The 57,671-nt window shown below is 34.8% G+C and carries 48 protein-coding genes and 1 tRNA gene (2 of these 49 cut by a window edge); 20 read left to right on the forward strand and 29 right to left on the reverse strand.

Annotated features, from left to right (window positions below; genetic code table 11):
* Positions 1 to 254, forward strand: the 3' end of a protein-coding gene (locus GXM16_RS01010) for a porin family protein (protein ID WP_163391857.1). Its footprint begins 448 nt before the window's first position; 254 of the gene's 702 nt are visible here — the last part of the coding sequence; its start codon lies off the left edge, out of view; the stop codon is at positions 252 to 254.
* Here the strand turns inward: GXM16_RS01010 and GXM16_RS01015 are convergent.
* Complete coding sequence (locus tag GXM16_RS01015) at positions 249 to 854, reverse strand: hypothetical protein (protein ID WP_229684172.1); 606 nt, start codon at positions 852 to 854, stop codon at positions 249 to 251. The two genes, GXM16_RS01010 and GXM16_RS01015, sit on opposite strands and share 6 nt — an antisense overlap.
* Positions 855 to 986: 132 nt before the next feature.
* On the opposite strand from GXM16_RS01015, the gene GXM16_RS01020 reads away from it, so the two are divergent.
* The 3 genes from GXM16_RS01020 (at position 987) to GXM16_RS01030 (ending at position 5,068) form a co-directional block, all read left to right on the forward strand.
* Positions 987 to 3,455 carry a bifunctional UDP-N-acetylmuramoyl-tripeptide:D-alanyl-D-alanine ligase/alanine racemase gene (locus GXM16_RS01020; protein ID WP_163391859.1) on the forward strand — a complete coding sequence of 823 codons (2,469 nt, stop codon included), beginning with the start codon at positions 987 to 989 and terminating at the stop codon, positions 3,453 to 3,455.
* A 66-nt stretch (positions 3,456 to 3,521) separates the two neighbouring features.
* Positions 3,522 to 3,905: a large-conductance mechanosensitive channel protein MscL gene (gene mscL / locus GXM16_RS01025; RefSeq protein WP_163391861.1), complete on the forward strand. Its 384-nt coding sequence runs from the start codon at positions 3,522 to 3,524 to the stop codon at positions 3,903 to 3,905.
* Between the two features lie 173 nt (positions 3,906 to 4,078).
* Complete coding sequence (locus tag GXM16_RS01030; RefSeq protein WP_163391863.1) at positions 4,079 to 5,068, forward strand: aspartate-semialdehyde dehydrogenase; 990 nt, start codon at positions 4,079 to 4,081, stop codon at positions 5,066 to 5,068.
* A gap of 116 nt (positions 5,069 to 5,184) precedes the next feature.
* Here the strand turns inward: GXM16_RS01030 and GXM16_RS01035 are convergent, their stop codons facing one another.
* The 7 genes from GXM16_RS01035 to GXM16_RS01065 all read right to left on the reverse strand — a co-directional run bounded on the left by GXM16_RS01035 (position 5,185) and on the right by GXM16_RS01065 (position 12,547).
* The gene (locus GXM16_RS01035) at positions 5,185 to 5,502 is read right to left on the reverse strand and encodes a 2Fe-2S iron-sulfur cluster-binding family protein (protein WP_007805184.1); all 318 of its coding nucleotides are present in this window, start codon (positions 5,500 to 5,502) and stop codon (positions 5,185 to 5,187) included.
* Between the two features lie 64 nt (positions 5,503 to 5,566).
* Positions 5,567 to 6,049 (reverse strand): hypothetical protein, encoded by a 483-nt coding sequence (locus GXM16_RS01040; RefSeq protein WP_163391866.1) that lies wholly within the window; start codon positions 6,047 to 6,049, stop codon positions 5,567 to 5,569.
* Positions 6,050 to 6,251: 202 nt separating this feature from the next.
* Positions 6,252 to 6,491 carry a NifU family protein gene (locus GXM16_RS01045; RefSeq protein ID WP_017494691.1) on the reverse strand — a complete coding sequence of 80 codons (240 nt, stop codon included), beginning with the start codon at positions 6,489 to 6,491 and terminating at the stop codon, positions 6,252 to 6,254.
* 74 nt (positions 6,492 to 6,565) lie between these two features.
* On the reverse strand, positions 6,566 to 7,696 hold the full coding sequence (locus GXM16_RS01050) for an Mrp/NBP35 family ATP-binding protein (RefSeq protein WP_163391868.1): 1,131 nt from the start codon (positions 7,694 to 7,696) through the stop codon (positions 6,566 to 6,568).
* Between the two features lie 260 nt (positions 7,697 to 7,956).
* A complete protein-coding gene (locus GXM16_RS01055) occupies positions 7,957 to 10,386 on the reverse strand; it encodes an ABC transporter permease (RefSeq protein WP_163391870.1) in 2,430 nt (809 codons plus the stop codon).
* A 125-nt stretch (positions 10,387 to 10,511) separates the two neighbouring features.
* Positions 10,512 to 11,219, reverse strand: coding sequence for an ABC transporter ATP-binding protein (locus tag GXM16_RS01060; protein ID WP_163391872.1), 708 nt, complete (start codon positions 11,217 to 11,219; stop codon positions 10,512 to 10,514).
* Positions 11,220 to 11,302: 83 nt separating this feature from the next.
* Entirely contained in the window at positions 11,303 to 12,547 is a 1,245-nt protein-coding gene (locus tag GXM16_RS01065) for an efflux RND transporter periplasmic adaptor subunit (RefSeq protein WP_163391874.1), read from the reverse strand.
* A 154-nt stretch (positions 12,548 to 12,701) separates the two neighbouring features.
* On the opposite strand from GXM16_RS01065, the gene GXM16_RS01070 reads away from it, so the two are divergent.
* The 3 genes from GXM16_RS01070 (at position 12,702) to GXM16_RS01080 (ending at position 16,964) form a co-directional block, all read left to right on the forward strand.
* Positions 12,702 to 14,045: a sigma-54-dependent transcriptional regulator gene (locus GXM16_RS01070; RefSeq protein WP_163391876.1), complete on the forward strand. Its 1,344-nt coding sequence runs from the start codon at positions 12,702 to 12,704 to the stop codon at positions 14,043 to 14,045.
* A 136-nt stretch (positions 14,046 to 14,181) separates the two neighbouring features.
* Positions 14,182 to 15,507, forward strand: coding sequence for a sensor histidine kinase (locus GXM16_RS01075; RefSeq protein WP_163391878.1), 1,326 nt, complete (start codon positions 14,182 to 14,184; stop codon positions 15,505 to 15,507).
* A gap of 245 nt (positions 15,508 to 15,752) precedes the next feature.
* Complete coding sequence (locus GXM16_RS01080) at positions 15,753 to 16,964, forward strand: L,D-transpeptidase family protein (RefSeq protein WP_163391880.1); 1,212 nt, start codon at positions 15,753 to 15,755, stop codon at positions 16,962 to 16,964.
* Here the strand turns inward: GXM16_RS01080 and GXM16_RS01085 are convergent, their stop codons facing one another.
* The 5 genes from GXM16_RS01085 to GXM16_RS01105 form a co-directional block, all read right to left on the reverse strand.
* Positions 16,965 to 17,291, reverse strand: coding sequence for an MGMT family protein (locus tag GXM16_RS01085; protein ID WP_163391882.1), 327 nt, complete (start codon positions 17,289 to 17,291; stop codon positions 16,965 to 16,967). It abuts the gene before it with no gap.
* A gap of 119 nt (positions 17,292 to 17,410) precedes the next feature.
* Positions 17,411 to 18,049, reverse strand: a complete 639-nt coding sequence (locus GXM16_RS01090) for a LysE family transporter (protein ID WP_163391884.1) — start codon at positions 18,047 to 18,049, stop codon at positions 17,411 to 17,413.
* A 40-nt stretch (positions 18,050 to 18,089) separates the two neighbouring features.
* Positions 18,090 to 18,767 (reverse strand): tRNA (guanosine(46)-N7)-methyltransferase TrmB, encoded by a 678-nt coding sequence (trmB, locus tag GXM16_RS01095; protein ID WP_163391886.1) that lies wholly within the window; start codon positions 18,765 to 18,767, stop codon positions 18,090 to 18,092.
* A gap of 180 nt (positions 18,768 to 18,947) precedes the next feature.
* Positions 18,948 to 20,333 (reverse strand): ammonium transporter, encoded by a 1,386-nt coding sequence (locus GXM16_RS01100; protein ID WP_163391888.1) that lies wholly within the window; start codon positions 20,331 to 20,333, stop codon positions 18,948 to 18,950.
* Positions 20,334 to 20,594: 261 nt separating this feature from the next.
* A complete protein-coding gene (locus tag GXM16_RS01105; RefSeq protein WP_163391891.1) occupies positions 20,595 to 21,086 on the reverse strand; it encodes a nuclear transport factor 2 family protein in 492 nt (163 codons plus the stop codon).
* Positions 21,087 to 21,501: 415 nt separating this feature from the next.
* Here GXM16_RS01105 and GXM16_RS01110 point away from each other — a divergent pair, with 415 nt between their 5' ends.
* Positions 21,502 to 22,185, forward strand: a complete 684-nt coding sequence (locus tag GXM16_RS01110; RefSeq protein WP_163391893.1) for a hypothetical protein — start codon at positions 21,502 to 21,504, stop codon at positions 22,183 to 22,185.
* Between the two features lie 119 nt (positions 22,186 to 22,304).
* Here the strand turns inward: GXM16_RS01110 and GXM16_RS01115 are convergent, their stop codons facing one another.
* From GXM16_RS01115 to GXM16_RS01130, 4 genes are all read right to left on the reverse strand, one after another.
* Positions 22,305 to 22,619 (reverse strand): HPF/RaiA family ribosome-associated protein, encoded by a 315-nt coding sequence (locus tag GXM16_RS01115; protein ID WP_163391895.1) that lies wholly within the window; start codon positions 22,617 to 22,619, stop codon positions 22,305 to 22,307.
* Between the two features lie 103 nt (positions 22,620 to 22,722).
* Complete coding sequence (locus GXM16_RS01120) at positions 22,723 to 25,863, reverse strand: DEAD/DEAH box helicase (protein WP_163391897.1); 3,141 nt, start codon at positions 25,861 to 25,863, stop codon at positions 22,723 to 22,725.
* On the reverse strand, positions 25,860 to 26,255 hold the full coding sequence (locus GXM16_RS01125; RefSeq protein ID WP_229684168.1) for an NUDIX domain-containing protein: 396 nt from the start codon (positions 26,253 to 26,255) through the stop codon (positions 25,860 to 25,862). Before GXM16_RS01125 ends, GXM16_RS01120 begins: the two co-directional genes overlap by 4 nt.
* An 83-nt stretch (positions 26,256 to 26,338) precedes the next feature.
* Positions 26,339 to 26,806, reverse strand: coding sequence for a hypothetical protein (locus GXM16_RS01130; protein WP_163391899.1), 468 nt, complete (start codon positions 26,804 to 26,806; stop codon positions 26,339 to 26,341).
* Positions 26,807 to 27,055: 249 nt separating this feature from the next.
* Here GXM16_RS01130 and GXM16_RS22965 point away from each other — a divergent pair, with 249 nt between their 5' ends.
* The gene (locus tag GXM16_RS22965) at positions 27,056 to 27,178 is read left to right on the forward strand and encodes a hypothetical protein (protein WP_262892342.1); all 123 of its coding nucleotides are present in this window, start codon (positions 27,056 to 27,058) and stop codon (positions 27,176 to 27,178) included.
* On the opposite strand, the gene GXM16_RS01135 is transcribed toward GXM16_RS22965, so the two are convergent.
* A complete protein-coding gene (locus tag GXM16_RS01135) occupies positions 27,147 to 29,606 on the reverse strand; it encodes an AsmA family protein (RefSeq protein ID WP_163391901.1) in 2,460 nt (819 codons plus the stop codon). The genes GXM16_RS22965 and GXM16_RS01135 overlap by 32 nt on opposite strands.
* A gap of 256 nt (positions 29,607 to 29,862) precedes the next feature.
* Here GXM16_RS01135 and trxA point away from each other — a divergent pair, with 256 nt between their 5' ends.
* Entirely contained in the window at positions 29,863 to 30,180 is a 318-nt protein-coding gene (gene trxA / locus GXM16_RS01140) for a thioredoxin (protein ID WP_007805142.1), read from the forward strand.
* Positions 30,181 to 30,512: 332 nt separating this feature from the next.
* On the opposite strand, the gene GXM16_RS01145 is transcribed toward trxA, so the two are convergent.
* Both GXM16_RS01145 and GXM16_RS01150 read right to left on the reverse strand, forming a co-directional pair.
* On the reverse strand, positions 30,513 to 32,594 hold the full coding sequence (locus GXM16_RS01145) for a tetratricopeptide repeat-containing sensor histidine kinase (protein ID WP_163391903.1): 2,082 nt from the start codon (positions 32,592 to 32,594) through the stop codon (positions 30,513 to 30,515).
* The gene (locus GXM16_RS01150; RefSeq protein WP_229684166.1) at positions 32,595 to 33,296 is read right to left on the reverse strand and encodes a LytR/AlgR family response regulator transcription factor; all 702 of its coding nucleotides are present in this window, start codon (positions 33,294 to 33,296) and stop codon (positions 32,595 to 32,597) included.
* A 208-nt stretch (positions 33,297 to 33,504) separates the two neighbouring features.
* On the opposite strand from GXM16_RS01150, the gene GXM16_RS01155 reads away from it, so the two are divergent.
* The 3 genes from GXM16_RS01155 (at position 33,505) to GXM16_RS01165 (ending at position 35,553) form a co-directional block, all read left to right on the forward strand.
* Positions 33,505 to 34,032: a hypothetical protein gene (locus GXM16_RS01155; RefSeq protein WP_163391905.1), complete on the forward strand. Its 528-nt coding sequence runs from the start codon at positions 33,505 to 33,507 to the stop codon at positions 34,030 to 34,032.
* A gap of 28 nt (positions 34,033 to 34,060) precedes the next feature.
* Complete coding sequence (locus tag GXM16_RS01160) at positions 34,061 to 34,636, forward strand: DUF4082 domain-containing protein (RefSeq protein ID WP_163391907.1); 576 nt, start codon at positions 34,061 to 34,063, stop codon at positions 34,634 to 34,636.
* 122 nt (positions 34,637 to 34,758) lie between these two features.
* Positions 34,759 to 35,553 carry a hypothetical protein gene (locus tag GXM16_RS01165; RefSeq protein ID WP_163391909.1) on the forward strand — a complete coding sequence of 265 codons (795 nt, stop codon included), beginning with the start codon at positions 34,759 to 34,761 and terminating at the stop codon, positions 35,551 to 35,553.
* Positions 35,554 to 35,619: 66 nt separating this feature from the next.
* Here GXM16_RS01165 and GXM16_RS01170 read toward each other — a convergent pair whose 3' ends face one another.
* The 5 genes from GXM16_RS01170 to GXM16_RS01190 form a co-directional block, all read right to left on the reverse strand.
* Positions 35,620 to 36,840: a hypothetical protein gene (locus GXM16_RS01170; protein ID WP_163391911.1), complete on the reverse strand. Its 1,221-nt coding sequence runs from the start codon at positions 36,838 to 36,840 to the stop codon at positions 35,620 to 35,622.
* Positions 36,841 to 36,890: 50 nt separating this feature from the next.
* Complete coding sequence (locus tag GXM16_RS01175) at positions 36,891 to 39,098, reverse strand: TonB-dependent receptor (protein ID WP_229684163.1); 2,208 nt, start codon at positions 39,096 to 39,098, stop codon at positions 36,891 to 36,893.
* A 10-nt stretch (positions 39,099 to 39,108) separates the two neighbouring features.
* Positions 39,109 to 39,579 carry a DUF4625 domain-containing protein gene (locus GXM16_RS01180; protein ID WP_163391914.1) on the reverse strand — a complete coding sequence of 157 codons (471 nt, stop codon included), beginning with the start codon at positions 39,577 to 39,579 and terminating at the stop codon, positions 39,109 to 39,111.
* A 14-nt stretch (positions 39,580 to 39,593) separates the two neighbouring features.
* Positions 39,594 to 40,520, reverse strand: coding sequence for a DUF4625 domain-containing protein (locus GXM16_RS01185; protein ID WP_163391916.1), 927 nt, complete (start codon positions 40,518 to 40,520; stop codon positions 39,594 to 39,596).
* A gap of 370 nt (positions 40,521 to 40,890) precedes the next feature.
* Entirely contained in the window at positions 40,891 to 41,241 is a 351-nt protein-coding gene (locus tag GXM16_RS01190; RefSeq protein ID WP_163391918.1) for a hypothetical protein, read from the reverse strand.
* A gap of 159 nt (positions 41,242 to 41,400) precedes the next feature.
* Between GXM16_RS01190 and GXM16_RS01195 the strand changes: the two genes are divergently transcribed.
* The 5 genes from GXM16_RS01195 (at position 41,401) to GXM16_RS01215 (ending at position 47,226) form a co-directional block, all read left to right on the forward strand.
* Positions 41,401 to 43,968, forward strand: a complete 2,568-nt coding sequence (locus tag GXM16_RS01195) for a M1 family metallopeptidase (RefSeq protein WP_163391920.1) — start codon at positions 41,401 to 41,403, stop codon at positions 43,966 to 43,968.
* Positions 43,965 to 44,891 (forward strand): DUF58 domain-containing protein, encoded by a 927-nt coding sequence (locus GXM16_RS01200; protein ID WP_163391922.1) that lies wholly within the window; start codon positions 43,965 to 43,967, stop codon positions 44,889 to 44,891. Before GXM16_RS01195 ends, GXM16_RS01200 begins: the two co-directional genes overlap by 4 nt.
* Before the next feature lie 86 nt (positions 44,892 to 44,977).
* Positions 44,978 to 45,051, forward strand: a tRNA-Asp gene (locus tag GXM16_RS01205).
* A gap of 442 nt (positions 45,052 to 45,493) precedes the next feature.
* Entirely contained in the window at positions 45,494 to 46,990 is a 1,497-nt protein-coding gene (locus tag GXM16_RS01210; protein WP_163391924.1) for an MFS transporter, read from the forward strand.
* Between the two features lie 11 nt (positions 46,991 to 47,001).
* Positions 47,002 to 47,226 (forward strand): DUF6814 family protein, encoded by a 225-nt coding sequence (locus tag GXM16_RS01215; protein ID WP_025572750.1) that lies wholly within the window; start codon positions 47,002 to 47,004, stop codon positions 47,224 to 47,226.
* A 76-nt stretch (positions 47,227 to 47,302) separates the two neighbouring features.
* Here the strand turns inward: GXM16_RS01215 and GXM16_RS01220 are convergent, their stop codons facing one another.
* The 4 genes from GXM16_RS01220 to GXM16_RS01235 all read right to left on the reverse strand — a co-directional run bounded on the left by GXM16_RS01220 (position 47,303) and on the right by GXM16_RS01235 (position 55,977).
* Positions 47,303 to 50,176, reverse strand: a complete 2,874-nt coding sequence (locus tag GXM16_RS01220) for an alpha-amylase family glycosyl hydrolase (RefSeq protein WP_163391927.1) — start codon at positions 50,174 to 50,176, stop codon at positions 47,303 to 47,305.
* Positions 50,177 to 50,242: 66 nt separating this feature from the next.
* On the reverse strand, positions 50,243 to 51,340 hold the full coding sequence (locus GXM16_RS01225) for a SusE domain-containing protein (RefSeq protein ID WP_163391929.1): 1,098 nt from the start codon (positions 51,338 to 51,340) through the stop codon (positions 50,243 to 50,245).
* 9 nt (positions 51,341 to 51,349) lie between these two features.
* On the reverse strand, positions 51,350 to 52,966 hold the full coding sequence (locus tag GXM16_RS01230) for a RagB/SusD family nutrient uptake outer membrane protein (RefSeq protein WP_163391931.1): 1,617 nt from the start codon (positions 52,964 to 52,966) through the stop codon (positions 51,350 to 51,352).
* A 35-nt stretch (positions 52,967 to 53,001) separates the two neighbouring features.
* Positions 53,002 to 55,977, reverse strand: a complete 2,976-nt coding sequence (locus GXM16_RS01235) for a SusC/RagA family TonB-linked outer membrane protein (protein WP_163391934.1) — start codon at positions 55,975 to 55,977, stop codon at positions 53,002 to 53,004.
* 238 nt (positions 55,978 to 56,215) lie between these two features.
* On the opposite strand from GXM16_RS01235, the gene GXM16_RS01240 reads away from it, so the two are divergent.
* Together GXM16_RS01240 and GXM16_RS01245 are read left to right on the forward strand one after the other, a co-directional pair.
* Positions 56,216 to 57,241, forward strand: a complete 1,026-nt coding sequence (locus tag GXM16_RS01240) for a LacI family DNA-binding transcriptional regulator (protein ID WP_163391936.1) — start codon at positions 56,216 to 56,218, stop codon at positions 57,239 to 57,241.
* 278 nt (positions 57,242 to 57,519) lie between these two features.
* Positions 57,520 to 57,671, forward strand: partial view of an MFS transporter gene (locus tag GXM16_RS01245; protein WP_163391938.1) — the start only. The gene runs 1,204 nt beyond the window's last position; only the first 152 of its 1,356 coding nucleotides appear in the window; the start codon lies at positions 57,520 to 57,522; its stop codon lies off the right edge, out of view.

Here is a 57,671-nt window from a genome sequence, read left to right on the forward strand (position 1 = left end):
ATGCTGGTCTTAAATTTAGCTATGTTTTAGCCAGTAAATCTGTTGTAGATGACGGCGATAATACCTATATAGTACGCAATAATCCTGATATCAACAGGTTTCAGTATGGTGCTACTATTTCTGCAGGGTACAACACTTGGAATGCTTATTTTTATTATGGTCTGAATCCTTTGTTTAAAAATGTCTCAGATGTTTCGGGACAGGATATCAAAATGAGGACGATGAGTGTCGGTCTCATCTTTTATATTTTATAACCACAGATACAAAAACAAAAGCTGAGGAATAATTCCGACGAAAAGTCCTATTGTCAGTTCTTTAAAGGTATGAGCATTCATTTCCAGGCGTGATGATGCAACAATTCCGGTCAGTAAAATCAAAAAAGCAGGCCAATATGCATTATATAGCTGTAAATGCATGTTCAGTCCAATTACAAAAACGGCAAAACCACTGATTGCCATCATGTGCAGACTCGCTTTTACCTTAAAAATCGAATAAATTAAAGCAAAAATGGTACTGAATAATCCGCCCAGAAAGAAGAAATGCAATTCAGGATAACGGCTTATTACAATACTCCTTTTTACAAGCAGGATTAGTAAAAAACATAGTAATGTGAGCGGAACGATACGCTGAGATGTATCAGGTATCATTACCGATTTTACATTTCCGGTTGATTTTAGCAAGAAAAAAAACAGTATTGGAACAATAAAAGTAATTATCAGGATTTGGAATAAAACGAAATATTTTTCGTTAATACTAAAGACATCTCCCTTATAGTAAAGATAAAATAAGGCAGCATACATTGGTATAAAAATCGGATGTAAAACATAGGAGAATATCGGAAGTATTTTTTTCAAAACGCACAGATTTAAGGTCTTCAACAAATATAATTGAAATATAAATAGGTTTTTTTAAAGCCTTTATTTTTTAAGAAAATCACAACTCTTTTCGTGGTTTAATGTTTAAATTTGAAAAAAGAAACTTTCTAAATGAACGTAAATTTAAAAAGCCTTGTTCAGGTTCTTCATGCCGACTGGATTGGTACGGATGGACCTGTTTTAATTGAGCAGATTTCGATAGACAGCCGCTCTCTGCAAAATGGCCCACAGACTTTGTTTTTTGCATTATCAGGTGTAAACAATGATGCGCATACCTATATTTCAGAGTTGATAGAAAAAGGAGTGCGAAACTTTGTGGTGGAGTATATTCCTGAAAAGTACCATGGGAAAGCCAATTTTTTACTCGTACAATCTGCTTTGGATGCTTTACAGAAGTTTGCTGCCCATCACAGAAATCTATTTAATTTTCCTGTTGTTGGACTGACTGGCAGCAACGGAAAAACAATTGTAAAAGAATGGCTGAATTTTTTGCTGAGCCCTGATTATAATATTATCCGAAGCCCTAAAAGTTATAACTCACAGGTTGGGGTACCGTTATCTGTTGTGGCAATTAACGAAAAGCATAATCTGGGTATTTTTGAAGCCGGAATTTCGACAGTTAATGAAATGGAGAAACTCGAACAAATCATTAAACCAACCATAGGAATACTTACTAATATTGGGACAGCACACGATGAAGGGTTTTTAAATCTGGTACAAAAGATTGATGAAAAACTGCTGTTGTTTAAAGATTGTCCGGTAATTATTTACCAGAAAAATGAAATTGTCGACTCATGCCTGTCACAATTTGCAGCTGAATATATGCTGCACCCCCGAAAACTTTTTTCATGGAGTTATACTGATCCTACGGCTGATGTTTTTATTTTGAAAAGAGAAATTAAGGACGAAGTGACCTTAATTCAATACCAGTTTAAAAAAGAAAATCACGATTTAGAAATCCCCTTTAGCGATTCGGCTTCTGTAGAAAATGCAGTTTCCTGCTTACTAACGCTGCTTTATCTTGAATACGACGCTGAAACAATTCAAAACAGAATGCAGGGATTGTATCCGGTGGAAATGCGCCTGGAAGTCAAAAATGGGATTCATAACTGCAGTATTATTGATGATAGTTACAGTTCCGATTTTCAGTCCCTTAAAATAGCACTGGATTTTCTGGAAAGTCAAAAAAAGAACGCTTCCAAAACGGTTATTTTATCCGATATTTTTCAAAGCGGATTTTCAAATGAAGAATTATATTTTAAAGTAGCACAGTTAATCGCTGATAATAAAGTTAACCGTGTTATTGGGATTGGTTCAACGATTTCGTCATTCAAAAACAAGTTTTCGAATTGTCTAACCTATCAAAATACTGCCGGATTTATCAATGATTTTGAGAATCTGAATTTTGCCAACGAAACCATTTTAATAAAAGGAGCAAGGTCGTTTCAGTTTGAAGAGATCGTGTTTCTTCTGGAAGAGAAAACCCATGAAACCATTCTCGAAATCAATCTGAATTCCATTAGTCATAACTTAAATTTCTTTAAATCTAAATTAGCCAATAATGTTAAGATTATGGTGATGGTAAAAGCATTTGGATATGGAAACGGAGGATTGGAAATCGCCAAATTGCTCGAACATCATAAGGTAGATTATTTAGGTGTGGCTTTCGCTGATGAAGGAATTTCGCTGAAAAACGGGGGAATAAAATTACCCATCATGGTTTTAAACCCGGAATCGACCAGTTTTGCATCGATTATTCAGTATCAGTTAGAACCTGAAATTTATAGTTTAAAAGGGTTAAATGCTTTTCTGAAAATTGCTCGTGAAAAGAATTTAAAAGACTTTCCTATTCATATAAAACTCGATACCGGAATGCACCGTCTGGGTTTTGAAGAAAATACAATTGATGAATTGATTGAAACTTTAAAAGGAAATTCAACCGTTCGTATTCAGAGTATTTTATCACACATGGCGACCAGCGACGATATGAAACATTATGATTTTGCAATGTCTCAGATTCGATTGTTCGAAAAACTGTCTTCAAAACTAATGAATGAATTAAGTGTAAATCCAATTCGTCATATCCTGAATACTTCCGGAATCAGTAATTTTCCGGGTGCACAATATAATATGGTGCGTTTAGGAATTGGCCTTTACGGAGTTTCTAATGATGCTTCAGAACAAAAATATCTGGAAAATGTAGGAACTTTAAAATCTATTATTTCGCAGGTTCGAACGATCCCGGCCGGAGACAGCGTTGGTTATGGAAGAAGATTTATGGCTGTTAAGGAAACTAAAATTGCGACTATTCCCATTGGTTATGCTGACGGAATTTCGAGATTGTGGGGTAATGGCGTGGGTTATATTAGGATTAAAAATCAAAAAGCATCTATTGTTGGTAGTGTCTGTATGGATATGCTGATGGTTGATGTTAGCGGAATTGACTGCAAAGAAGGAGATTCTGTAATTATTTTTGGAGAAAGCCCTACTGTAACTGAGATCGCTGATGCTTTAAAAACCATTCCTTATGAAATTCTGACTAGTATTTCGCAACGTGTCAAAAGGGTATTTTTTAGGTAGTTTAAAGAAACTTTCAGGAAAATTACGTAATTTAGATACCTATTAATTACATAAAAAGAAACAATTATGGGATTCATTTCAGAATTTAAGGAATTTGCCATGAAAGGCAACGTAGTCGATTTGGCTGTCGGTGTTATTATTGGAGCTGCTTTTGGAAAAATTGTAAGCTCACTAATTGAAGATGTAATTACACCGTTAATATTGAAACCTGCTTTAGACGCGGCAAATTTATCAACCATAGAACAGTTAGTTGCTTTTGGTGGAGTAAAATACGGAATGTTTCTTTCTGCAGTAATTAACTTTATAATTGTCGCTTTCGTTTTGTTCTTAATCATTAAAGGGATAAACAATTTGAAAAAGAAGGAGGAGCCAACACCATCTTCTCCCGCTGGTCCAACTCAGGAAGAATTGCTTACCCAGATTAGAGATCTTTTGAAAAATAAACAATAATACAATATACCGCTACACTAAAGTCTAACTTAACCGCTTCTTGATTGAGGCGGTTTTTTTTGTTTTGTTTAATTTGTAACAATTTGTTATTTTTTGTGAATCGAATTGTATTAGTATTTATTATCCTTACTTTTGCAATCTAAATTAGAACATCCATAATAAAAAATATAAAAATGAGAATAGCGGTTGTAGGCGCCACCGGTATGGTAGGCGAGATAATGTTGAAAGTATTAGCAGAAAGAAATTTTCCGGTTACAGAATTAATTCCTGTTGCTTCAGAGAAATCTGTAGGGAAGGAAATCGAATATAAAGGTCAAAAATATAAAGTGGTTGGTTTACAGACCGCTGTTGATTTAAAAGCTGATATCGCTGTTTTCTCAGCAGGAGGTGATACTTCATTAGAGTGGGCTCCAAAATTTGCTGCTGCCGGAACAACGGTAATTGATAATTCTTCTGCCTGGAGAATGGATCCGACAAAAAAACTAATCGTTCCCGAAATCAACGCAGAATCTTTAACTAAAGAAGATAAAATCATCGCAAATCCAAACTGTTCTACTATTCAGATGGTATTGACTTTGGCTCCTTTGCACAGAAAATACAATATCAAAAGAATTATTGTTTCTACTTATCAGTCTATTACCGGTACTGGTGTAAAAGCGGTGAGACAATTAGAAAATGAGTATGCAGGGGTTGAAGGTGATATGGCATATAAATACCCAATTCACAGAAATGCAATCCCACAATGTGATAGTTTTGAAGCTAACGGATACACGAAAGAAGAAATGAAATTAGTTCGTGAAACTCAAAAAATTCTTGCTGATAATACGATCAGAGTTACGGCAACTGCTGTTCGTGTTCCTGTTGTTGGAGGTCACAGTGAGGCAGTAAATGTTGAGTTCACAAATGATTTTGAAGTGAATGAAGTTCGCGAAATTTTACAAAATACTGATGGAGTAGTGGTACAGGATGATTTGGATGCATTTTCTTATCCAATGCCTTTATTTGCTGAGGGTAAAAATGAGGTTTTCGTTGGAAGAATCCGTCGTGACGAAAGCCAGCCAAATACACTTAACATGTGGATCGTTGCTGATAACTTAAGAAAAGGAGCGGCTACAAACACAATCCAGATTGCTGAGTATTTAATTCAGGCTGGTTTGGTATAAACTGAGGTTACAAAAATTGTTATAAAAAGAAAACCGTAATTACGAAAAGTGATTACGGTTTTTTTATGAGTATAGTCCAAAATAAAAGCGAGAACATAATTCTCGCTTTTTATATTTTAATATTCCGGAGCCAGTTCAAGTTCCAAACCTTCTAATTCTGTAGTAATTGGAATCTGACATCCTAAACGGCTGTTCGATTTAACATAAAATGCTTCTGAAAGCATGGCTTCTTCATCATCTCCCATTTCCGGTAATGCAACATCATTTAAGACATAGCACTGGCAGGAAGCACACATGGCCATTCCGCCACAGGTTCCTTCAACAGGAAGCTCATATGCTTTGCATAACTCCATTATATTCATTGCCATATCAGTTGGAGCCTGTAATTCGTGTATAACTCCTTCCCGGTCTTTAATCTTTATTAATACATCCATTTTAAACTATTGGAATTTTACTTATTATAATTTGATAACGTGAACAATATCCTAAAATTATTTGCTAACTACTTGTTTTTAAGCTAAATGCAAATTCTTTTCTGCTGCTTTCTTTAAGGTGCATTTTGGCACCTAGTATATTTCCCCCTTTTTCTAATAAGGTAACAATGGCAATTACTGAATAATAATCTTTATCCAATTGAAAAATTAAAGTACCCTCATAAGTGGTATTTACTATTCCTTGTTTATCAGTCGAAGATGATATTTTTCTTGGATGTGAAAACTCTGCTGAGTTGTAAGCCGCCTTATTTGAAAATTTTGGCTTTCCTTCACAAAAATCATACAAAAAATCATAATTACCTAATCGCAAGCTACCTTCTTCGCTATTTCTATTAATCAAAAAAACAATTTTTCCGGAATAGCTGTAATCAGACCATTCTTCTGATTCATTCAGCCAGGCTTTGTCTACAATTAATGTTTCTGTACCTTGCTGAGCATAATTAATAGCAACCCAAAACAATAATAAGAGTATGTAATATTTTTTCATGATTTAAGATTTAGGGGTTATGTTACAAATTTAAGTTAAATGTGTAACAATTTCTTAATAAAATGTCTTAAATCTTTGCGTTATTTTTTATTGAAATCGTAAAAAATATTGTCTTTTGATTGTTTAATTGAAAAAAATCTATTAAAACAGGTCAAATACCCATTATTCTTGTTAAATGTTCAAACTAAAAAAAGAGCGTTTATTACATAATATTTACCACAGTTTCTATTTGCGGAGCATATTTTTTGATAGTTGTTTCTACACCTGCTTTTAAGGTCATCTGATTAACGCTGCAGCTAATGCATGCCCCTTCAAGACGCACTTTTACATGTTTATCGTCTTCTATTGAAATCAGCGTAATGTCCCCGCCATCAGAATTTAAAAAAGGTCTGATTTCATCAAGGGCCAGTAATACGTTGCTTGTTAATTCTTCTGTTGTCATAATATTAATGTGTCAATTAGAGAATGTGTCAATTAGAGAATGAAATTTTCTAATTATCAAATTATCTCAATTATCTAATTCTTTTTAACTGCTGAACAACCCGCCATTGTTGTGATTTTTATGGCTTCTGTTGCAGGCAGGCTTTCATTTCTGTTTACTGTTTCCTGAACTACGTTTCGTGTAATTTCTTCAAATACAGTTTCAATTGGTGAAGCTGTTTGTAAAGCTGCCGGACGACCATAATCTCCTGCTTCACGAATAGATTGTACAATTGGAACTTCTCCTAAAAATGGAACATTTAAATCCTCTGCCAGATTTTTAGCTCCTTCCTGGCCAAAGATATAGTATTTATTGTCAGGTAATTCTTCGGGTGTAAAGTACGCCATATTTTCGATAATTCCCAAAACAGGTACATTTATATTCTCCTGCATGAACATTGCTACTCCTTTTTTGGCATCTGCCAAAGCCACAGCTTGCGGAGTACTTACCACAACAGCTCCTGTGATAGGTAGTGACTGCATGATCGAAAGATGAATATCTCCTGTTCCCGGAGGTAAATCAAGAAGCATAAAATCAAGTTCTCCCCAATCTGCATCAAAAATCATTTGGTTCAAAGCTTTCGCGGCCATTGGCCCTCTCCATATTACGGCCTGACTTGGTGCTGTAAAAAAGCCGATAGAAAGCATTTTGATTTCATAACTTTCAACAGGTTTCATTTTTGATTTTCCGTCAACAGTAATCGAAACTGGTTTTTCGTTTTCAACATCAAACATAATTGGCATAGAAGGGCCATAAATATCAGCGTCCAAAACGCCAACCTTAAATCCCATTTTTGCCAGTGTTACGGCTAAATTTGCAGTGACAGTAGATTTTCCAACGCCTCCTTTTCCCGAAGCAACAGCAATAATATTTTTGATTCCAGGAATTGCACGGCCTTTAATTTCGGCTTTTTCAGGAACTTCAACTTTAACATTTACTTTAATTTTTGCTTCTGGCGATACTAATTCATGAATCGTTTTTTTGATATCGTCTTCTGCTCTTTTTTTTATATGCATGGCAGGCGTATGAAGTACTAAATCTACCACAACTTCATCACCAAAGGTAATAACGTTGGCAACTGCACCACTTTCAACCATATTTTTACCTTCTCCCGCTATAGTTATCGTTTCTAAAGCTTTAAGAATTTCTTTTCTATCTAATTTCATTTTGATATAATGTTTTCTAATGATCGAAATTAATTTTTTATTCAACTAATTTCAGTTTGCAAAGATAAGGCATTAAGTTCGGATTTTTTAGTGTTTTGAATTGTATTTGTTGATATTACAATTATTCAAAATGATTGGATTACATATTTAGAAGAGAGTCTGAATAATTCTTTTTTTTTAAATGCAGAAATTAGATTGAATAAAAACAAAAAACCGCCAAAATTCTGATTTGACGGTCTTTAAAAAAATGGCCTACAAGTTTATTCGTATTTTAAGTATTTCAGAATATCAATTTTAGTTACCTGATATGCTTTTGCCAAAACTATTATCAAAGTTAATGCCAATAATAAAATTAGTGCAATAATAAACGGAAGAGTTGAAATATTAATCCTGAAAGCAAAATTTTCCAGCCATTTTTGCAATAAAATATAAGCAGGAACAATTCCTGTTACAAATCCGATTATGCAAAATAGAATATATTGTTTTGATAATTCTTTTAGTAAAATATCTGTCTCAGCGCCTAATGTCTTTCTTATGGCGATTTCTTTCAGTCTTCTTTCCATAGAAAATGAAGCCAGGGCAAACAATCCAAATACGGCAATAATGATGACTACTAAATTCAGAATAAAAAATAAATCTTTTTGTTTTATCTGTTCCTGATAGGTTTTGGCGAAGCCTTTATCTACAAATTCATAATCAAAAGGATAGTCCTGATTGATATTTTTCTCCCAATATGATTTTAATTTATCCAATGTTTCAGGTAAATTTTCAGGTGAAACTTTTACATAAATGTTGTCAAAATTATTCCATTTTAAAGTTTTTAGATTTATAAAAACCATGGGTGGCACCTTATCTTGTAATCCCGTAATATTAAAATCTTTTACAACCCCAACAACTTTAAATTTTAAATTTCCTTTTTCATTTCCCCAACCAGAAGTTATAATGGTATTGACCGGATTTTTGAGGTTGAGAGTTTTGGCGAGTGTTTCGTTTATCAGCCAGTTGTCTATAGTATCTGAAGCAAACTTTGGAGATAAATCTCTTCCCTGAACTATTTTGATTTTCATCATTTCGAGAAAACCAAAATCCATTTCTACATTTCGTGGCTGAACAAAAATACCGTTATGTGTCAAACCTGAACTGGAGTTTGTACTGTTTCCAAAAGTGCCGGCAAAAGTAGAAATGTCATCAACTCCTGATATTTTTCGTAATTCTTGTTTTGCAGTCAGATATTTTTCTGTTTTTTTATCGCGTTCATGATAGTTAAACGAAATTTTTAGGACTTGCTTTCCAGAAAAACCAAGTTCTTTGTTCATCATATAATTTACCTGGGAGTTTACAATTAGTGCTCCAATAATAAAAAAGGCAGCAATACCAAATTGAAAAATCAACATTGAATTTCGGATCCAGATACCGCTTTTGCTTCTGGAGAAATTACCCTTTAAAACTTTCAGTGTTTCAAAATTCGAAATATAAATGGCAGGAAAAATGCCGGCAAGAATGATTACTAATCCAAATATAAAAATAAGCTGAAGGTAAAATTCACTGCCATTCATAGTCAAAGTCTTCTTCAAAAAAGTATTGTAATAAGGAAGCGACAGTTCTACAACTGCCAAAGCAAAAACAATAGCCATTAGTACAATTATTGCTGTTTCAAATATAAACTGTACTATAATTTGGTTTTTAGTAGCACCAACGATTTTACGAACGCCAACTTCCTTTGCGCGTTTTATAGCCGATGCTGTTGCCAGATTAATATAATTTACCAATGATAAAGTCAAAATTAAAATAGATAAACCTGCCATGATAAAAAGCAATTGCAGATTTCCTCTTCCTTCCGGAAAATTATGATTGTTGGAGCTTTTCGTACCATGTAAACGAGCCGTTGCCAATTGATCAAGAATAACTGAAATTTCTCCGTTTTCTTTTACGTATTGTTCAGGAGTTTGCCCGTTTTCTTTTGCATCTTTTAAAGTCCTGTTGATATAATTAACATGCTGCATTTTTTTTAAAACCGTGTTTGCATCAGCCCCTTTTTTGGTTTTAATCATTAGGCCGTAACTGAAATTTCCCCAGTTTTGCTCATCACCCTCGCGTACTATTCCGCCAAAAACAAAATGAGGCTCAACAGATGAAGGACTAATAATTTTATATACTGATTTTATAATATAATCTTTGTTATAGTAATTGAGTGTTTTACCAATTGGATCCTCATTTTTAAAAATTGACTGAGCCATTTCTTCAGAAATTGCGACGCTGTTTTTTTCTTTCAGGATATTTGTTTTTGCGCCTTTTACAATTGGAAAAGGGAAAATGCTAAAAAAACCATTGTCAGCCACGGTTATTTTTTTATCAAATATTTTTTGATTTTGGTACTTTATCAGTCCGTCATCGTACCAGGAATTTAAGAAGGTTATTTCTTCGATTTCCAAAATAGTGGCTTTACACGTTCTTCCAAAAGGTATGGAACAGGAAGACCAGGTATCTCCGGTCATCCCGATTTTATTAAGGACCTGATACGTGTTTTCTTTTTCAGGATTCCATTGGTCATATGCGTGTTCATTATTCCAATATAAAATAGCAAAAATCACACTTGCAATTCCAATGCTTAATCCTAAAACATTTAAAAACGAAAACAGTTTATTTTGCTTTAAATGATAAATAAATATTTTAAACCAGTTAAAAATCATGGTATTTATTTTTAGTTAATGCAGTTTTTTTACAAACCGATTTTTTTTAAATAATTGATAATACTTTACAAAAAAATCCCACCAGGATTGTGATTGCTGTTATAATAAAATTGATCATTTTGAAATTATTTAGCGTTCATAAAAACATCAACATTTCGTTGATTTAATTTTTCAGAAAATATTACACCATCTTTCATATGAATCGTTTTTTGCGAAAACGAAGCATCATAATCAGAGTGGGTCACCATCAAAATAGTGGCGCCTTTGGCATGCAGATCAGTCAAAAGTTCCATTACTTCATTACCGTTTTTACTGTCCAGATTTCCGGTTGGCTCGTCGGCCAGAATGATTTTGGGATTATTTACCAAAGCTCTTGCAACGGCAACTCTTTGCTGCTGTCCTCCCGAAAGTTGTTGTGGAAAATGTTTCAGACGATGTGAAATATTCAGTTTTTCAGCAATAGCTTCAATTTTTTGTTTTCTGTCCGAAGCTTTTACGTTATTGTAAAGAAGCGGCAATTCGATATTGTCATAAACAGACAGTTCATCGATCAAATTAAAATTCTGAAAAATGAATCCTATGTTTTCTTTACGGACCTGTGCTCTTCCTTTTTCTTTCAGGCCAATTATTTCCTGATCTAATAATTGATAGCTTCCGTCAGTTGCGCTGTCTAAAAGGCCAATGATATTTAATAAAGTAGATTTTCCACAGCCAGAAGGTCCCATGATAGTTAAAAAATCACCTTTTTTGATTTCTAAAGAAATGTCGCTCAATGCTGCCGTTTCTACTTCTTCGGTTCTGAAGACTTTGGTTAAATTTTGAATTTTTATCATAATGGTAAAGGTGTTAAATGTTATTGACTGCGTTTTTTGATTGATGATTGATGTTTTTTATTTTTTTGTAAAATGCAAGATGATTAATTATTGCTAATCGACAGTTCTTCAATATCCTTATAATCTGAATAGGATGAGGTGATTACGGATTCTCCTTCTTTTAATCCTTCGAGTACTTCATAGTAAGATGGATTTTCCCTGCCTAATTTTATGTTTCTTTTTTCAGCTTTATTGCCTTTGACTACAAAAATCCATTTACCTGCCGTTTCCTGATTAAAGCTTCCTTTTGGGACTACTAAAATTTTGTTTCTTTCAGATAAAATCAGTTTTACTCCAAAACTAAGTCCGTCCTGTAAAGTAATATTTTCTTTAGAAGTGAAAGCAAGTTCTACAGTAAAATGCCCGCCTTTGACCTCCGGAATTACTTTGGTTGCCATTATTTCAACGGTTTTACCCTTAAATTCTACCTGACCTTTTAAACCTTCCCTGATTTTTTCAAGGTAAAATTCGTCAACCTCTGCAACAAGTTTGTATCCTTTATTAGAATCAATTTTTCCGATGCTTTCTCCGGCCTGAAATGTTTTTCCTAAGACCGGTTCAAAAGAAGTCAGTCGTCCGGATTCAGGGGCAGTAATCAGGAAATTTTTTTTATTGTTTCGAAGGATTTCCAGACTTTTTTCCATGGTCTGAATCGAACGGTTTATTTGTGAAATCTGCAATTGATTGGATTGCTTTTCCTTCTGAATGCTCTGCTGAATCGTTTTTTTACGCTCTTCCTGAAAACGTAAATTTTCTTTAAAAGTATTCCAGTCATTTTTGGAAATTACATCTTTAGCAAACAATTTCGAATTCATATCGTATAATCTTCTCGCATCGTTATAATCGTGTTCAATCAAAACCAAATCTTTATTTAAGTTTAATTCCTGATTTCTGATGTTTAATTTTCCTGTATTCAGATTATTAATTTGTTCAATAATAGCGGTTTCCTGGGTCATATAATTCAGTTCTGTATTGGGATTATACAAACGTGCCAGTGATTGTCCTTTGGTAACCATTGCTCCGTTTTCAACAAAAATTTCTTTTACAGATCCGCCTTCGGTAACGTTTACCAGCATAACATTCAGTGGTTCAGCCTTTGCCTGAAAAACAACAAAATCTTCAAAAAAGGCTTTTTCAATTTTTTGAACTGAAATTTCTTCTGCTTTGACATTTAAGGTTCTTTTTGAATTGAAAGAAAAAAAGATCAGTACAGCTAAAACTAAAAAAACTCCAATTGTTATTGTGAGATATCTAATTTTTCTATTTTTACGAGGAATTACCTTGTCCATTTTAAATAATTTACTGATAATCAATAGGTAAATACTGTGCCATTAAATTTATTATTTTTAAAGCATTGATTTTAAAGTAGCTTTCAAAACCGTTTTAAAGAACAGTGTCCGATAATGAACAGTTGACTGTTCGAAAACGGACAAAAAAAACAGCATGAGAAAAAAGCAAGCCCAAATATTAATTGTTGACGATCAGGAAGAAATCCTTTTTTCGGCCAAAATGATTCTCAAAAAACATTTTGAAACCATTTTTACGACACATAATCCCAAGAAAATAATTTCTCTTTTAAGCGAAAATGAAATAAATGTGGTTCTGCTAGATATGAATTACCGCATTGGTTTTGAAGACGGGCGTGAAGGTATTCACTGGCTGAAAGAAATTAAAATACTTTCTCCACATACAATTGTAATTTTAATGACGGCTTTCGGAAAAATAGAAACCGCCGTTGAAGGCATAAAAATAGGGGCTTTTGATTATGTTTTAAAACCTTGGCATAATGAAAAATTGCTTGAAACCATTGATAAGGCTGTCGCCGAAAGCAGAAAAAACAACAAAAAAACAATCATAGAAAAAATCGAAAGGAGATATTTTACCGGAACTTCGCAAAAAATAAAACAAGCTTATTCTATTGCTGAAAAAGTAGCAAAAACGGATGCCAATGTTTTAATTTTAGGCGAAAATGGAACCGGAAAATATGTTTTTGCCGAATTTATCCATCAGAATTCAGAACGAAAAAATTTGCCTTTTATTCATGTCGATTTAGGTTCTCTAAGTGAAAATTTATTCGAAAGTGAACTTTTTGGATATGCTAAAGGCGCTTTTACAGATGCCAAAACCGATACGCCCGGAAGATTCGAAATGGCACAAAACGGAACTATCTTTCTGGATGAAATTGGTAATATTCCACTTCATTTACAATCTAAATTATTGCACGTTTTACAGACAAAAACCGTTACACGTTTGGGTGAAAGTAAATCAAGACCATTGCATGTCCGAATAATTTCGGCTACCAATAATGATATCAAAGCAGAGGTAAAAAACAAAACCTTTCGTGAAGATTTACTGTATCGTATCAATACAATGGAAATAAATCTGCCGCCTCTGCGCGAGCGAAAAGAAGATATTGTTCCGATGGCACATTTTATTTTAGAAAATATCGCTGAAAAATACAATCAGGAAAATATACATTTTCAAGAAAATGTAGGACCTTATTTAGAGCGCTATCCATGGAAAGGAAATGTTCGCGAAATGGAAAACAAGATTGAAAGGGCTCTGATTCTGGCTGATAACGATACGATTTCTGTTCATGATCTGGATATTCTGGATTTTGATGAAATTCAGGAAAACGAAGAAAATCCGTTGTCTGAAATGGAAAAAACGGCTATTGAAAAAGCACTTTTTAAATACCACGGCAATATCAGTAAAACGGCCGATGAACTGGGTTTGTCACGAGCCGCTTTATACAGAAGGATTGAAAAATACGATTTAAAAACATAGGGTAATAATTTTTTTCCCGCAGATAAAAATGATTTAATTTTAATAATCCGCCAACTCTGCAGAATCTGCGGGAAACTTAAATTTAAAGATTTTGAAAAATCATTTTTTTAATTCGTGGCAATAAAAAAATAAATTAATGAAAAACTGGAAATTTCATAACGCATTATTCATAAGGGTTGTATTTGTAATATTGCTCTTTTTTTTGTGCATTTTTTTAATTTTCAAAATGTTTTATTACAACGCCATTCTGGTTGTTGCTTTTACTCTTTTAATGGTAGCCGAAATGTATTTCTATGTCCGAAACCAATCTCAGTTTTATGACCGGACTTTACTTTCGATTCTGCATAATGATTTTTCAAACCATTTTCCTGAAGGAAGTAAAAAAGATAATTTTAAAAACCTGCATCTTTTATATGAAACCTTAAAAGTGCAGCAGCAGGAACAGACTTCAAAAGAATTGATTTATCTTTCTCTTTTAAATAATATCGATACGGCAGCCTTAATTCTCGAAAAAGAAAACCATGACTGGAATATTTTTTTGATGAACGACTGTTTTTCTGATTTGTTTAAAGTTCCCAAAGTGAGTCATTGGCAATATCTAAAAAATTATCTTCCCTCACTTTGCACTGAAGTTGAAAAAATGGAATTCAGCGAAATAAAATCGGCTATTTCAATTAAAATTGAAGAACAGGATTTGCAGACTTTTATATTGCAGACTTCCAGAACACAAACCTACAATAAAGAATATTTTATCATTTTACTGGACAGCATTCAGCGTGTTATTGAGAAGAAGGAAAAAGAAGCATGGATCAACCTGATGAAAATTATTTCACATGAACTAATGAATTCGCTGACGCCAATCCGTGCTCTTTCGCAGAATTTACTTCAGATTGTCGATCAGGAAAAGCTGGAAGAAGACGATTTTGAAGATATAAAAAGCAGTATTTCAACTATTATAAACAGAAGTGACCACCTTCAGGTTTTTGTTGAAAATTATCGAAAACTGGCCATGCTGCCAACTCCAACAAAAGAAATGGTTTCGATAAATTTACTTTTTGAAGACTGTCTGCGTGTTATGAATCCGATTCTTAAAGCTGAGAATATCGAATTAATTAATGATATTCACAGTTCACGTTCAATCTTTATTGATAAAAATCAAATGGAACAGGTAATTATCAATCTGATTACAAATAGTATTTATGCTCTCAAAGAAAATTCTGAAAAGAAAATTTATGTATCAAGTTATACAGAAAATAACCGATTCTTCATTTCGATTTCAGATAACGGAAAAGGAATTGACTCTGAGATTCGGGATAAAGTATTCTTACCCTTTTTTACTACAAGAAAAGACGGAGCCGGAATTGGTTTAACACTTTCAAAAAATATCATCGAAGCGCATGGCGGCTACTTAAGTTTTCAAACAGATGAAGACAAAACCAGTTTTATAATCTGTCTTATCTGAGTGTAGTAAAATTCTGCACATCAATATGTTAAGTGGTATTTTGATCTAATGTGAATTTTAAAATATGTTATAAAGATTCTATAAAACTATTCCTGACATTGTGTCGTAAATTTGAAATACCCTAAATTTTTGATTTTCAATATTTAAAAATATAGTGAAAAATCATTTTGAAGGTTTCAGATTTTTAATATGGTTACGCTGTTTTTTTAAATAAATAATTCTAAAATATTTAAAAAAATAACATCATGAGACAGTTATATAAATTCCTCCTAATTATAGCAATAGCTTTTTTATTGACTTCATTTGGTTTTAAGAATAAAGATATAAAGCCAATTGACAATCTGCATTTAAAAGAAAATCCTGCATTTCAGAATAATTCAGATTCGAGCAGCACAAAGTCTAAATCATCAAAAGAAGTTTATCTTTTATCCAGACAGTATGACCGTCTTCAGACTGCTTTAGACAAATACGAAAGAATCCAAAGAAAAAGATTGTGGAAAAAAATCGATATTGACAGTGCAACTTATAAAGAACTAAAGCCTTTTGACAGCAGTACAGTAGTAAAACAGATCCGTGAACGTTTGTTTGTAGATGGCGACTTGAAAAGAGACTCAAAAAGCAGTTTATATGATGAGGAGCTTATGGCCGGTGTTTTAAATTATAAAAAAAGATACGGTCTGAAATTAAATTATAAACTTTCATTTGAACATATAAAGCAAATGAATGAGCCTGTATCAGAGAGAATCAGAACCATAAAATTAAACATGGAGCGTTGTCGTTTGATTCCTGAAAATTTGATAGAGGCAAGAGATTATATCATGGTAAATATTCCATCATACAAACTATTGTATGTTAAAAATGGAGCAAATGAGTTTACCTCTGATGTTTTTGTAGGAACTACCTGGGCTGAGACTGAAATTTTCAGCAGTGCAATGGACAGAGTAGTTTTTAGTCCATACTGGAATGTTCCGCAAAGTATAATTGACAATGAATTAAAACTTAATATGGCCAGAGATAAAAACTATCTGGAAGATAACAATATGGAATGGAACGGAGGCAAAGTAAGACAAAAACCAGGACCTAAAAACTCTTTAGGACTAGTAAAATTTCTATTCCCAAATCCGTTTGATATTTATATGCATGACACACCGGCCAAAAGTTTATTTATGTTTGAACAGCGTACATTTAGTCACGGCTGTATCAATATAAAAGAAGCTAAAAAATTCGCTCATGTAATATTGAAAGACGATCCCGACTGGACAGATGAAAAAATCGACAGTGCGATGGATGGCGTAAATGAAACAACTTGCATTCTGAAAAATAAGATTCCGATATACATAGGTTATTTTACTTCCTGGGTAAATGAAGAAACAGGTGAGATTTATTTCTTTCCGGATGTGTATCAAAAAGATAAAGAAAGAGATTCAGATAGCACTAAAGGTTTGGTAATGGATTAATTATTGTCCTATTTCAGGCTGCCAAAAATGTTTGTCAAAATCAACGATTTGATTGTTAACGACTTTAATGCCTTCGTTTTCTAAAAGTTGCTGCATTAAATTAGTTCCGTCAAAATGATGTTTTCCGGTCAAAAGTCCTTTTCGGTTTACGACTCTGTGCGCAGGTACATCATCCATATTGTGACAGGCATTCATGGCCCAGCCAACCATTCGCGCAGAACGTGCTGTTCCCAGTGCTTTTGCAATTGCGCCATACGAAGTTACTTTCCCATAGGGAATTTGTCTCGCAATTGTATAGACTTTTTCGAAAAAATTTTCTTCAGCCATAAGTTTGGTTGTTTGCCACAGATTAAAAGAATAGGATATGGTTTTATTAACGATTGAAACACCTTTTTTGCCCTATTGCCAAAGAAACCCGTTTAATCTTTTAATCTGTGGCTTATTATTTATCCGAAGTAATAATTGAGAATATTAAAAAGCGTTACAAGGGCTACTAAACCTGTTATGCTCCCTATTATAGTGTTCATGTTTCGCATTAAGTAATCCGTCTTTTTTTCTATTTTTCCAAAGAAGGCAATGTAACTGTACAAAGCTGCAAATGAGCCCAGGACAGATCCTAATACAAATGTGAAAATAATATTGTTTTCAAATACAAAAAGCCGATAGGAAGACAATGTTACACTTACAACTACATAATAAGGAATAGGGAAAAAGTTTAAACCAGAAAGCAGCATTCCCAAAAAGAAGCGGCTTTTTTTACTGCTTTTCTTAATTTTTGATTTTTTCTTACCTGTTGGTTTTTTTGCAATAAATAAAAAGTAAATCGTTAAAAATGAAAAGGTAACAAAGCCAATTTCGCGTAACAGTGTTACAATGTCCGGACGATTGTCAATGACACGTGCGAACAAAACAGCTACAGTAACCTGAAAAAGTATTACCAGCACAGCGCCAATTACAAACCATAATGCATTTTTTTTGCCTTCTTTCAGGTTTATTTTTGCAGCTGTCATATTGAGTAAACCTGGTGGAATAATCCCAATTACAGCAGCAATAAAGCCCGAAAATAAAGGTGTTAAATATGTCATTTAGTAGCTTGGCGTTATGTAAAAGTCTGAAAAAAAGTAACTAGTCCTTAATTTTAAAACGAATATACGTAATTGCCTTGTTAATTTCTAAATATTGTTTTTCATAAAAAGTCTGGATAGAAGTTACGACTTCCGGACTTCCTTCATTTTTATACACATTATGGTTGGCATATAAAACTTCGTGACCTTCACCATGAAGCAATCCCAAGGTATAACCGTGCATGAATTCACTGTCGGTTTTCAGGTTTACTACGCCATCTTTTTTGAGTATTTTTTTATACAATTTCAAAAACTCAGAATTGGTCATTCTGTGTTTGGTTCTTTTGTATTTGATCTGCGGATCCGGAAAAGTAATCCAGATTTCGTCTACTTCGCCTTCAGCAAAAATATGATTAATCAATTCGATCTGAGTCCGTACAAAAGCCACATTATGAAGACCATCCTCAACAGCAGTTTTAGCACCTCTCCAGAAACGGGCACCCTTAATGTCGATTCCGATAAAATTTTTGTCCGGGTATTTTTCAGCCAGTCCAACAGAATATTCTCCTTTTCCACATCCTAATTCCAAAACTAACGGATTGTCATTTTTAAAGAAATCAGTATTCCATTTTCCTCTTAACGGAAATGAATCGCTTACAACTTCTTCTCTCGTTGGCTGGAAAACATTTTCAAATGTTTCGTTTTCCCTGAATCTTTTTAGTTTATTTTTACTTCCCACTTTTACAAAAAATTTTCCGCAAAATTAAGGAATATAAACGAATGAATCGGGCGAATGGATTTAAAAACAACAATATTATTGTCCAAAAGAAAATTAAACTTATTTATAAACAAAAATTGCACAGATTCCGAAGATTTTTTTAATCTTAGAGAATCTGTGCAATCCTGATATAGTTTTTATTTAGTTTCCGTAATGTGGCTCTGTAATAGCACTAGATTTTGGATCCAGAGTTTCATCATGCTGCGATAAATCCAGACCAATTAGTTCTGACTCTTCTGAAACTCGTAACGGAATAATGAAATTCGTTACTTTGAATAAGAAATAAGCTCCGAAGAAAGTAAAAACTGAAACGAGAACCAATGCCATCATGTGATGCCCAAAAACATTCCATCCTCCGTGAAGCAAACTTGCATCTTCGCCATGAGCAAAAATAGCTGTTAAAATCATTCCCATTATACCTCCAACACCATGACAGGCAAAAACGTCAAGGGTATCATCAAATCTTTTTGAAAAACTGCAGTTTACAGCAGAGTTTGAAACTAAAGCAGTTATAAATCCAAAGAACATACTTTCAGGAACCGATACAAATCCTGCGGCTGGTGTTATCGCAACCAGACCTACAACAGCACCGATACAGGCTCCAAGTGCAGAAACTTTTCTTCCGTTCATTCGGTCAAAGAAAATCCAGGTTAACATAGCTGCAGCTGATGAAGTTGTTGTGGTTGCAAAAGCCATAGCGGCAGTTCCATTAGCTGCAAGAGCAGAACCGGCGTTGAACCCGAACCAGCCAAACCACAACATTCCGGTTCCTAATAATACAAATGGAATATTGGTTGGAATATGCTGACTGTTCTTTCTTTTGCCTAAAACGATAACCCCTGCTAAAGCGGCGAATCCGGAACTCATGTGTACTACTGTTCCTCCGGCGAAATCTTTTACGCCAAAATAGCTTCCCAAAACACCTGTAGGATACCACACAGCATGACATAAAGGAGCGTATATAAAAATGGTAAATAAGCTGATGAAAATTAAATAAGAGATAAAACGAACGCGTTCTGCAAAAGATCCTGTGATAATGGCAGGACAAATGATGGCAAATTTCATCTGAAACAAGGCAAAGAGCATAAACGGAATTGTATTAGCCAATTGTTTGTGAGGTAAAACGCCTACATAATCCATAAAGGCAAAAGTAGTAGGATCACCAAAGAAACTGTAAAAATGATCTCCTGAACCAAAACCAACCGGTTCTCCAAATGCCAGACTAAAAGCCACTACAGCCCATAAAAGCGTAACAACCCCAAGACAGATAAAACTCTGTAGCATGGTCGAAATGACGTTTTTCTTGCCTACCATTCCCCCGTAAAAGAAAGACAGACCCGGTGTCATAATTAAAACGAGACAAGAAGATGTCAACATCCAGGCAACGTCTGCCGTAACAATATGATCAGTAGTACCAAACTTTGACAATACATAATCATTTTCTGTAACCGTTGGCCAAAAAGCCCCCGTGATACAAACGATACTTATCATAATAAAGGAAATGATCCAGCGTTTTTCTATTTTCATTTTCAAATACTTTATTTAACCCTATTTTTTTTGGGGGCAAAGTTAAAAAAAAATAAATATTTTAATTTTAAGGGCTAACAAAATAGAGGCTTGATTTTTATTTTAGTAAATTTTATAAAATTCAGCCTGTTTTTTTGAGAGTATCTTATTTTGTGCTTCTAAATTTACGCTATTATTGCCAAATATATTATAATAGAATTGATATTCTCAGTTGTAAAGTGCCAGAAAGCCAATGATTAGAATAAGAATGAAAGATATTGCTTATTTTTTTTGAAGTTTGGCAATCAGAATATCTTCGATAGGCGCTTTTATTTTAACAATAGCATCCACTTCATCATTCGGAATGGTCATGGATAAAACATAATGCTGAATTTTCCATTCTTTTCCCACTTTTATCAAAACGCCTGAGCCACGGCAAATTTTCATTTGGGTATTCAGCAATTCGTCAAACCAGGCTATTTTTCCGGATTTGTCAAAAAAGATGTGGCGTTCCAATGCAGTAAAATTCCAGGTTGTGCCTTTTTCGAAATACGGTTTCGCCCAGATTTTAAAATCAGGTTTTGTCCAGTTTTCTGTGGCGTCTGTTCCAATGTAAACCGCGTCTTCGGTCATGGTATTAAAATAAGTGTCGAATTTTACATCAGCCGCGGCTTTGTGCCAGGCATTAAGAGTCTGGTTAATTTTGTCTTTTTCGGAATTTTGGGCATTGGCAAAAGAAGCAACTAATAAAAGTAAAAGAATGGTGTTTTTCATATATAAGAATTTGAAGTTTAAAGGTATTATTTTTTACCATATAAGTGATATAAGTTCATTCTTAGTATTGTGTATAGTATGTGAAATTTAAAATTACTGCTTGTTATTGAGTTCATAAAAGTTTATTCAAACACATAGAAAAACAATAGTTTTATGTAGTAAAAAGAGTTGAATAAAGAATACATTTTTTTACACATAGTTATGTGTTTTCAAATTAGTGAAACGCCTTTTTTCAGCGCTCTGAGACTATGTTTCTATGTGTTAAATAATTACAAATCAATGAGATTTGTTCATTTTGATTTTCTTATATGTCTTTCAAAGGTTATTAACAAAGTAACTCAAAACTTAAATTATCTTATATTCACTTATATGGTGGAAAAAAATTATATTTGGAAGCTTTTTAAACACCTCAATCATGAATTCAAAAATCTACATAAGTTCTATCGTTATTGCCTCCTTAGTTTTTATTTCCTGTAAAAAAGAATTAGAAGTTCAGCAGAATACTTCAACATCAGAATTGGTCAGACTAGGACTTGCAAAAGACACGTCTAAAACTACTGCTCCGTTGGCACAGGCTCCCGTTACAAACCCCAATACAGTTTTAGGAGAAACAAAAGGACTGAATCCGGCACACGGACAACCGGGACATCGTTGCGATATTGCGGTTGGAGCGCCTTTAAATTCGGCACCAACGCAACAAGGGCAGGTTACCGCTCAGGCACCGCAAACCGTTCAGGTAAATGCTGGCCAGCCCAATATGGTTACCACAAAAACGGTAACTGCTGCTCCGGTAAAAGTAGGGAAAGGAATGAATCCGTCGCATGGTCAGCCGGGCCACCGATGTGATATTCCGGTTGGAGCGCCGTTGAATTCGCCGGTTACAAAACCAGCTACTACAACCGCTTCGACAACACAAAGCGGAACAGTCGAAAAATCATTTACCGTAACACCTCCTGCGAACAATGCAGTCCCCTCTTTATTAAGTACCGAATCGACTGAAACAAAACCGGCAGCCACAAAGGACGGCACAAACCCCGTACACGGACAGCCGGGACACCGCTGCGATATTGCAGTAGGAGCTCCGTTACCGAAGTCCTAGTTATAAAAAAAATTAAACCATATAAGTTATGTAAGTTCATTTTAGTTTAAGCACTTTTAAAAAGCTTGTCTGAACTTATATTACTTATATGGTTTAAAAAAAAACGGGAATTCTATATTTTAATGTGCTTTCAGTTTTTCGAAAGTTGTAGTTAATGATTTTTTGGCTTTTGCCAAAGCACCACTAAAGGCTTTTTCCAGAGTTTCGGCGTGTTCAGTTACAGTGATTGGCTGTAAATTTGCAATGCGGACTTCAAGAACGCATTTTTTATCGTTTAAGCTGAATTTCTCTCCGTTTTCATCTCCAAAGTGTACTTCGATACGGGTGATTTTATCTTCAAAGCGTGCTAAACCTTTTTCTAATTCTTCAGAAAAATAGTTTTCTAATCTTTGATGTCCTTCTATGTTTTTGTCGGTATTGATTTGAATTTTCATAATGATTTGTATTTAATGATTGTTTCTCAAACTTATCTTTTTTTAGATGAAAAGGCAAGTGAGTTAAGGAAAGATTATGAAAAATTTTTGGGGATTTTTAAAATTAGCCTATTGACATTTTTGCAGATTCTTTCCAAAGATAATTTGGAATAGGCTCATTTAATTCCCATTTAATATTCATAGGTTTTTCTCCTTCATTTTCTTTAAAATTTGCTTCTCCAATAAAAACATAACCCATTGTATTTCCCTTTTCATCTTTTGCTTTTTCTCTGATGAAAAGTAAAATCTTTTTGTCATTTTCCTGATGTTTAATATATGATAATCCTTTACCGATATCAGGTCTTGATGAATTTTGACTTTGCCAGTGAAATAAAGTTTCACTAATTGCATAATCATCATACATTGTGGTTGGAGAAAAATTTTCTTCAGATTTTATTAAGTTGATAAACAGTAATTCGGTGTTTAAATCTACATTTTCTGCAACACCTTCCCGACTTGGTGACTTTCTCTCAAAAGTACTTAATCCAAATGCAACTAAAATTTGATCTCTTGTATATCTAGCGTGCAATTTTAAAGGTTGATTATAAGGTAATTGAATTTCTATTTCTTTAAAATCAACTTTATCAATTAATATTTCTAATACCTCAATAATTTCATCAACCAAAAGTTTATTTTTTCCGATGGCTCTAATACTTTCTTCTAAAGAATTATAACCACCCGCATTTTGCCAAATGTCATAATGTAGCATTAGTAACATCGCTTTTTCATTCTCATTAAATTCCCCAATGTTTATATTGAAGTTTAATTTTGCTATTTTAAGAATAAAATTAAAATAACTTGTTGAGTTCGTAGAAAGCCATTTATTGCTTATTGCAGAGTAAATTTGTTTTTCATTTATACTTTCAAAATCATCAATTATTCCTGCTCGTTGACATAATCTTGACCAGCTATATTTTTTGTAAATTGATTCAATAGGAATATGATAGAATTCAATAAAATTATTTAAAGTTAAAGGCAAATCGGTTTGATGTTGAAAATTCATGATTTTACTTGTCAATTGATTTACATTTAATGATGTAGCTTTTTTAATATTTTCAAGAATTGTTTCTTTAGCTTTTTTCTCTAAAACAATTGAACAACCTAATGGTAAATGTGGAAAATCATCTTCTATTTCCTTTTGAATTGATGTTGTTGTTTTACCTATTAATGCTCTAAATTTATTTTCAAAATCGTATTCAGGTCTTGCATTTCCAACAAAATCTAAAACAGTTAAACAATCTTTCCCTTCAGCTAAACGTAACCCACGTCCTAATTGCTGAAGAAAAACCGTTAAACTTTCTGTTGGTCGTAAAAACAAAACTGTATCAATTTCGGGGATATCAACACCTTCGTTAAAAATATCTACTACAAACAAATAATTGAATTCTTTTTTCTTGAATTGTTCTCTGATCCGATCTCTTTCATTTGAATTTTTACTTGTCAACCATTCTGATTTTAAACCAGCTAAGTTAAATTTTTCAGCCATAAAAATAGCGTGCTCAACTGTTACACAAAAACCGATAGCTCTAACATCGCTTATATCATTTGTATATTTATCAAGATTAGAAATTATCTCACTTACACGAACATCATTTTTAGTATATAAACTTGTCAATTCACTTGCTAAGTATTTTCCTTTTTCCCATTTGGCATTGGTTAAATCAATGCTGTCAGTTATTCCAAAATATTGAAAAGGACATAATAATTTTTTATTTAATGCTTCAGGAAGTCTAATTTCAGCCGCAATACGATTACAGAAATCCTCAAGAATATTTTCATTATCCATTCTTTCTGGAGTTGCTGTTAAACCTAATAAAATTTTAGGCTTAAAATAATTTAGAAAAGGTCTATAGCTTGAAGCCGGACCATGATGGGCTTCATCTAAAATGATGAAGTCATAATAATCGGGTGAAAGTTTTAATTCTTTCAATCTACTATTTAAAGTTTGGACTGAAACAAAAAGATATTCATTAGATTTTGGCTCAATTCCATCAACCCATAAATCTCCAAAATTATTGTCTTTTAAAACACCTTGAAAAGTTGCTTTCGCTTGTTGCAGAATTTCCTTTCTATGCGCAACAAAAAGCAGTTTAGATGATTTATTATTGCTTCTAAAAGTTTTGTAATCAAATGCAGAAATCACAGTTTTTCCTGTTCCAGTAGCTGCAACTAAAAGATTTCTATATCTATTATGTACTGTTCTTTCAACTTCTAATTTTTCTAGAATTTCATTTTGATATGGAAAAGGTTTAATATCAAAAAAGGATGTTGTAAAAGTATATTCTTTAGAAAATTTACCCTGTTTAAGAGCATCAACTAATTTATCAGAATGTATGGTTTTGTCATATAATTCAAAGTCCGCATTTTGCCAATAAGTTTCAAATGTTTTTTTAAATTTATCAATAATATGTCCAACCTCTTTAGTTGTAACTTTTAAATTCCATTCCAACCCGTCAGTCAAGGCAGAACGAGAAAAGTTAGATGAACCAATATATGCAGTATGAAAGCCTGTGTTTCTTTCGAATAAATAAGCTTTTGCATGTAATCTTTCATTACCTACATTATAAGAAACTTTTACCTCTGTATTTTCCAAAGAAGCCAAAAACTCAACTGCTTTTGAATCTGTTGCGCCAATATACGTTGTTGTAATTATTCTAAGTTTTCCACCTCTTTCTGTAAATTCTCGGAGCTCACGTTCGAGAATTCGAATTCCCTTCCACTTAATAAAAGAAACCAATAAATCGATTCTATCTGATGACAATATTTCTTTTCGTAATTCACTTTCTAAAGTTGTCCCCGAATTTCCACCAGTAAAAAGTTCACTGTGAATTAATCTAGTATAAGGTGTAATTTCTTTTAAATGTAAATCTAAATCAGTAAAATGAGCATCAACTTTTGTAAAAATAGCTTTTAAAATTTTTCCTTCTGTTTCAATTAAATCATCATCAAACTCTTCCTTTTTAAGTTCTTCTTTTAGAAATAAAATAATTTTATTTGAAATTTCAATTTGTGTTTCAATCGCATCTTCCCCTTTAATTAAGGTGAAAGCATGTTTAATAGTTTTACCGATATGTTGAGATAGCAATTGAGATGCTTCTGCTTTGTCTATTGTAGTTTTTTTTACCTGAAATGTATCTTTATCAAGTTCATTTATTTTGTAATTGATTAGTTTTGTCACTAATTCTTCATAGAGTCCTTGATTCATATTCCAACTTTTAAAAATTCTTCAACGATTGGCAAATCCGCTTCTGCCCAATCTAAATTTAATAATTCTGATCTTTCTAACAACTTAAAACAATTATGTTCTGCTAAAATAATCTCACCTGAGATATAATTAGCCAAAAAAGGAATTAAATTTATTTTAAAAGTACCGTAATCATAAATACTATTTGAAAGTCTTCTAAAAACATCAATTTCAATATTTATTTCTTCTTTAATTTCTCTTTTAATACATTCTATTTCATTTTCATTTTCTTCAATTTTACCTCCAGGAAACTCCCATTTTAAGGGTAACTTCATTTTTTCACTGCGTTGTGTAACTAAGATTTTTTTATCTTTCAAGATAATTGCACATGTGACGTTTATGATTTTAGTCATTTTATAGAGTGATGAATAATTATTAACGAAGCCTAATATTAATAAAATATAATCACATTAACTATTCTTATTGTTTTTAGATGTTATGGTTTTTCAGGATACATTATATTAAAGTAATTTTCAAAAGCTTTACAAAGTAATTCTTTATTTATTGCAAATAATTCATATCTAATATCCATATGTTTAATGTATTCTTCACCACTTTCGCTAATTTCTTCACCATTAAGTTTTCGAGTTAATAAAACACTTAACAAAACGTTATCGCATTGATGGAATTTTGGGTAATATCTATAAATGAATGACCAATAATCAAATTTATCTTCGCTTTCTTTGTCTTCTTCATGATCGTTTTCTTCGAATTCATTAATTACTAGAAACTCTAGCCAACTTATTGCTTCTCCGATTCCTTTGTAAAAAGAATTTCTTTCCAATTGACTTTCAAAAGTGTATTTTTTTACGTTGATTATTTTTTCATAATCTGTTAGAGCCTCATTGTTATGATACTTCGTTATTTGCTCTTTACCGAAAATTATCTTTACTAAATATTTCATTTTTTGATTATGGATTTTGATATTATTCTAAAAAATATTTTAAATCTAGATTGATTCAAATGTAGTTTTGAAATGATAATTGACCCGCCTACAATTGTCCTCATTAGAAAATAGTTTTAAACGTTAAATATTGAAGTAAACAAAACTATTCGAATGTTAAATTTCGTGCAACGGCATAAAAGGCACATATGATAAAAAAACGCCAATCATTTTCCTGATTGACGTTAAATACTATTTCTAAAAATTCTTATGAAAACAAAACCCCTAGCCCTGATCGAAGTGTCATCCTTTTGTGCCGGGGTTCGGGACAAAAGATACAGCGGAGAGCAGGAAGCTGCTCCTAATTATTCTTATCCTTCTTCCCCCATTTAATTTTCATCTTGCCATCGACATCTACGGCGAGTAAATGCAGTACGATTCCGCGTTGGCGAACGGCGTCGCGTTCGGCCTGAGTGGCGAGTTTGGCATCGTCTTTTGAGTTTCGGAGTGGGACGGTCATGGCCAGATTGGTACCCCGGCCAAAGGAATAAACGCCCGTGGCATCCATGTTGAGTACGCTGGAACTGATGGTGAGGGCATTGACATCGACCTGCTCGCCGCGAAGTTTGAAATTGCCGGATAAATCGCTGAACGTAATGTTCTCGACATCGCGAAACGGAAAAGCAAACTTACCCACTTTCATAATAGGCTCGAAGTTAAGTAAAGCGCCCTGACTGACACTGAAGGTAAGGTTTCCGTATGCCGAATTCCGGATGAGTTCGCCGCTGCTGTTGATCAAACCGGTTAGATTGGCGCTGCTGCTGAGTTTTCCGCGCATATTATCTGGAGAAAACGATGTGATACCGAAGTTGCTGAACGACTTTAAAAAGCTGGCAATGTCAACCTGATTTACCTGTGCGTTGGAAACGAAATTGAAGTTTTTGCCTTTTGGAGAGACGGTGGTGCTAAAACTGATGCTTCCGCCACACGTCTGCAGCGAGCCGTTTTTGATGACCAGCCGTGAATCGATCATCTGAATCTGGGCTTTGGTGTTGGTTGCGGTCAGTTTGTTATAGATGATTTTATCGGCTTTGATGCTGATGTCAACGATACATTTTTCGATTGCAGTCCGCAGCTGATTCGATACAGAAGGTTTTTTGGAGGTGGTTTTCTTTTTTTGTGAAGAGGCCAAAATACAAAGAAATTGTCTGATGTCGAGGCTCGGGCAATAAATGTCCCAGTTGACGACCATTTTTTCGGGGGCGTCATAATACAAATTCAGGAAATTGTCGATTCGGCCTTCAATGAAAATCGTGTTTTTTTGGTGTTTGTAGGCGATTTTTTTAATCAGCAGTGCTTCCTGAGTGAATTCGAGCTCAACATTGATTTTTTCGGCGTTAACGTTTTTCGGAATAAAAAGAAAAGAAGCATTCTGAACGTTTACATTGCCAATAAAACGGGGTTTGGTAATGTACAAATCGACAATGTCAAACTGAAATTTTAGGTTGGCTGTGGCGTGTCCATCGGTAAAATTAATCCATTTTTCGGTGTTTTCTTCGTTGAGGTTTTGGATATCGAAGTCAGAATTTACGATTCCGGTTGCAATTGGCTTATCCAGATTGTTAATCGATAATTGCGGAATTTTGAGCGGAACATTTTTGTATTTCCCCGAAAAGCGCGTCAAAATAATCGCTGAATTGGCATCGGTAAAACCTGCTTTTGGCTTGAAATTATTGGTAAAAATGCCTTTAAAACTGCAATCGGTAATCAATCCGTCGGGAATGGTGAGTTCGTTATTGTGAACTTCGGCCTGAACGACAATTCGAGGGTCGCCTTCCGCATTAAAATCGCCTTTGATGTCGCAGTTCACATCAATTTCGTTTTTCAAATTAAAACGATCGAGCTTAGAACTGATGTTTGCCGAAAGCAAATTGGAGGCATTTTGCCATAAAATAGAGGTGCTGATATTGATGCCGAAAAGGGCATTTCCTTTGGCAAGATTGAAAAAAGCAACAATATCAAAAGCATCTTTTCCTATTTTTAGATTCTCGGTTTTGACGTCTATTTTATCTTTTTCGGCCCCATAAGAAACAGCAAAAGTACCTTCGAGTATTTTTTCTTTGGCGAAACTCCCGTGAACGGTATTAAAAGCCAGACTTTTGATGTTGGTTTTCAGGAATACATTGGTCTGCCAGTTTTTGTCATCGTATTTTACTTTCGATTTTAAACTGGCAATATCAAAATCAAATAATTTATGTCCGATGCGATTGTCTACTATAAAATGCACTTCATTGAGATCAATCTGATCAACAGTGGTTTCGGTTTCAGATAATGTTTCAGATAATTTTTTCTTTTTGGGTTTAAAAATATTGGCGTTCGAGTAGCCATTTTTGGCTTTGTACACATAAATCTGAGCTTCATTGATCAGGATTTTGTGAATGTTGATTTCGCTTTGCAGCAGACTCCAGATGTTTAAGCGGACTTCAATTTCGTTGGCTTTTAGTAAAGTATGTTTGTGGGTATTCCATTGATTGTCTTTTAGCTCGACGTCTTTCAACGCCAGCGTAAAATTCGGGAAACCGGTTAAAAATTTATACTGAAAATCACCCACATGAAATTTTCCGTTGATGTTTTCATTTATTTTTGTGTTGATTCTGGCTATGATTTCAGTTTTGTTCCGGTTGAAATAAAAGGATAAGGCTCCGGAAGCCATTACAATGACCGCAATACATCCTAAAATAAAAAAGCCAAAACGTTTGGCGTATTTTTTAAAACGATTTGATTGCAAAAAATTCTTTATATGGAGTAAAATGGCTGTCATGGAAATGAGTTATACTTATATTAAAGATAAGGTAAAAATCAATGTTTTGTTAATGTTTTGATTTGCAATTTATTAATGTGTAACTTAACAGTAACTTTAGTATGAATATAATTTATGACAATGCATTTATAATCAAAACTAATTTTCGAATAACGTTTGATTGATTTAAAATTTCTAAATTTGTACTCAAGTTTAAAACTTATTAAAAAATTGTTTCCCTGAACTTGTTGAAGGGATAATCTTAAAAATAATTATTATGGCATTAGCAATCACAGATGCTACTTTTGATGAAGTAGTTTTGAAATCAGATAAACCGGTAATGGTAGATTTTTGGGCAGCATGGTGCGGTCCTTGTAGAATGGTTGGTCCAATCATTGACGAATTAAGCAGCGAATACGAAGGTAAAGTAGTTGTTGGAAAAGTTGATGTTGACGCTAATCAGGAATTTGCTGCAAAATACGGCGTGCGTAACATACCAACTGTTTTGGTTTTCCATAACGGTGAAGTGGTAGGAAAACAAGTAGGAGTAGCTCCTAAACAAACTTACGCTGATAGCTTAGACGCTTTGTTGTAATCGTAGATTATGATTTATATAAAAAAGGTTTGGCGAAAGTCAGACCTTTTTTATTGGGAAAAAGTTTTAAGAATCAAATGATTTTGTTTCACGCAGATTTTAAAAAGATTTGAGCAGATGCACACAGATTATTTGTAACCCGTTGTGCGTGATTATTAAAAACGTCAGTTCGAGTGTTTTTTGTGGAGTGAACGGAACAAAACTTCTCGATACACTCCGTACTCGAAGTGACGTGTATCGAGAACGGTTTTTAACGATCATTTTTCTGTTCTCGATATAATCCCGATGAAAAATCGGAATCACTCGAACTGACGAAAACCGATCATCAAAAACTATGTGTTAAATAAAATCGTAAAAGTAGTTCCGAAATCAGGTTTTGAACTGACTTCAATTTTGCAGTTAATCGCTGTAGCCAGATCACGGATTAAATGCAGTCCTAAACCGGATTTGATCCCGATAACCTGTGAATCATCATAAAGAGCTTTGAATTTTTCCAGACTTTCTCCAGGGCCGTTGTCTGTTATCGCAAGGTAAGTTTGATTGTTTTCCTGCCAGGCTTTCCAGATTATTTTCGGATTCTCGGTTTTGTCAAGTGCTTTTACGGCATTTCCGGTCAGGTTTCTGATAATGGTTTTGAGATAATTTTCATCTGTATTTAAAATGATGCTTTCCGGATTTTCAAATGATATTTCGATATTTTCTATAGCTGAAAAATGCTTTTTAGTATCTTCAAATATATCTTCTGCTGGAATTTTTTTAAAATGCGGTTTGAAATTTTCCATCTGCCCTTTGCTCCAAAGCAGAATATCTTCCATCGAAGACAATAAATTTTCTGCTCCTGAAATTATTTTGGCCTGCATTCGCAAAGCGGTTTCTTCGTCAATCAGTTCCGGATTTTCTTTTTGAAGGTGTAAAAAATGAATCAGATTTGAAATCGGGCTTCTTAAATCATGATTCAGAATTCCGAAGAATCGCGCTTTGATTTTATTGGCTTCATCGAGTTCCTGATTCAGGAGCTGTAGTTTTTTGTTGGTTTTTTTTCGGTTTTGGTTTTGTCTGAACAATAATAATCCGATTATAAAAACCAACACAAGTCCCGAAATCAAATAGAAGTGCTGTTTTCTGGCATCGTTAATCTGAATATTTTTAATGGTATTTTCTGCAGAAAGGTTTTTAATTTTCTGCTGTTTGGTTTTATTCTGATATCGTGCTTCGGCATTGGCAATACTTTGTTTAGCCGACTCCTGCATCATCTCGTCATTGTATCTGGAGTAGATTTCCTTATAATAAAAAGCATCTTTCCAAAGCCCTAGAGCAGCATAGCTTTGAGATAGTTTCTGATTGATAATAACAAAGAATTCCTTGTCGTAATTTAATGCATTTTTTGATGCTTCTTTAAGTGTCCTGATGGCATTTTTGTAATCTCCCTTCTCATATAAAACCCTGCCCATAATGGTGTTGGCTTCCATAAGAATTTCTTCATCCGTTGACTTTTGTCCAAATAAAACAGCTTTTTTGGCATAATAATAAGCCTTGTGAATTTGTCCTTCATCGGCATGATATTTAGACATGCTTTGATTTGCAAAACTTAAATTAAGAAACAGTGAATCTTTTGCTGTCGGGAAAGTGTAGATTAAGTTATAATATTTTTTAATGCTGTCCGGCTGTTTTTTGGCAGCGTAACACTGTAATAAATAATTGCATGAAAAAGCACTTACGTAGGGAGATGTTTTAATGTAAGGTTTTGATTCGTTTAAATACTCAATAGCTTTGTCAAATTGTTTCATTTTGACATATGCACTTGCAATTTGGCAATAGGACACACCAATATTCTCTGTATTTGCTTCACTTTTATCAAGCCGTTTTTTGTAGTTTATGGCTTTTAACTGATATCCAATAAAATTTTCATATTCAGAAGTATTCAGATAATACTCGCCGAGACTCCCGTAAAGCACCGCATGTACATAGTTACTTTTGGTCGTATCAAGTACTTTTTTGATGGTTTCAATTAATTCTTTTCCTTTTTGGGTTTCATTTAGAGAATAATAGATATAGTTGAGCCGCATCAAAGAAGAAGTTTGGTTTTCTATATGACGGACTTTGTGAGCGTATTTCCATGAATTTTCATAGTTAACTAATGCTTTTTTGTATTGATTATTGCTAAATTCATAAGCAATTCCCTGCCGCAGGTAAAATGTACTTAAATATTTGTAATGGTTTTTTGAAAGTGCAATTCCTTTTTGTGAAGCGATGATAAGTCTCGAATATTCTTCTTTGTCTAAAAGTGATTGGGTATAGGTAAGTAAGGCATCCAGTTTTTGAATGGTTGTTTTATATTTTGTCAAATTCGGTTCCTGTTGTCCAAAAAGAGAAATAGTAATAAAAAACAAAATCAAAAAACCGGCTTTCTTCATCTAGATCAGGTTTAAGTTGTCTTTGTAGCTTCTGCCAACCGGAATGGCGATATTATTGTTTAAAATAATTTCAGTCGAATTCATTTTCTGGATAAATTGTTTCTGAACAGCAAAACTTCTGTGAATTCTTATAAAGGACTGAAAGTGACTTTCTTTTAATAAATTTCCGATACTCGACAAAACACAATGTCTTTTTCTTTCGGTAACAACTAAGGTATAATCTTTTAAAGCTTCGAGATATAGAATTTCATGCAGTTTTACTTTGGTCTGTTCATGTCCTTCTTTGATATAGATGGTGTCGCCTCCAATGCTGGCTTCAAAAAGAGAAGCTTTGAGTTTGATTTCCATAAATTCTTCAATACGGTTCATGGTTTGTGTAAAACGATCCAGTTTTAATGGCTTTACGATAAAATCTAAGGTTTCTATCTGAAAACTTTCGACCGCATGTTCCGGATGCGCGGTGATAAAAATACAAACTGGTATTTCTAAAGCTTTTTTTCTGAAATCAATTCCGTTTAAATCGGGCATATCAATATCCAAAAATAAAATATCGACTTTTTGTTTTTGTATAAACGGCAGTGCGTCTTCGGCAGATTCGAAAATACCTACAATATCCAGAACCGGAAATTTTTTGGCAAAAGAGAGTGCCGTCAGTCTGTCAATTTCATCATCATCAACGATAATACAGGAGTATTTCTTCATTATTCCGGGCTGTTTGGTGTCGTCTGTCTATTTAAAATGTTGTTCGTCTATTGGCTGTTTTTATCAGGATTTTATTGACGCAAATTTGTCTTGTAATTCAGCATAAGCAAAAAATAATCCCCTGTTTTGAACTTTTGATCTTTACAAAAATAAATGTTATTGAATTAAATAAGAACCATTTGACCAATTTTTTAAGACTAGAATTATTATGAAAACTTTTAAAACCCTTTTTGCAATTTTAGTAATAGCAGTTATTACAATTTCATGCAGCGCAGACGATGGAACTGACGGAGCAGAAGGCCCTGCAGGAACCGCAAATGTTATATACAGTGCCTGGATTAGTGCCCCTGCAGGAACACCGGAAACCATAGACGGAACGTCAGGATTATCTACCTCTATTGCTGTACCAAAATTAACGGCAGACATCATGGAAAAAGGAACCATATTGGTATATATGTCTTTTGGATCAGCGACAAATACTTATACACTTCCTTATACTTCTACAGCTGGAGGATTTGCCAATACAATTACTGCTATTGCAAGCCTTAATACCATCAAATTATTCAGGTTTAAACATGCTAATGATGGCACTACTGTAGGGCTTCCGACCACTTTAAAATGGCGTTATGTTTTGATTCCGGGTGGTGTTGCTGCATCGACATCTAAGAAGGCAAAACCGGATTATTCTACAATGAGTTACGAAGAAGTTTGTTCGCATTTCAACATTCAACCATAACATCAAATACTAATCAAAAAATACTATTATGAAAACTTTTAAAAACCTTTTTGCAATTCTAATTTCAGTACTTGCGGCGTCATGCAGCAGTGATGACGACAATACACCAAAATTTAAGACAGAAAATCCGCTTGCGGAATATTACACTAAAACAGGTTTCACTACAGTAAGCAATTTCGTTAACTCTGGCGATTACGAGTTTGGATTAGCTTTTACCCCAACAGTAAAAGGAAAAATAAAAGCTATTACGCTAAAACTTCCGGCTGCAAATCCTTCTATACGTGTAACCATCTGGGATTATACAACAAAAACAGTATTAAAGACAGAAACTTTGAATGTAGAAAAAGCGGATACTGAAGTTAAAAAAGAGATCAGCGAACTGGCTTTGGAGAAAGATAAAAAATATCTGATTACGATGAATTCAAATGACTGGTACAAAAAGAACAAAGCCGACAATTCGAACGTTGTATATCCAATTGTAGCCGGAAATATCACAATAAATGAATACAGATGGTTTTCTGGTAAGGATCAGACTTTTCCAACAACTTTTTCATCAAGTTACAATGCGGGAGATTTAAGTTTCGATTTTCAGCAGACAGAATAATTTTGGAATGAGTTTGAATTAGTGAGTTGAAAAAGGTTTAGCGAATCTTAAACCTTTTTCTTTTTTACATCATTCAGTATGAATTCTTAGAGTAGATATATAACAAACCCGATATTTAAATTATGAAAACAAAAATAAACAAACTGATTCTTTTGCTTTTGACAGTATTCGCAATCTCCTGCAGCAGTGATAATGATAATGATCCGCCAGAAGAAGTTACTCCGGCTTATTTGCTGACAAAATCTTCAAGCGTTGCTTCATTTAATACATACACATATAATAATGCGAATAAATTGATCACGATTGATGGCACAGACGGTTCCTTTACATCAAGTTTCAATAGTACTTTGACATACGATTCTAATGGCAAAATTCAGGAAGAGCTCAAAATCGTTTCAGCTTTATTTTCAACACCATCATACACCAGAATTACTTATAGTTATGATACTCAGGGAAGGCTGACAGAGAAAAAGTATGCTCAGAATTCTACGGCGACTCCGGCAATATACGATCACAAACAAAGCCTTATTTTTGAATATAATGGGAATACAGTTACTCAAAAATTAATGATGAAAGGAAGTACATTGCCCAATAGCAGGACTGTTTTTGAGTATGACAAAAAAGGAAACGTAACAAAAAGCACTTTTTATAACAAAATAGATTCGAATACGCCTGATGGATTGTTCTTTTATTCGCATTCTTATACGTATGATACTAAACCGAATCCTGAAATTTCCCTGCCCTCAGAATACAGGTTTCCGAATTCATCAAAAAATAATCCCATAAAAGATATAGAAACATATAATTCAGACGCTCCGACAACTGCTGAGATAGTGTATGAGTTTAATGAAGGCGGATATCCAAAAAAGAAAACGCAATCGGGTTTGATAAGTACTTATGAGTATAAAAAGCTGTAAAATATAAAAATCGGAACTCTGTAAAAAATAGAGTTCCGATTTTTTTAATTACTATTCGTAAGATAATTAGTGGCTGTGGCTTTCGCTGTTTTCATGACCAATAACCGTAATCATATAAGGCGTAGCTGAAACCTTTGTTTTTTTGATGGCCAGCGTAGCAAGATTCAATTGCAATAATTCTCCGGTTGTTGGCGAAGTAATATAAGCAAATCGTTCTGTAACCGCCATTTGAGGTTTTAAAGTTGCATCGGTCGCTGTTTCAGCAGTCGCTTTAGTTTCTTTTTCTAACTGAAGACTGTTGATATTATAAAGTTTTAATTCTCCCGAAAATAAAAGAACGGCTAATTTCTTGCGATCATAACTGGTTTTGCATTGCATAATGCCTGTGTTCTGAATAATAGGTTTGATGGTGCTGTTGACCACATCAATTAAATAAGCTCCTTTTGCAGCTGTATAACCAATGAATTTTCCAGAAGAAGCAGTTTCTAAAATACTTCCAAACCAAGCCGTTCCAAAATCTTCAGGAAGTGCGATTAATTTCTGGTTTCCGTTGCTTTCTACAACCAGAACGCCGCTCGCTGAACCAAAAACAGCGTAAACCCCGTCTGAAGCATTTCCATGGATTCCTTTTGTAGCAAGTTTAGCGGCAAAAAGAGTTTTTCCGGTGTTGTCAATGACTTTTACTTTTTCAGGAAGTGATCCTGTAACCGAATTGTCTTTTTCGGTAATAGCGTAAGTTCCATTTGCAAAAGTTGCCATTGCACCATGATGCGCCAGTAATCCTGCATTTATGTTCTTAAATGTTGCTCCGGTTTTATTTACATCTGCTTCTTTACCAACGGAAAGAGTTCCGTCGCCGTCGTTAAAAGTCAGGATTTCGCCAATTTTACTTTTAAAATGGGTTGGTTTTGATGAACTTCCGGCCAAAAGACCAAATTTTGGAACGTCATCAATATCCACGTGATCACCGTGCATTTCGAGTCCGCTGTCAAATGTTTCTGTGAAATTATTATCTCTGTGAATAATTCCCGCAAAACGCCCGGATTCTGTAGTGTACAAAGACGATTTAGGAAATTTTGCCGTAAAAGAACTGATTTTATCTTCATGCGGATCAAAAAGCGTCAGGGCAGTCGTTTTTTCATCCGAAAGTAAAATTCTGATATAAGTGTGTTCTTCTGAAGTGTCGTCGTGATCATGGTCGTCATGATTGTCATCGTCGTTGCTGCACGAAACGGCAAAAATGGACAATGCGAATAAAAAAAGCAGTCTGTAAAAATTGTTTTTCATTGTAATAATGGTTTTAAATGTATAAATAATTCAATTTTGATGTGCCGGATTTATCGTGAGACTGAAAACGGAATTCTCAACGATACAATAATATTCCGGCCGGCTTCCGGAAGTTCAATAAGGCGGTAAAAACTCGTGTGGTTTAAGTATTTTGTATTCAATAAATTCTGGACCTGAAAGCTAAGACTGATGTCCTGTTTCCCGGTTTTAACTTTGGTTCCAAAAGCAAGATTAAAAACATGACTTTCGGCTGTTTTCTTTTCCGGCGGAACAATATTGTCCTGTTTTCCTGTAATGCGGTAATCAACAGAGAAATAAGCGTCTTTTAGAAAACCAATCTGAGGTTCATAATTCAGTCCGAACAAAACAGAAGGCGGCGGCGAAAACGGAAGCGTATATCCTTTTTTGTTTCCAGATTTTTGTTCGGAATACAAATATTCGGCAGCAATTTCGACACTTAAAGATTTGATGAAATAATATCGCGTCTGCAATTCGGCACCGTAACGAAAGACCTTGCTTTGTTCGTATTCAAAAACCTGATTTCCTGCTCCGTAATAAATATCGTGCGATGAAGTTGGATTCAGATAAATGAAATTCGGGAAATAATTGACAAAAGGCGTCAGTTGAAAAGACCAGTTTTGCTGCTGCCATTCCATTCCCAAATCCAATTGATACGAACGTTCGGCATCCAGATTCGGATTTCCTTTTTCGAATCGGAAATAATGATAATTGACGCCGTTTGAAGCCAGTTCTTTGGCAATGGGCATTCTAAAACCCGAGCCTAAATTCGCTTTAAGCGAAAGATTTCCGGGATTGTAATTGACTCCCGTCGACCAGGTAAAACTGTTAAAGGTTTTGGTCAGATCTTCAGAACGCTGCAAATACTCCATTTGCGTCTGATTGTTTTCTGAAACCGGACTTTCAAACCAGTCGTAATACGATTTCATGTTGATTTTTCCGTAATCATAACGAACGGCGCCGTGCAGCAACCATTGGTCATTCAGTTCAATTTTATCATAAGCAAACAAACCGGCGTTGAATTGCGTGAAAGCCGGAATCAAAAAACTCCAACCGCCAATCGCATTTTCCTGTGCAGCTAAATTTGTTCCGATTGTGATTTGATGGCGGTTAACAGTAAATTCATCTTTAGCAGAAAACGACCAGACATCTTTATCATATTGGCGTTCCAAACTTTCAGGCGCGTACATGTTTTCAGGATAAATTGCAGGCATATAGCCGTGATTGACGTAATGACTCCATTCTCTTCTAAAGTTTTTCTGAAAACCAATCTGCGTTTCAAAAGCATGATTTTTCAAATTAAAAGAAGTCGTATTACTCACTTTTAAATGATTCACCTGTTGATATGGCATCAGAATATCACGACTCGATTTGTCGTGTAAATCCAGATCGACATTTCTTGGTTCGAGTCCGTGCGCATTAGCGAAAAATCCGCTTTTGGTGTGAACGTTGCTGAAATAAAAAACCGACTTTAAATTTTCTCCCGAATAGCCCGTGCTCAAATGCAAATCAAGTTCCCGACCGGCCGTATTGCGCAGATGATTTTTGTACAGCGGAACCGAATAGCTGTACACGTGAACCTTATCAGTCGGAACCCGATAATCGCCATAATCCATTGTTGTGACGCGTGAATCGAAGAACCAGTTTTCATTTCTTCCAAATAAATTAAAAGAACTTCCAAACTGCGCATTATTGCTTTTTCCGACAAGATCAACGCTTCCGCCAAAACTATTTTGGGACGGAAGAGGAAGCGGTTTAATATTCACCGCCCCGCCCACAGCATCAGATCCGTAGATAAATGAAGAAGGTCCTTTTATGATTTCAACACGATTTACCGCATATTGATCGATTTCCAGACCATGATCGGCGCCCCATTGCTGGCCTTCATGTTTCAGACCGTTTTCGACTACAATCACCTGATTGAAACTCAAACCCCGAATCAGCGGTTTTGAACCTCCCGAACCAATCAAAATTGTTTTGATTCCCGGTAATCGCTGCAAAGACTGCATCAGGCTTCCGCCAAGATTCCGCTGAATGAAACTATTGTTCACTGTTTCTACATTCAGCGATTCTTCTTTTTTGCGTTTTTCGGCTGCATTTCCACTGACTAAAACTTCGTTCAGTTCTTTGATTTCAGTTTTTTTTTGTGAAGGCTTCTTTTGAGAAACAACTTCAGCTGAAAATAATAAGCCGATGAGTAAAAAACAATTTTTCCAATAAATGGATTTGGCATTCTTCATTAAATCCGATTTATAAAATTTTAATACTTAAACCTTTCAGCGTCTGCCAGCCTTCTTTATCTGTAAGGCGAATCATAAAATGATAATCTCCGGGATCAACATCTGCAGGAATCGTGATTTGTGCCGTAGCTTCATAGCTTTTTACACCATCCGGAATAGTGTAATTGTTGATGAAAAGCATCGGTTTTACAGGTTTTTTTACGGCATCCATTTCACAGCTTTCGACTTCTGTACTGTGCGTGTGATGATCAAAATTGTGATGAATATCAAGGCTATACGAACCAAGCGCGGCATTATCATTAAAAACGGCTTTAAAAGTGACGGTCTGACCGCGCCCGATTGTACTGCACTGAACAGGAAAAGCATCTGCTGCTGAAATGTTAATTACAGGATATTCAGTATCAATTTCTTTATTATCGCTGGAGCAGGAGATTATAAATGCAAACATTAAAACGCCTGCCATAAATTTTATCTTTTTCATATTTTATGATTTAATTAAAGGGCAAAAGGAAGCTCAACAGACTGTGAAAAATTGATATTGTAGGTTGTATTTTTATACAAAACCAGAAAAGTATAATTGCCTGTTGCCCATGATTTATTAGCAATTAAGTCTTGCTGAACAGGGACATGATTATCTTTTGCAACACCAATTTTCAGGGTTGGAGTGTCTCTGGTAAATTCGGTTCCATTCCACGGAATATTTGAAAATTCGCCGGTTTCTGTCTTGTTTTTATGTTCAAAAACATCATACACTATCACTTTTTTAAAGTCAATCTGATCCACACTTTCCGGGCTGTGTTTTGCATTTTTGTTGATTAAAAGCAGGTACATAATTCCGTCTCCTTTTACGCCTTGAAGCGTTACCTGCGAACTGAAAATGTCGTTGTTTTTGAATTTAGCTTCAGGATCAGAAAACTTGCCTTTTCTGTACAGAAAATTGTCGTTCAGAAAAACCGTCAATACCGAAGCCACCGGTTTTACAGGCAGGTTTTCGGGTTTGTAAATCGTTAAGTTTTTCTTGATTTCCAGTTTTGTTCCGTTTTTATCATTTACGATAATGATGAAATCGTATTTCCCTTCTGCCGCATCTTCCGGGATATCAAAATGTTTGTGAACGGTTGCGTTTTTGGCATCGGCATATTGTGTCCATGTAATTTCATGCGACCAGACTTTGGAATACGTTTCGGTAGCTCTTTGCGCAATTTTTACCTGTACATTTTCGATTTTGTCGCCCGCTGTTACTTCTGCATTAAAATGAAAATCCTCACCAATAGTTCCGGTTTCATTGTTGCCAAGACCCAATTCGATTTTGTCAATTGTGGGAATTGCTTTTTCGGGTTCAGCATCGTTATCGTCGTTGCTGCAGCTTGTAAAAGCAATTGCCGCAAAGAGATAGGTCAGAATTAGTTTTGTTGTTTTCATTTTTTCTGATTTGATCATTTTTATAAAGAATTAATTGGATTACAAAAGGCGGTGCGTACCGATTATTATTCGGCAAACACCTTAAATACAAGCCACTTCAAGTCAGCACCTTTTGGTTTAGAACTGGCGTAAATGAATGTTTTTGATAAAAAAGACTGAAGTTTTTTTGTAAACGAATGCAGAATCTAGACAGAAAATCTAATTTTTCTGCGAAAATAAATTGCTGACTGAATTTGTTTTTAGGATTTGAAAAGATTAAAAAGCGAAAGATTCTCTTTTACGAAATTCCTGTAAAAGCTGTTTAATAATCCCTGAATAAACGAAACACAGTTCTGCGCCGAATTAGCCGGTAATCAGAATACAAAAAATACTAAAGGGTGAGAGGAGGGGCGCGAAGTGAGAATAGCGAACCCTTAAAAACTAAGAAATATTGCTCGTTGTAAAACAGAATGTGTTTTACAACGGGAATGCTTTTAAAAAAAGTAAAAACACCAAATTCAAACGTACCAACAGCACTGAATTTAAAATCGCAAATCGAACATTTATGAAACGAATGAAGTTTTGCCTTGAATTCTGGCTTTTCTGAAACCGAAAATTCTATTTTCTCTTTTGATGAATGCGGATCCAGAATGTGCTCATACGAATGGATTGCCGGAAAAAGTATTGCGAACAATACGATAAGCGGCATTAGAAGATTTATGAATTTAATTTTCTTTTTCATTCGTGAAGACTGACTTCTGGATGAGATTTTTTATGCTATTTAATGCAATAGAGTTGCAAATATAAAAATCTTATTCTTAAATGCAATATTGTTGCGGTAATTGTTTGTGAAAAATCATCGATTTTGTTATTTTAGCGAATATTATATTCCTCCAAATAAATGAAAATTCTTCATAGCTTTCTTGTCTTTTTTATAATTACAACAATTGGTTTTTCGCAATCCAAACAAAAACTGATTGTAGAAAATGGCGTTTCTGAGCAAATGGCTATTTTTCGAAAACACCAGATTTCAGATATTAAATACGGATTGTCTTTTGAAATTCCGAATCAGAAAAGTGAAAATATCAACTCCAGCCTCACTTTAAGTTTAACTTTATCCGATTTGAGTGAGCCGCTGATTTTAGATTTTAAAGAGAATTCCCAGAACATAAAATCAGTTGCTGCAAACGGAAAAACCATTGCTATTGTTCATGAAAAAGGGCATATTGTAATTCCGGCTGAAACTTTGGTTTCAGGACAAAATACGATTGCAATTTCATTCATTGCCGGAAATTTATCTTTAAACCGAAACGATGATTTCTTATATACTTTATTAGTTCCCGACCGGGCGAGTACTTTGTTTCCGTGTTTTGACCAGCCGGATATTAAAGCGACTTATAAATTAAGTCTGATTGTCCCAAAAGACTGGAAGGTTTTGGCTGGTGCCGAAGTAAAAGAGAAAACCCAAAAAGGCGATTTTATAGCTTATACTTTTGGAGAATCTGACAAAATGAGTACGTATTTGTTTTCGTTTGTAGCCGGAAAATTCAATAGTGTTACGCAAAAAACCGGTTTAGAAATGACTTTTTTATACCGGGAAAATGATCCCCGGAAAATAGAAAGCAGCAGGGATACGATTTTCAATTTGCATCAACAATCTATAGACTTTTTAGAAAAATATACTAATTATAAGTTTCCTTTTCAGAAGCTCGATTTTGCTTCGATTCCGGTTTTTCAGTATGGCGGAATGGAACATGTTGGTGCGATTCAGTATCGTGAATCGACTTTGTTTCTGGACAACAGCGCAACCGATACTGAAAAGTTAAACCGTGCGAAACTCATTGCACACGAAACCTCTCACATGTGGTTTGGTGATCTGGTAACGATGAAATGGTTTGATGATGTGTGGATGAAAGAGGTTTTTGCCAATTTTATGGCAGACAAAATCATGAACCCGATTTTCCCGAAAGTCAATCATAACCTGCAGTTTTTTACGGCGCATTATGGCAGCGCTTACGCGGAAGACCGGTCTTTGGGAACACATCCTATAAAACAGCATCTGGCAAATTTAAAAGATGCCGGCTCGCTTTACGGAAGTATCATTTACAACAAAGCACCAATTATGATGCGCCAACTGGAAGCTTCGATGGGAAAAGAACCTTTTCAGAAGGGAATCCAAAAATACATTCAGAAATATGCCAACGACAATGCCGACTGGAATAACTTAGTTGAAATTCTGGACGATGAAACGCCTTTGGATATGAAGAAATGGAGTGAAGTCTGGGTCAATAAATCCGGAAGGGCTATTTTCTCTGATAAAATTGAATTGGATAAGAACAATAAAATTAAAAACTTTGAAATTAGTCAGAAAGCAGAAGATGGTTCGGAAAATATCTGGCCACAAATTTTTCAGATTGGTTTGGTTTATAAAAGCGAAGTAAAAGTATTAAATGCTCAGATTCAGGATAAAAACATTCAGTTAAAAGATGCTTTCGGACTTAAAAAACCGCTTGCCGTTATTTATAATTATAATGGTTTTGGGTACGGTGTTTTTCCGCTTGACGGGAATCATTTAAATTATATTTCGGGTTTAAAAGATGAGGTTGCAAGAGCATCATCATACAGTAATCTTTATGAAAATATGTTGACTGGAAGTGTTTCTGTCGATCAGGCTTTTAATTGTTTTTTGAAAGGAATTCAATCGGAAGAAAATGAATTGGTACTACGAATTATATCAGGAAATCTGAACATGATTTATTGGAGATTTTTGACAGAGAAGCAGCAAGACAAAGTTCAAAAACAGTTTACAGCTATTTTGTACGAGCGTTTGCAGGCTAATTTATCTGCGAATGTCAAAAAGACTTTATTCGGATTATTTAGCTCAATTGCTTACTCAGATTCCGCGAAAGCCAGATTATTTCAGATCTGGAGCAAAGAAATTACGATTTCAGGTTTAAAATTAAACGAAGACGATTATACCAATATGGCAATGAATCTGGCGATTTTTAAACACGAAAAAGCCGATCAGATTTTGGTGAAAGCAAAAATGTCGATGACGAATCCTGATAAAATAAAACGATTTGAATTTCTGATGCCTTCGCTTTCTCAGGATGAAAAAGTTAGAAATGCTTTTGTGGAATCATTAAAAGATGATGCGAATCGGGAGAAAGAATCGTGGGTTTCGGTTGGTCTGGCGAATGTAAATCATCCGCTTCGTCAGGAAAGTGTCCAGAAATATATCAGATTTTCATTAGATTTGACAGAAGAAATTCAACGTACCGGAGATATTTTCTTTCCGAAAGACTGGCTGGATAATACCATTGGGAAGTATTCGTCGAAATATGCTTTTGATGAAGTACAGCGCTTCTTAAAAGAAAACCCTAATTTTAGTCCGATTCTGAAACGTAAATTATTCATGGCGACAGATTTGCTTTTTAAGGCACAAAACATTAAAAAAGAAACCGAATGAAAATCGAATCAGAAATAGAGAAAGTCTCCAGTTTTCAGCACCTTGAAATGCTGGCGAACCAGGTCGTGGAAGGTTTTATATCCGGAATGCATAAGAGTCCGTTTCATGGGTTTTCTGCCGAATTCTCGGAACATAAAGTGTATAATGCCGGTGAAAGCACCAAACATATCGACTGGAAGTTGTTTGCTAAAACAGACCGTTTATACACGAAACGTTTTGAGGAAGAAACGAATATGCGCTGTCATATTATTGTCGATAATTCGTCGTCGATGCATTATCCGGAACTGAAATCGAATCAGCCTTTTTATGAAAAGAAGATTGGTTTTGCGGTTTTGGCTTCAGCGGTTTTGATGAATATTTTAAAGAAACAGCGCGATGCCGTAGGTTTAAGCGTTTTCTCTGATAACTACGAATATTACGCTCCGGAAAAAGGAAGCGACCGTCACCACAGAATGCTCTTGAATAAGCTGGAACAATTATTAGAGCAGCCAAAAGTCAAAAAAAGTACTGATACAATTACGTATCTGCATCAGATTGCCGAGAAAATGCACCGCCGCTCGATGATTATTTTGTTTACGGATATGTTTCAGTCTGAAGATGATGAAAAACTATTTAATGCGCTGCAGCATTTAAAGCACAACAAGCACAAAGTAGTTTTGTTTCACGTAGTCGATAATAAAACCGAATTGAAATTTGATTTTGATAACACACCAAGAAAGTTTATTGACTTAGAATCAGGCGAAGAAGTTTCTATTTATGCCGATAATGTTAAACAAGAATACGAAAAGAGGGCAGAAGCCTACTTTAAAAATCTGGCTTTGACGTGTGCCAAGAACCAAATTAAGTACGTTTCGGTCAATGTTGGTGATAATTTTGAAAAAATATTGACGACATATTTAGTTGAAAAACAAAACTTTGGATAGTAATTTGAAATTTTATTCAAAATTTTTCATCAAAACACTTGCAGAAACGAAATTCTGTACTATCTTTGCAACCGCAATAACGCAGAGGTTTGGTAGTTCAGTTGGTTAGAATACATGCCTGTCACGCATGGGGTCGCGGGTTCGAGTCCCGTCCAGACCGCAATATTGGGAGAAGCCTTTCTTAACGGAAAGGCTTTTTTGCCCAAATACGGTATCTAAGATTAGTTGTGTTGTTTGCTACGACTTTGTAACTCGTAGCTTGGTTTAGTAGTTAGACCAATGAAAAGCTTTCCACTTTTGTGGATGGCTTTTTTGATTTAAAGCAATTCGGCAAACTCTGGTTTTACCTGAATCAAAATTTATGAAAGGTTCGCAAAGTTTTATTTATGGCTTTGCGAACCTTTTCGTTTTAACCTTTCGAACTTTATGGTTAGAGTCCTTTCTATGTCATTTGCCTGAAGCTTCTCAATGTCTAAAAGTGTAAAATAAACAATTAACGTACTTTTGTTAAAAAAGTATCAGTCGAATAAATAAATATCTTTTATATTCGTAAAAAAATATTTTAATTATTTGTTTATTATCAATTACATTATTTGCAGTTTATGAGTAATACATCTACCAAAGGAATTTGGAAAGTAATTTCGGCCTCTTCTATGGGTACTATGATTGAATGGTATGATTTCTATATTTTTGGAAGTTTAGCCGTTGTAATTTCAACAAAATTTTTTCCCAGTGACAATCCTACAGCAGCATTTTTATCAACATTAGCAACTTTTGCCGCAGGATTTGTGGTTCGTCCTTTTGGAGCTTTATTTTTTGGAAGACTAGGCGATATTATTGGTCGTAAATATACTTTTATGGCTACCTTGTTATTAATGGGTGGTTCTACTTTTTTGATAGGCTGTATTCCGAGTTATGAAACGATTGGATTTTTAGCACCTTTATTGGTATTGATTTTACGATTATTACAGGGACTTGCATTAGGCGGAGAGTATGGTGGAGCAGCTACATACGTCGCAGAACATGCTCCTAAGGGACAAAGAGGCTATTGGACTTCCTGGATTCAGACCACGGCAACAGTGGGATTATTTATTTCATTAATGGTAATTCTGGCGACAAAAACAGTTCTTTCTGCTGAAGATTTTGACATCTGGGGATGGCGTGTTCCGTTTTGGGTTTCTATCGTTATGGTTGGTGTTTCATACCTCATTCGAAAAAACATGGACGAGTCTCCTGAATTTGCAAAAGCAAAAAAAGAAGGAACTACAAGTGCCAGTCCGCTAAAGGAAAGTTTTGGAAACCGCTACAATTTAAAATTTGTACTGCTTGCTTTATTTGGTGCCACGATGGGGCAGGGGGTTGTTTGGTATACCGGACAATTTTATGCGATGAGTTTCATGAAAACAGTAATGAATGTAGAGTCTTCACAGGTAGATACTTTACTGGGGATTGCACTTTTATTAGGAACCCCGTTTTTTATTGTATTTGGATGGCTGAGTGATAAAGTGGGAAGAAAATATATTATGATGGGCGGAATGCTGCTTGCTATTTTTCTGTACAGACCTATTTACAAGGCCATGTACACCACAACAGATACTACTCTTAAAACTGAAATAGTTGAAAAAACAAAAACAACTACAGAATTAACGGCAACAAACGATACTGTCTATACCACCGAAAAAGAATTTACTGATGGAACAGTTTCAATTGAAAAGAAGACTGTTTTTGCCTCTAAAAAAGATACTCAGATAACTACATCTGTCATCATTAATTCGAGCGATGAATGGGCGTTGATTTTCTTGGTTTTTATACAGGTTTTGTTTGTGACAATGGTGTATGGACCAATTGCAGCCTTTTTGGTCGAAATGTTTCCGGTTAAAATTCGATATACGTCCATGTCACTGCCTTATCATGTTGGAAACGGCATTTTTGGAGGTTTGCTTCCTGCCATTTCAACTTATTTTGTAACACATGCCAAGAATTCCGGTAAAAATGATTTTTATCTCGACGGACTTTGGTATCCAATTGTAATAGCTTCAATTTGTTTTGTAATTGGAATGATTTACATCGATAATAAAAATAAAAACTCTCACCTTTAATCTGCTTAAAAATGAATTTTATAAAAAGAGCCCTGGGAATTCTGTGGATCATATTAGCAATTGCTGCAGCCTATTTTTGTGTTTTTGAATTTGGTCTGCCAAAATTTTTATCGGACCAGCAGGAGGATTTAGTATTTGGGATTATTATCCTGTTTATTCTGACTCCATTGATTGTTTTGGGACTGGGAGTTTTTGGATACTTTTCTTTAACCGGAGAATATGATAAAGAGAATTAATTTCTTTAACCCTATATAAAACAAAAGGCTGTCCATACGCGGACAGCCTTTTTACATTACTAAACTAACCAAAAATTTATTTCTTAATAAACTTCATTACTTGTACTTCATTATTCTCATTAATTGCTTTTACAATATATAAGCCCGGTTTTAAATCGCTTACGCTGTAATGAAAATCCAAATTTGCATTAGTTACAAAATTTTTTACAAGCTGACCTGTAATGTTATAAATTTCAACTTTTACAGCAGCAAAATTCAATGTAAAGTAATTTGAAACCGGATTTGGATATAAACTCACCGAATTGCCTTTTTCAAAATCATCAATAGCCAGACTGGCCTGTTTGTTTCCGTAGATTCTGAATTCTCCTGCCGGAATACTCATTAAAGCATTCACATCTGTTACATTTATTGTAGTGTTGTCCATCAAATTGTACCAGGTTCCCGGATAGGAAAAACCGGTAGCAACGTTTTGAGCTGTAACATTAAAATTGGCTACAATCAATACATCTTTAAGTTGCCCTGAAGAGAGGGCTGAGTTTGTAATTTTAATGTTCGGATATAAAGAACTGGTATTTGCCATAGTTGTCGTTCCTGAAAATACAGGTTCAGCAATTTTCATGGTGATCATTTTTGACCAGTCGTTGTAAATTTTGCTTCGCCCGGCATTACCAAGCCAGTTTCCTGTCCATTGCGGTTGTGGTTTTGTATCTAATTTGCAATCTCCTGAAATCGTTGCTGAAGCATCATTTACGGTTCCGTTATTACAAGTAAAAATAGACGAATCCCAACCTAAATCTCCAAAATGCCAAATCATTTTTGGTCCCGGTACTAACAATGAAACCGCTCCAATAGCTGACATTCGTGACAAAGCTGTAGCTAATGTTTTTACATTGTGTGCTGAATTTATCGAATTTCCATACTGAATGTTTTTATACATTAGGCGTTCCTCATCATGACTTTCTGCATAGCCCATCAAACGATGCGAAGTAAATCCGCGGCTGGAACTTGTCATTCTCGAAATATTACCTGTATATCCCATTGACAACTCATTGTAAGCGCTATTCAAATTACCCCACATCATAATTCCTTTGCTTGGCGATTCTGCAATTTTATAATTTGCCCATTGCTGTTCTTCCAGATCAGTTCCTAAATGTTCGAAAATCGCATAATGCGTAGGATCCAGACTCCATGAGTAATCTGCGTATGATTTTAAAACTTCCACTCTGTCCTGCTGATAAGCATTCGTACACGTTTCATCTGAAGCGGTACAATTTTGAGTAAATCCTTTGGTTAAATCCCAACGCAAACCGTCAATTTTGTATTCTTCAACCCATTGTTTAACAACACGTTTCACGTAATTTTGAGTTCTGACAGATTGGTGATTAAAATCTTCACCAACACTGTAAGTGTGTTTGGCAACAGTGTTAAAATAAGGATTTTCTGCAGTTGGCGACCCGAAGCCATCTCCGTCTGGATCGTTCATCCACATTCTCACCATCGGATTTCTTCCGAAAGCATGATTTAAAGCCACATCCAGAATAACCGCGATTCCGTTTTGGTGACATAAATCGATTAGTTCTTTTAATTTATCTGAAGTTCCGTAGAATTTATCCAGAGCCATGTGAAAGGAAGTGTTATAGCCCCAGCTTTCATTACCTTCAAATTCCATTACCGGCATTAATTGAATCGCATTTATTTTCAAATTTTTAAAATAATCAATTCTGTCAATCAGGCTTTGATAATTTCTGTTGGCATCAAAATCGCGAACCAAAACTTCATAAACAACCAATTTATCCTTTTCAGGTTTTGTAAAATTGGTCACCTGCCAGTTGTAAGGTGTTTGTCCGGTTTTTAAAACCGTTACTTCGAATTGCTGTCCTGATGGATAAGCAGGGATATTTGGATAATTTAACGAAGGAATCGAAGCATCATCATAAGGAGACAAAACCAAAGTAGAATAGGGATCAGCAGCTTTAACCAATGAAGGCGAGTTGGCCAATGGTGTAGCATCTCCTACCCAATATTGATAACTATTATTTACTCCGGAAACTAAACCTGTTAATTCTAACCAAAATTTTCCTGAAACAGGGTCTTTTTTCATGGCATACACCGATGAAGGCTGCCAGTTATTAAAACTTCCGGCAACGTAAACAAAATCTTTTAAAGGTGCGTCCAGAACCAAAGTTGCTTTTGTAAAATCGGCCGGGTTGTAATTAATTCCGTCTGTTAAACCTGCAGGCATTGCTTCAGAAACGGTATTAGGATTAACAATAACCGAAAACTTTTTTGAGATTGTTGTTGCTCCCTGCGTCACCAGTAATTCATAACTTTGATTAGCAGTAATATTAGTATGACTAAAGGAATAACTTGCCGTACTTGCATTTGTATTAAGAGTATTTCCGTTTGATTTTAATACATAACTTGCAACCCCATTTGTATTGGTAGCTGTAATATTAAAATTAGAACCAGATGCCAAAATTGTCGAACTGTTTTCTGCAGGAGAAGTAAGTGAAGCCTGAAAAATACCTACTTCAACTAAAATATCCTGAGATTTTTTGTCTCCGGTTCCGTCTTTTGTTTTAATTAAAAAACCAATTCTGCCAATTCCGGTTGCATTGTAATAGGTAGACGGCGTTAAGGTTTTGGTATAGGTATCCGTTCCGGCATTATAAGTAAAAGCACTTGCTGCACTGGAGGCTGTCCAGGAACCATTGTTTGGAGTTCCTTTTGCAGCAGTATCATTGGTGTCAAAAGCCCATGCCCATAGATACAATTCGTGAGTTGCTGCAATGCCCCAAGCGGTTTCATTGATAGAGCTACCGGCTATAGTAATCGTAATTGCGGTTGTTTCTTCAAAAGTAGTGGGGCTTACTGAATAAGTGACGGTTTGTTGCTGAGCAAAAATTACCGATGACATTAAAAGAAATATTAGTTGTAAAGATCTTTTCATACTGTGGTTAATTGGTTAGTTTTATAAAAAAAGGCTACTAATAGTAGCCTTTTTTACAATATTTTTTTATTGATTAGGAATCATTAAGTAGCTGCCGTCTAAATCATTAAAATAAATTACATATTTAGATTTTGATACTGGTATGTTATCACCGGTATTTACACCTGAAAAAGGAGTTTTTGCTCCCCAGGAAACATCCCACGCATCATTAGCTCTAAATTTCATTTCACCATCATTTAAAGATGTTACGCCTAATGTCCAGATGTGTGGATTAAAAGATGATTTAATCATTGGTGTAGAAACATTCCATGCTCCGGCTGTACTACTCCCTATAATACCAACTGTAGTATAAGTAGCTATGGGACCAGTGTACGGGGCTAAAGTATACAAATTAGTAGTCGTATTTACTGTGAAAGTATAATATCCGGCTGTTGCAATTGAAAAGTTTGAAGGATCCGGATCATTTTCGGTTGGTCTATTTTGGATAGTTCCACCACTACCAATCCCTATTGATGGGGCCCATTGACCAGGAGTCGAAATTAATTTAAAAGCTCCTGCAGCAAAGTAACCGGTAAATTTATATTCATTTGCATTTGTACCGCTTCTGAATAAAATTTGATTTCCCTTATTTGTATCCCAGCCAGAAACAGTTGCGTCACCTACTAAATACCAATCAACAAAATTATATGGGACTCTTCCGGTGTAAGGAGTTATAGTCATTGTAATCAAACCTTCCGATATTTGAACAAATCCACCAGAAACATTTGATGCAATCTTTACATCATAATCTGCAGCAACTTCGGGTTGTCCGCCAAGATCAATTGCTGCCTGATTTAATTCTCTGTTTAAAACCGAAACCTCTGTAATACTATTAGTCGTAGTTTTAAGTATTTTGGCTGCATTAAAATCGCCTCCTTTTTTATCGATAAGCAAAGTATACCTCACTGCAACTGAATTGGAATATTCAGCAGGAGCCCAAGTAAACTTAAAAGCTTCTTCTGCAGCTTTATCAACATCTAAAACGACGTTTTGTCCTGTAGACGGAGCACTTATTTCTGCTGTAGAAACTGGGGCAAGAATAGTTCTCGTGTCTACATCATCACCATCACACGAAACCAATAACACACCAATAAATGCAATTAAAGTTTTATATATATTTTTCATTTTACCGTTTTATAGATTAAAATATCCTGTATTTTGCTGTAAAGTTGGATTTGCCTGAATGTTTCTGGCAGGAATAGGCATTAAATCCCTATATGATTCTGTAGCAGTACCATTTATAGATCCGCCTTTCCATTGCCAGAGTTTAGATCCACCGGTGAATTTTCCAAAACGAATCAAATCAGTTCTTCTGTGGCATTCCCAATATAATTCTCTTCCTCTTTCATCTAAAATGAAATCAAGAGTTAATTGAGCAGCATTAATTTGAGCAGCGTTTGCTCTGGTTCTAATTTGATTTATATAACCTAAAGCGGTATTTATGTTTCCGCCGGTTGCGCCTCTTAAAGTGGCTTCAGCATACATCAAATAAGCATCGGTTAATCTGAACATTGGGAAGTCGATATCCGGAACATCAAGTCTTTGTGCTGCTGAGCCATCTGCATTTTTATTAATATATTTTGTTACGGCATAACCATCTGTAAAAGTTCCGACATTGGTGATGTCTTTAGATTGACCATCTGTATAAAATGTCCCTCTCTTATCAGCCGTTGCAGTTTCGTCAGGAAAAAGATTGACGAACTCTCTACGAGTTCTGATTCCCTGCCATCCGCCATCCATTCCTCTTGAGGCAGCATCCATACTTCCTCCAATAGAAGCATGCATGATAAAACTCATTCCTCCACCTACAACTCTGATCGCATTTCCATCGCTGATAACAGGAAAAATCACTTCGGACTGAGCACCATTTTTATCATTATCGGCAGAGAATAAGTAACGATAAGGAACATTCGCAAAAGTATATCCTGAACTGGTAATGATTTCATTTGTTAATGCAGCCGCTTCATTATTTCTTTCAACTCCTGTATACACTTTCGCATTTAAATATACTTTCGCCAATAAAAATTTAGCAGCCGTTTTATCAACTCTTCCATATTCATTCGTTTTTGAAGGTGCCAGACTGTTGTCCAAATCTTTTAGTTCAGATTCGATAAAGGCAAAAACTTCTGCTCTTGATTTTTGTACCGGATAAAAGAATCCAACTGGATCATTTTCAGTAGTGATTGGCACATTTCCAAATAAATCCATAAGGTTATAATAGGAAAATGCTCTTAGAAAACGGGCTTCAGCCCTAAACGTAGCGATTTCAGCTTTTAAATTAGCATCAACACCTCTTGCTGTTAATTTCTCATCAGTTGTTTGCCTTAAAAATTCATTAGCAACACTAATATGATAAAATGCTCTGGAGAAAGTTCCTGCCAAAAACTCATTTTCAGGGGACCACAGCTGAGTGTTGAATGTTGGTAAAGTACCGTCGGCCCAGGCAATAACAGCCTCGTCAGTAGTAAATTCCTGAGATACGAAAAGCAACCTCAAATAACTGCTAAAGTCACCGCCAAGGCCGGCAATATCCGGAGTGCCATCTCCATCGTTTCCTCCTACGTAAAGTATTGCATATAATTTTGCGAGTACTTGTTTGTAAGAAGCCGGATCTTCAAAGAAAGTTTCAGACAGAAACTCATCATCATCTTTTGGTGTTACGTTTAAATCGTCTGTACACGAAGAAAACGTCATACTTATTCCTAAAACAAGTAGGAAAAAATAAGATATATATTTAAATGATATTTTCATTTTAGTTATTTTTTAAATTTATTTTCGATGTACTATTAGAAATTTGCATTTACTCCAAATAAGAATGTTCTTGCTCTAGGGTAAACATTATTATCAATTCCATTGAATCTCTCAGGATCTAAACCATCGTATTTTGTTAGAATAAAAACATTTTGGATTCCAGCCGTAAATCTTAAAGAAGCTGTTTTTATTAATGATTTATCAAAAGTATAACCAAGGGTTATGTTATCTAATTTAATAAAAGAGGCATCTTTGATAAAATAGTCAGACAAATAACGTTGTGTGCCGTTATCTTCAAAAGTAAATCCAGTATTGAAGTAATCTGAACTTACGTTTGCCAAATCAGTTTGTCTTCTTAAACCGGCATCAGAATAACCTAAATTAGAGCTTACGTTATCAAAAATCTTATTTCCTACACTTGCTCTCCAGTTCATTGTGAAGTCAAACTTTTTGTAGTTTAAAGTAGAAAACAAGCCAAAAGTGTAATCAGGCGCAGTTTTGCCAGCCCTGTAACGGTCTGCTGTATCAATAATTCCATCTGCATTTCTGTCAACATACGCACCTGCAATTGGTCTCTTGTCAGCATCATATAATTGCTCGTATACAAAAAAAGAATTTGGGGCATATCCTACAGAATTAATTAATATTCTGTTTCCTTGCCCTCCGGCAATATTATCTCCGGCTAAATAACCCTGAAAACCTGGAACCGTAATTCCCAATTGAGATATTTCCTGATCAATATAAGTAGTATTAAAAGCTACATTCCAGTTTAAATTATCACTCTTAACAATGTCAGACTGAATACTAAACTCAACTCCTTTTGTTCTTACATTCCCAATATTAAAAAATCCCTGATTTCTGATATTTGCTCCATCAGGAACTGCAATTTCGGCTAGCAAATCAGTTGATTTTTTGTCAAAATAATTAATAGACCCGGTTATTTTATCATTAAAAAAGCCATAATCAATACCTAGATTCATTTCAGCTAATTCTTCCCATTTGATATTCTCGTTATATCCTTCTGGTCTGGCCGTAGCATAAATTGTATTTCCAAATACATACTGCGACTGGATTGTTCCTAAAGTTACACGGCGTAAATAATCGTATTGAGCAGAAATATCCTGCTGACCTGTTGTACCATATCCAACTCTTAATTTTAAAGTTGAAAAAGTTGTATTATCTTTTAAGAAGGCCTCTTCAGAAACATTCCATGCAAAAGCACCTCCGGCAAAATTACCCCATCTGTTATTTTCAGAGAAACGTGAAGTACCATCTCTTCTATAGTTTAAGGTCAGTAAGTATCTACTGTCATATCCTAAATTCAAACGACCAAAGTAAGATTGTAAGTTAATATCCGGCTCCGTAATTACATCTTCATTTGGGTTTGGCTGTCTGGTTTCTCCACTTTGATATCTCTCTCTCTGAAACAACTGATAGTTGTAGCCCGCTGTAGCATCAATTTTAATTTTCCCTAAATCTTTCGTATAATTAAAATAAGCATTTAAGTTTTTGTTCTGAAGAGCATCTGTGTAGCTGGAATAATTTCCTAAATTTACATAATCGGGACTGCTAAAAGGGTGTGGCTGAAACCCTAATGCACTTTGAGTGCTGACTTGAGTGTAGCCTTTGCTGTCAAACCTGTCGATACCTGCTTCAACAACAGCTCTAAGGTCTTCAAAGAAATGCAATTTATAATCTAACCTTACATTTCCCCATTTTCTTGTCGAAGTTGCTCTTCTTTCATCCTGGTTTAATCTTGCTACAGGATTTCTATTTGGCAGTAATGGCAGATTACCATTAGGATCAAGCCATTCAAAATAGCCTCCATAACGAGAATTAGTATCATAAACTGACTGAGTAGGATCAAACCCGATAGCACTGCTTATTACCGGACCTTCGTCCTGAAATTGGTTTTTGCCGAAAGACAAGTTTCCGTTAATGTCAATTTTTAAATGGTTATCAAATAAAACAGGATTCAATGATAGTGATGTAGTAGTTCTTTCAAAAGAAGTATTCCTTAAGATTCCAGGATTGTCAATATTTCCAACAGATAAGCGAACCGGTAATTTATTAAACAAAGTACCGCTTGCAGATATATTATTGTTGGTAGTCAATGCTGTATGGAAAATTTCCTCCTGCCAGTTTGTATTGGCGTTTCCTAATAAGGCTTTTTGATCTGCAGTTCCTTTTGTATTTACCAATTCACGAAATTGATCTGCACTCATTACATCAACAGTATTGGCAACAGTGTTAATACCAACCTGAGAGCTAAAGTTAACTTTTACGCCACCTTTTGCACCTTTTTTGGTAGTAATAACAATTACACCGTTTGCAGCTCTGGATCCGTAGATTGCTGCAGCTGACGCATCTTTAAGAACTGTAAAAGATTCAATATCATTAGGATCAATTGTAGATAATATACTTGTCGATCCATTTGGCACTGTATTGCTTAATGGAAGCCCGTCCAATACAATTAATGGCTCGTTTGAAGCATTTAAGGAAGATCCTCCACGAATTCTGATATCTGCTCTGGCACCCGGAGCTCCACCAGTAACTACGTTTACACCCGAGATTCGACCACTAATTAAGCTTTCAGGGGTTACATTTATCCCTTTATTAAATTCTTTTGCTGAGATTTGAGATACAGAACCAGTTGCATCTTTTTTCTTAACGGTACCGTAACCTACCTGCACAACTACTTCTTTAAGTTGATTGGTATCTTCTTCTAATGAAATGTTTAGTGTTTTTTGTCCGTTGTAATCAATAGTAGTGGTTTTGTATCCAATAAAAGAAACTGTAATTTTGTTACCATTTTTTACATTAGATAATTCAAAATTACCATCGAAACCGGTAGATGTTCCTCCAGGATTACCCTGTACATTTACATTTACTCCCGGAATTGGTTGTCCTGTCGCTTTATCGACAACTGTACCTTTCAGGGTGCTCTGAGCAAGCATCGCAAACGGCAACAGCAGGAATAAAAATAACAACTTTTTCGAAATTGTTTTCATACTTTTTGTTTAAATTAGTTTGAGTTAGTGATTGTTAGTTAAGCTTTTAATTTTACTTCGAGTTTCAAAGATTAGGAAATAATTAACATGTTCGACATGAGGCATTTCGCAAATAGCTACGAAAACGTGGTAGTGTTGAAAAGTTTATAGGTTATTTTCATTTTTTAGGAATAAAATTATGATTTATGGAAATTTACAATACCTTTATTATCAATAACATTTTTTACAGATTAGCATCATGAAACGAAAAGTAACCCTGAAACAGATTGCAAAAGAGCTGGATGTGTCTATTTCAACTGTCTCAAAATCATTACGGAACAGTTCAGAAATTGGCGAAGAAACAAGATTAAAAGTGCAGGCTTTTGCAAAATTTTACAACTATAAACCCAACAACATTGCCCTTAGTTTAAAAAACCGAAAAACCAAAAGTATTGGTATTATCATTCCGGAAATTGTACATTATTTTTTCTCTACCGTAATTGACGGAATTGAGCAGGTTGCAAACGAAAATGGGTACAGTGTAGTAATCTGTTTATCGGATGATTCTTTTGATAAAGAAGTTCTGAATATGGAAATGTTAGCCAACGGAAGTATTGACGGTTTTATCATGTCGCTTTCTAAAGAAACGCAGTTCAAAGGCGATTTTCATCATATTACCGAGGTGATCAATCAGGGAATGCCGGTTGTAATGTTTGATCGCGTAACCAATGATATATTATGTGATAAAGTAATAATCGACGATAAAGCTGCTGCATATGAAGCAGTTCAGAGTCTGATTGATAGCGGAAGAAAAAAAATAGCACTTGTTACTACTGTTGATTATGTTAGCGTTGGGAAACTGAGAACCGATGGTTACGAAAAAGCATTATTAGACAACGGACTGCCGTTCAACGAGGATCTGATTATAAAAATTGAAGACGTAGATACCTGTGAAATAACCATTAGCCAGCTTTTACATGACAGGGCTTTTGATGCTGTTTTTGCTGTGAATGAACTTTTTGCAGTAACGATTATAAAAACTGCAAATAAAATGGGACTTAAAGTGCCCGAAGATTTGGCTGTAATCGCTTTTACTGACGGAATTATATCTAAATATTCGACACCAAGTATTACAACTGTTAGCCAAAGTGGAAAAAAGATGGGCAATAAAGCCGCTAAAATGCTTATCGAAAGACTCGAAGCAGAACATGACGATGAAGAAAATGAAAATTACACAACAGAGGTAATCGAAACGCATCTTATAAAAAGAGAATCTACAGACTAATTTTCAAATCATCAAATCAAAGTGATTAACGGTGTCTAAACCTGAAATTTTGTTTTGCCCTTTATCATTATTAATTTTAATAGCACTTTTTTCTTATTTAATTCATTACTACAACCTTGTAGTGAAAAATCTTAACTCTTATTTGCTATTATAAAACAAAAAACTGAAATATATTTCTATATTTACAGCCTGGTTCAAAGCTTTTACTTTTACTTCGAAATAAATAGTAAGTTTTGATAAGCAAAGCGCTTATCGTATAATTTTTACAAATTGCGATAATGGAAAAGCGTAAATTAAGTTTCTGTGAAATTTGGAACATGAGTTTCGGATTCCTGGGAATACAAATGGGATTTGCACTTCAGAATGCAAATGCCAGCAGAATTCTACAAATTTTTGGTGCCGACGTACATGAACTTTCATGGTTCTGGAT

It is taken from the genome of Flavobacterium limi, from assembly GCF_010645075.1.
Classification (GTDB): domain Bacteria; phylum Bacteroidota; class Bacteroidia; order Flavobacteriales; family Flavobacteriaceae; genus Flavobacterium; species Flavobacterium limi.

Coding starts and splice junctions, on each gene's coding strand:
- GXM16_RS01020 (WP_163391859.1), top strand. CDS start 987: ATGAACGTAAATTTAAAAAGCCTTGTTCAGGTTCTTCATGCCGACTGG.
- mscL (WP_163391861.1), top strand. CDS start 3,522: ATGGGATTCATTTCAGAATTTAAGGAATTTGCCATGAAAGGCAACGTA.
- GXM16_RS01030 (WP_163391863.1), top strand. CDS start 4,079: ATGAGAATAGCGGTTGTAGGCGCCACCGGTATGGTAGGCGAGATAATG.
- GXM16_RS01035 (WP_007805184.1), bottom strand. CDS start 5,502: ATGGATGTATTAATAAAGATTAAAGACCGGGAAGGAGTTATACACGAA.
- GXM16_RS01040 (WP_163391866.1), bottom strand. CDS start 6,049: ATGAAAAAATATTACATACTCTTATTATTGTTTTGGGTTGCTATTAAT.
- GXM16_RS01045 (WP_017494691.1), bottom strand. CDS start 6,491: ATGACAACAGAAGAATTAACAAGCAACGTATTACTGGCCCTTGATGAA.
- GXM16_RS01050 (WP_163391868.1), bottom strand. CDS start 7,696: ATGAAATTAGATAGAAAAGAAATTCTTAAAGCTTTAGAAACGATAACT.
- GXM16_RS01055 (WP_163391870.1), bottom strand. CDS start 10,386: ATGATTTTTAACTGGTTTAAAATATTTATTTATCATTTAAAGCAAAAT.
- GXM16_RS01060 (WP_163391872.1), bottom strand. CDS start 11,219: ATGATAAAAATTCAAAATTTAACCAAAGTCTTCAGAACCGAAGAAGTA.
- GXM16_RS01065 (WP_163391874.1), bottom strand. CDS start 12,547: ATGGACAAGGTAATTCCTCGTAAAAATAGAAAAATTAGATATCTCACA.
- GXM16_RS01070 (WP_163391876.1), top strand. CDS start 12,702: ATGAGAAAAAAGCAAGCCCAAATATTAATTGTTGACGATCAGGAAGAA.
- GXM16_RS01075 (WP_163391878.1), top strand. CDS start 14,182: ATGAAAAACTGGAAATTTCATAACGCATTATTCATAAGGGTTGTATTT.
- GXM16_RS01080 (WP_163391880.1), top strand. CDS start 15,753: ATGAGACAGTTATATAAATTCCTCCTAATTATAGCAATAGCTTTTTTA.
- GXM16_RS01085 (WP_163391882.1), bottom strand. CDS start 17,291: ATGGCTGAAGAAAATTTTTTCGAAAAAGTCTATACAATTGCGAGACAA.
- GXM16_RS01090 (WP_163391884.1), bottom strand. CDS start 18,049: ATGACATATTTAACACCTTTATTTTCGGGCTTTATTGCTGCTGTAATT.
- GXM16_RS01100 (WP_163391888.1), bottom strand. CDS start 20,333: ATGAAAATAGAAAAACGCTGGATCATTTCCTTTATTATGATAAGTATC.
- GXM16_RS01105 (WP_163391891.1), bottom strand. CDS start 21,086: ATGAAAAACACCATTCTTTTACTTTTATTAGTTGCTTCTTTTGCCAAT.
- GXM16_RS01110 (WP_163391893.1), top strand. CDS start 21,502: ATGAATTCAAAAATCTACATAAGTTCTATCGTTATTGCCTCCTTAGTT.
- GXM16_RS01115 (WP_163391895.1), bottom strand. CDS start 22,619: ATGAAAATTCAAATCAATACCGACAAAAACATAGAAGGACATCAAAGA.
- GXM16_RS01120 (WP_163391897.1), bottom strand. CDS start 25,863: ATGAATCAAGGACTCTATGAAGAATTAGTGACAAAACTAATCAATTAC.
- GXM16_RS01125 (WP_229684168.1), bottom strand. CDS start 26,255: ATGACTAAAATCATAAACGTCACATGTGCAATTATCTTGAAAGATAAA.
- GXM16_RS01130 (WP_163391899.1), bottom strand. CDS start 26,806: ATGAAATATTTAGTAAAGATAATTTTCGGTAAAGAGCAAATAACGAAG.
- GXM16_RS22965 (WP_262892342.1), top strand. CDS start 27,056: ATGAAAACAAAACCCCTAGCCCTGATCGAAGTGTCATCCTTTTGTGCC.
- GXM16_RS01135 (WP_163391901.1), bottom strand. CDS start 29,606: ATGACAGCCATTTTACTCCATATAAAGAATTTTTTGCAATCAAATCGT.
- trxA (WP_007805142.1), top strand. CDS start 29,863: ATGGCATTAGCAATCACAGATGCTACTTTTGATGAAGTAGTTTTGAAA.
- GXM16_RS01145 (WP_163391903.1), bottom strand. CDS start 32,594: ATGAAGAAAGCCGGTTTTTTGATTTTGTTTTTTATTACTATTTCTCTT.
- GXM16_RS01150 (WP_229684166.1), bottom strand. CDS start 33,296: ATGAAGAAATACTCCTGTATTATCGTTGATGATGATGAAATTGACAGA.
- GXM16_RS01155 (WP_163391905.1), top strand. CDS start 33,505: ATGAAAACTTTTAAAACCCTTTTTGCAATTTTAGTAATAGCAGTTATT.
- GXM16_RS01160 (WP_163391907.1), top strand. CDS start 34,061: ATGAAAACTTTTAAAAACCTTTTTGCAATTCTAATTTCAGTACTTGCG.
- GXM16_RS01165 (WP_163391909.1), top strand. CDS start 34,759: ATGAAAACAAAAATAAACAAACTGATTCTTTTGCTTTTGACAGTATTC.
- GXM16_RS01170 (WP_163391911.1), bottom strand. CDS start 36,840: ATGAAAAACAATTTTTACAGACTGCTTTTTTTATTCGCATTGTCCATT.
- GXM16_RS01175 (WP_229684163.1), bottom strand. CDS start 39,098: ATGAAGAATGCCAAATCCATTTATTGGAAAAATTGTTTTTTACTCATC.
- GXM16_RS01180 (WP_163391914.1), bottom strand. CDS start 39,579: ATGAAAAAGATAAAATTTATGGCAGGCGTTTTAATGTTTGCATTTATA.
- GXM16_RS01185 (WP_163391916.1), bottom strand. CDS start 40,520: ATGAAAACAACAAAACTAATTCTGACCTATCTCTTTGCGGCAATTGCT.
- GXM16_RS01190 (WP_163391918.1), bottom strand. CDS start 41,241: ATGAAAAAGAAAATTAAATTCATAAATCTTCTAATGCCGCTTATCGTA.
- GXM16_RS01195 (WP_163391920.1), top strand. CDS start 41,401: ATGAAAATTCTTCATAGCTTTCTTGTCTTTTTTATAATTACAACAATT.
- GXM16_RS01200 (WP_163391922.1), top strand. CDS start 43,965: ATGAAAATCGAATCAGAAATAGAGAAAGTCTCCAGTTTTCAGCACCTT.
- GXM16_RS01210 (WP_163391924.1), top strand. CDS start 45,494: ATGAGTAATACATCTACCAAAGGAATTTGGAAAGTAATTTCGGCCTCT.
- GXM16_RS01215 (WP_025572750.1), top strand. CDS start 47,002: ATGAATTTTATAAAAAGAGCCCTGGGAATTCTGTGGATCATATTAGCA.
- GXM16_RS01220 (WP_163391927.1), bottom strand. CDS start 50,176: ATGAAAAGATCTTTACAACTAATATTTCTTTTAATGTCATCGGTAATT.
- GXM16_RS01225 (WP_163391929.1), bottom strand. CDS start 51,340: ATGAAAAATATATATAAAACTTTAATTGCATTTATTGGTGTGTTATTG.
- GXM16_RS01230 (WP_163391931.1), bottom strand. CDS start 52,966: ATGAAAATATCATTTAAATATATATCTTATTTTTTCCTACTTGTTTTA.
- GXM16_RS01235 (WP_163391934.1), bottom strand. CDS start 55,977: ATGAAAACAATTTCGAAAAAGTTGTTATTTTTATTCCTGCTGTTGCCG.
- GXM16_RS01240 (WP_163391936.1), top strand. CDS start 56,216: ATGAAACGAAAAGTAACCCTGAAACAGATTGCAAAAGAGCTGGATGTG.